Here is a 57,671-nt window from a genome sequence, read left to right as displayed (position 1 = left end):
TGATTTTCTTGCAAACTATATTAATTCTAAAAATTAATTAACCTAAATTGATATTTAAAAAGGCTGTTAAACCTTAGATTTAACAGCCTTTTTAATATGACAATGACATCAATTAAATTTAGATGCTATCTACAAAGTCTTTAAAAACTTTTTTATGTAGATCTAAATCTAGATCTGGCGATAAAGAAGCTCTTACAATATAATCCTTATCACCTTCTTTAGTCGTTCCTTGTGTTGATGTTGCAGGTATGGTCCAATAGCAACCTTTAAGCTGTCCATAACTCACGCAAAATTTACTCTCTTGAGGAATCTCAGTAATCATTAAATTAATAAGCTTAAGGTTTAACTCACGCTTATATCTCTCACGTTCTTCGTCATTATTCCCTTGAGTAGGAAGATCAAGTGAAAATACAGATGGAGTAAATCCTTGTTCTGCAAGTTCTTCAGATACAAAATTGATTTTTGCATTAGGCAAAGTTTCTTGGACAAATGTCACAAACTCACGAGTGTTTTTATAAGCATCTTTGATACGTTGATTCATTGATGGTAATTGTGCTGCAAGAATTTCGTATTGTAAAGCAGTAGCTTCATTATCGCACAATGTCAAGTGCAAATCTATCTTATCAATTAAAGCACTAGTCTTATTATTACCTACACAGTATCCCGCAGTACACTTTCCACCACTTGGAAATTTAGAACCGCTAGCATAAGAAATAGTTCTTACCGTAGATAACATCTTTCCATCACCTAAAAAGTGTACATTAGGACAAAAGGTTTGGTCTAATATAAATACTGGATCTATTGCTATAGTTCCATCAGGCGTTTTGCGTTCTTTACTTAAAGCTTCTTTTAAAGCCACTAGATCAGGAACCTCAACTCTTGGGTTTGTTGGTATTTCAGCAATAATATATGGGACAGCATCTTGAGCAGCGATTTGATTTAAAACAATATCGACACTTTGTACCATATCATTATCACCATCTACTGGTAAATCAACAACTTCTACATTATTTAAGCAAGCAGCAACACGTCTAGCTTGATCATTAGTTCCGCCATAACAATTAGGTGGTACGATAAATTTAATAGCTTTACCAGGATGGTTTACTTGTGCATCGTGTATAAGTCCCATCATTATAGCATACTGTATAGATAAACCACTAGATGCGACTAAAGGCGTTAACTCTGTGCCTGTAATTTCTTTGATAGAGTTGAGTACACTTGTTTTATCTGTACTTAAATTGTTTTTTTCTAAAACGATGGGCTTTTGGTCTACTAGAGATTTTAAGGCCACTAGTGAATTAGATGGCGTCATCGCAATAGTTTCTCTTCTACGCACATGCTGTATGTCAGAAATAAAGGTTTTGTCTAGAGAGCTATTAATGACTAGAATACTACCTAAATCACCATGTAAACTAATGGAGAAGTCAATATTTGAATTTAAATCTACTGTATTTATTTCATCGTGTTCAGCTATAAAAATCGTACTACCGTTAAATGATGCTACATCAGATGGAGCGTTTACCTTTTGCAATTGAAAATGATATCCATAAATCTCTTTTAAAAGTTCTGAATTTAAAATGTCAGGTAGCTCACCAGTGTAATTAATTTGGGTATCTCTATCTTCCAATAAATTTTTTCTCAACACAGCAAGAACAGGAATTGTCTTTGATGAAAAGCTAATAACATTTTCTGCATCTAGCCCATGTAGATGAGCAATTCCCCATTCTAACACACTAGACAGTGGATGACCTAACCTTATGTAGTCATAGGCTGTGGGCAATACAGCTAGAGCTCCAGTACTAGCATTATTTTTACTATAAAGAGTTTCTAACTGGTCTAGGAATTGAGTTTTTGCAAGCTTTTCATTATAAATATCCAGTCTATGTGTCGTAAGACCTAACCAATCTGCAGGATGATTTTTAATGATATCTTCTATATAATTGAGAACTTTATTGTCTTTCATAAGTATTAAAATAATGATACAAAAATATAGATTAATTAAGGGTCTAAGGAAGGTTTAACAAGATGTTTAATATCCTATGTTCTAGTCTTAAAAATTTATCTAAAATCTTGATGATTATTTATCATATCATTCACCTAACGAATTCAAAAACAATGCTAGAATTAGTCCTATAGTAGTGGCGATTCCAGTCCAATACTTATCTTTTTTAAATGATTTAGGAAACACTTCTAGGGCTAGTGATGCTACTACAGCGCCACCGGCAAAACTCTTGATGTAATTCAAGTATTCTTGCTTAACATCATATAGTAAAAAATGTCCCACTAATGCCGCCATAGCAAGTATTGCTGCTGTAGCTATCCATAATAAAAGCACTTTCTTTTTAGAATGGTTTTCAGCCATTTCCTTAGCGCCGCCAGCTGCTTCGGGTAAATTAGATAATAAAATTGAACCCGATAAAGCTGCTACAGATAATGGACCAGCACCTATTAAAGCAACACCTAATGCAAGATTCTCAGGGATACCATCTAAAGTGATTGCAGCTAGTAAACCACCACCACTGTTATTACCCCATTTTTTCTTAACTAGATAATCTAAGCCTGTAAAGGTGGTAGCTCCTATAAAAACAACCGCAAGAGTGATGTAAACTGAATTGTTTTCTAAAGCTGGATTAATAAGTTCTAGTAAGGCAGACACTAATAAAGCTCCGCCAGCAAGAGCTACTAGAAATCCTTCTGTTTTTTTAGATAGGCTACCATAAATACCCCATAATGCTCCAGCAATCAACGCCGCCGAAACCACAAATACCACAATACTAGTCGTCATATTTCATCTAATTTAGATTTTATGTGAGTTTGATTTATTCGCTTTCGCGAAAGCGAGTATCACATTTATTATCGACCATAAATACCTGAACTATAGATATGAAAACATATTGATGACTATAGAAACAAGTTTTATCTTTTAAAAATACTTAATTTAAAAAGCCCAAAGAAACATCTTGAGAGCCTTTGAGCTTTGAGGAAAGAAAATACTTTTATTTATACTAATTCTACTCTAAACCTGCATTAAACCAATAGTCGATACGTGTAGGCTCTTTTTGGGATGATGGTCTCTCACCACGATTACCTCTACCGCCACCAGATCCACCACGGCCACCGCCACGTTGATTACCTCCTCGCATGCTGACACCAGTATCTGATGGACTTTCACGATCTTTATTTTTTTCTGGCATGTTTGTAAAAATACCTATGGTAAGCTTTGATAAATCAAGTTTATCATCTTGAGTAATTCTATTCTTAGGGATTTTTATTGAATATTCAAGAGTATCTTGTTCTTCTCCGGTCATTTGATAGCCCAATGAGATGTCAAAAGCGTTTAAATCTTTATGGAATTCTTGTTGATCGCCATAGAAAGCATATTCTGCTTCACCTGGAATATTGGCAATGATTTCTTGATAATCGATAGATGGCGCCTCGTCAGTGTTAGTTTGCGGTCTAGAAGATCTATTAGGACGTTGTGGTGTGTTGTGGTATGGATACCTAACAAAAACGTTTCGCTCTTTATTACCAGTTTCATCAAAGTAAACGGTAAGTCCATGTCTAAGAATAGAGAGCGTGGTTTCTTTATGTGTAGTACTTATGTTTAAAAATATATAATTAGAATCCTGATCTATTGTATAATTGATATGATGATCTGTGATACGTGTAGCGTCTGTAGGTTCTTGTATCATTGCTAGCGCACTATTAGTGGTAAATGCCGCAATACATAACCATAAGAATCCTTTAAATCTCATAACTGTCCTTTTAAGTTGGCCATATGACTACTGGAACTTAAAAAAGTTTAAAGAATAAAAAAACCGCAAAGACTAATTAGTCATTATAGATGTCAAATGATACGGCTACAGATTGCATTAAATCTTCATTTTCAAAATCTTGATCAGACATTTTAGAAAGTCGTTCTAGATACTTGTCAAACTGTCCATTTTTAAAAATAGTAAGCATCTTGCCGCCATGGATACAACGAGCAGCATGCCAGATGTTGACAGGTACGGTTATCGTGTCTCCTTTCTCAAGTATAATAGTTTGATCATCAAAAATTAACTCGACCTCACCTTCTAAGATGTAAAAGACTTCTGTCATCAATTTATGATGATGTCTCGGTAAATAAAAACCAGGTTTTAAAGTATCCTCAACAATACATAATTCTCCATTAGTTTGATCTGAGGATAGTTTTACAAAGCAGTGATCTTGTGAGTAGTTATAATTTTGGCCTTCGCCGTTTCTTATGGTTTCTACCTTATTCATATCTTTAATTGATTTTAATTCCACCATTTCGCGCAAGCGTGTAAAGGATCTTATTGATACTATAAAGCCTAAGCAATTTCCTAAACCTTTAAAATAATTTTTTTCTTAAGGCGATTAACCCTAACACACATATGATAAATAGTCCCATAAGACTAGCACCCATGGCGACATCTCCATAGAGAAATTTGCCTATTGAGAATAAGAGACTATAGACACTGATGATTCCCATAAAAAAGCCTAATATTTTTATTGGAAAATTATGGAACTTTGATTCTTTACCAAAGATGACGTGATTAAAATGATCTAAAGTCTCTGCCTGTGTAGGTCTGGTAGCAAATGTGGCGATAAGCCATGCAGTGGTGGTTATTACAACATTAAAACAGATCTTTTCATATCCTGCCCAGTTTGCAAATAATTGAGTGTCTAAACGGCTGTCTGCAAAAAAGATCATGGCGATGATTAGCGAGCTAGCCATAGCCGTAATTTCACTCCATGGATTTATACGATGCCAGAACCATCTTAATATAAAGAGTAAACCAGATCCAGCACCTATTTGTATGACTAGATCAAAAGCATCTTTGGCCTGTTCTAAAACTAGGGATAGTAAACCAGCACAAGCCATCATAATAACGATAGAAACTCTACCAACTATAATTTTTTGTTTTTCGCTAGCGTCCTTTTTTACAAACCGCGCATAGAAATCGTTCACCACATAACTAGAACCCCAATTTAAATGAGTGGATATCGTACTCATAAAGGCTGCTATTAAACTAGTAATGACTAGACCTAATAATCCCGCTGGTAAAAAGGTGAGCATCGCTGGATAACTCAAGTCATCTTTTACAAACTTTGGATCTAGATTAGGAAATGCAGTTGCCAGTGATTCTAAATTAGGATATATAATAAGAGAAGCCAGCCCTATTATAATCCATGGCCATGGACGTAGTGCATAGTGTGCTAGATTGAAAAATAATACCGCCCATGTAGCATTTTTCTCATCCTTTGCAGCAAGCATGCGTTGTGCCACATATCCACCACCGCCAGGCTCTGCACCAGGATACCAGGTACTCCACCATTGAACTGCAAGAGGTATTAGAAAGATGCCCATCATCAACTCTGTATTAGAAAAGTCAGGCAATAGGTTGATCTTACTCGCGACATTAGGATGCGTGATGAGGTTTTGCATTCCATTGACCTCAGGTAAGTCTAGAATGTACATAGTAGCCCATATAGATCCTACCATGGCTATTATAAATTGAATAAAGTCTGTAATTAAAACACCTTTTAGTCCACCTAGTAAAGAATAAAGAACGGTAACTATGGATGCAATCCACAGTGTCTCACCAGCTGTAAAGTTAAACATAACATTACCTATTTTAATAGCTGCTAGGCAAACAGTAGCCATAATAATGATATTGAATATAACACCTAGATAGATCGCTCTAAAACCTCTTAAAAACGCAGCGCTTTTACCTTGATATCTTAATTCATAGAATTCTAAATCTGTAGTAACTCCACTACGTCGCCACAATCGAGCATAGAAAAAGACAGTTAGCATACCAGTAAGTAGAAAAGCCCACCATTCCCAATTTCCTGCAACACCAGTGTCTCGCACAATTCCTGCGACTAGATTAGGCGTGTCTGCCGCAAAAGTTGTTGCGACCATAGAAACTCCTAAAAGCCACCACGGCATATTGCGCCCTGATAAGTAAAATGAAGAAGCGTTCTTAGAACTTTTCTTTGAGACAGCAATTCCTACAAAAAGGGAGACCAAAAAGAACGATATGATGATTAGGAAGTCAATGAGTTCTAGTGCCATAGGTAAAAGTTATTAACGATAACGTTTGAATTATTAGAATTGGTTAAATATAGAATAAAACATGAGTTTCATTAAGGATTCTTTGCTAGATTAGCATGGATTATATGAAAAACGCAATGAATCAAACGATTAAGAAAATAGGTGTAATGACCTCTGGAGGCGATTCTCCAGGGATGAATGCTGCTTTAAGATCTGTAGTACGTACCTGTGCATTTCATGGTGTAGAGTGTTTAGGTATTTATCGTGGTTATCAAGGACTGATAGAAGGAGACTTTAAAGAAATGACGGCACGTAGTGTCAATAACATTATTAATAAAGGAGGAACTATACTTAAAAGCGCACGCTCACAAGAATTTCGCACGGTAGAAGGAAGGAAGAAAGCATATGAGCATGTAAAGGCATCAGGTATGGATGCTCTTGTAGTCATAGGTGGTGATGGTAGTTTTACCGGTGGAATGGTTTTTAATGAAGAATTTAATTTTCCTGTAATGGGAATACCAGGTACTATAGATAATGATATTTATGGGACCAGCTCAACGCTAGGTTTTGATACAGCATTAAATACAGTAGTAGAATGTATCGATAAAATTAGAGATACCGCTAGTTCACATAATAGACTATTCTTTGTAGAAGTTATGGGACGCGATGTAGGGCATATAGCTCTTAATGCTGGAGTAGGTGCTGGAGCAGAAGAAATCTTAATCCCTGAAGAAGATATGGGAAAAGATCGTCTGGTAGAGAGTTTAAAGCGTAGTCGTGAATCTGGTAAATCTTCTAGTATCGTTGTCGTAGCAGAAGGTGATAAAACCGGCGATAATGTATTTGAACTTAAAGATTATGTAGAGAAGAACATGCCAGAGTATGAGGTGCGTGTATCGGTGCTAGGTCACATGCAACGCGGTGGATCACCATCATGTTGGGATCGTGTTCTAGCGAGTCGCATGGGTGTTAAAGCTGTTGAAAGCCTTCTAGAAGGTAAGACTAATTATATGGTCGGTATCAATAATAATAAGATAGAGTTATGTCCATTGGATATGGCTGTTAAAGGAAAAACTGAAATTGACACAGAGCTTTTAAGAGTATCTGATATCATGACGGTTTAATAGAATTTTTTAAATACGCTTTCGCGAAAGCGTGCAAACAACAATTAACAAGAACTAACAATTAAATAATATGAGTAAAAAACTGAAATTAGCAATCAATGGATTTGGTCGCATAGGTCGTATCGTATTTAGAGCAACTCTAGAACGTGCCAACGTAGAAGTAGTAGCAATCAATGATTTAGTAGATGTGGAGCAATTAGCATATTTACTAGAATACGATTCTGTACATGGGCGTTATGGTGGATCTATTGAAATCAAAGATGGAAACTTAATCATCGATGGTGTACAGGTACGTGTCACTGCAGAGCGTGACCCAAAGAACTTAAAATGGGATGAAGTAGGAGTAGACGTTGTTGCAGACTGTACAGGGATTTTCACTGATTTAGATAGTGCTCAAGCACATATCGATGCAGGAGCAAAGAAAGTTGTAATATCTGCACCATCTAAAACAGCGCCTATGTTTGTTATGGGTGTGAACGACAATGAATTAACAGCAGATCATAAAATTGTATCTAACGCTTCATGTACTACAAACTGTCTAGCGCCTATGGCAAAGATTCTTGATGATAACTTTGGTATAGCAGAGGCTTTAATGACTACGGTACATGCTGCAACGGCAACACAAGCAACTGTGGATGGTCCTAGCAAGAAGAACTATCGTTTAGGTCGTAGTGCTATGAATAATATTATACCTGCAACTACTGGTGCTGCCGTAGCAGTAACTAAGGTAATTCCATCGTTAAAAGGTAAATTAACGGGTATGGCTTTCCGTGTGCCGACTGTTGATGTTTCTGTAGTGGATTTAACGGTTAAATTAAGTAAAGAGACTTCTCTAGAAGAAATTAACAAAGCGTTTAAAGATGCATCTACAGGAGCTATGGCTGGTGTAGTAGGATATACTGATGAAGCTGTTGTATCTCAGGATTTTGTAAGTGATGCTAGAACTAGTATCTATGATGCAGGTGCTGCTATTGAATTGAACTCCACGTTCTTTAAATTAGTAAGCTGGTATGATAACGAGTTTGGATATTCAAATAAGTTAGTTGACCTAGCAGAGAAAGTACACTCGCTATAATTTTAAAAAGGCTATTGATTCTACATCGATAGCCTTCTTTTTTCTATCCAGCTCAAGGATAGACTTTATTAAATAACTTTTTATGATTTTAATTACAGATAGTGGCTCTACTAAGTGCGACTGGATTGCACTTGATAATAATGGAGAGCAATTGTTTAAAGTAAAAACTGGTGGTATGAATCCTGCGATTCTTACTATCGAAGAATTACCATTGCGCATTCTAGAAAGTGAAGAATTAGTAGCTCACAAAGACCAAGTAGAGCAACTATTTTTCTATGGTGCTGGTTGTGGTACTGAAAAGCCTAGACTAGCTTTGGAAAATTTATTAAAAAACTATTTTTCAAACGCGCAGGTAACCGTTAAAGAAGACACAGCAGCAGCAGTATATGCCGCAGTAGGTGATGAGCCCGGTATCGTTTGTATACTAGGAACTGGCTCTAACTGTTGTTTCAGTGACGGCGATACTATTGAGCAACGTGTAGTTTCTCTAGGGTATACACTTATGGATGAAGCTAGTGGTAACTGGTATGGAAAAAATCTATTGAGAGATTATGGATTTAAAAATATGCCGTCGGATTTAATGAAGAAATTTGAAAAGGCTTATAATATGGATCCCGATTACTTAAAATTCCATCTCTATAAGCAACCTAATCCTAATGCTTTTCTTGCTCATCATGCAGAATTTATATTTCAAAACCTTGAGGAACGTTACATTAAAAAGTTGCTAAGAAAGGGATTGCGTAAATTTTCTCGCAATATGATTTTACAATTTAGAGAAGAAATAAAATCATACGAAGTACACTTTGTAGGTAGTATTGCTCACTTTGCCCAAGCTAGAATAAAGCAAGTCGCGGCAGAATTTGGCTATGAGGTTGGTAATATTGTTCGTAGACCGATAGAAGGTCTTGTCGATTACCATAGAAATAAATTGAAAGCCTAAATAAATTTGATGTAGTCTATTTGTAATTCAAACGGACCTTCTTTTTTATCTAATAATATTATTCCCAATCGCAAGACATCGTCTAGTTGCGATTGGGATATTTTTTTTCCAGTTTGTTGACCTACCTTATATTCTTTAAATTCAGTTAGAGGTAATTGAATGGTTACCCATTCATTATTATCACTAGAAAAATGATGTTTATAATTAGGATTCCACCAAGAGCGATATGCGTCTAATTGAAAATAAAAGGAGCGTCCAGTACTTTTAAACTTAATTTCAACTACTTTATAATCTTTAAGATTATAATTCCCGTAGGGACTGCGATAACTGGCAAATCCTCCATTATTTTTTAACGATGTGGTACCCGAGAATAAAACGTAATTATCATAGGAGACAGCAGTACTTTGTGATAAACCACCCATAACACCGTCGTTAACAATAACCCAATCCATAGTATTCCCATCTTTACCAAAATTGATAATATCTGAAGTATACATGCTGCTTATGGGAATTAATAATAAAATGAGAAGACGTATCATAAGAGATAAGTCGGTTGATGAGGTAAAGCTTTCTGATGATTAGAAATATTTAACTTATCGCGTTCTTCAATAGCTATTGCCTTTGTATAAATTGTTGAATTTCTTTTCCATCTGTAAAATAATAATGCACAACGGTATGGTTAAGGTCTTCTATTTGAAATAAGAACGTTAATTCTTTTATTTTTCTGAAATCTATATCATTAATCATCCATTGTGGATAGCCATTTATTTGTTGAGTTATCTTTTTATCACAAAGAATTTTTTTAGCCCTTTTGTATAGTGTCCAAGGATGATTAGGCGCTAGTTTAACTATTAATTTATGAATTTCAGGATAACGATGAATAATTTCTTCCCAGATAGGAAGAGAATTGATGTTAGACTGCTTATAGCGTTGATCAGAAACCAGATTTGAATCAGTAGGTGATAATTCCTCTAATTCATGCCATTGATTTTTTTTGAAATAGAAGTATTGCAGATTGGTATGATCTTTTTTTAAGCCATCTTCATGTTGAAATATTACAACCTTAAATTCATTTGAAGAAATAGTGCCTTGATAATGTAAAGGTTTATCTTTTTTATTGGTAGGCCATATGCTGCCCGCGGGCAATTGTGGTAATTTATCATTTTCTACGACTGATTGCTCAATTATCATAGCAGGTAATAAGATAGGTCTCAAAGCTTCGACTATTGTATTGATGGTCGTTTGAGATAGGTGTACCTCTGGATCGCGACTATCCATTAAGGATCCATAGTCACCTGATGGTGTTTCAAAAAGACGTTTTAAAAATTTAAACATAAACAACTAGTTTAGTGAACAACAATAATAAAAAAGCACCAGAATAGACTGGTGCTTTAAAGTTATGGTAATAAAAAGAATTGAACTATTCTGTAGCCTCTGAAGATTCATCATCTGTTGATGCTTCTTCCTCTGCTTTTTTCATCTGACGTTCTAGAATATTAAGTTGCTTTTGCTTCTCTTTTATTAAGTCTAATTCTTTATCTAAAGCCGCAGTGTTCTTTTTCAATTGTATTACAAAAGGGTTTTTATCATCCTTAGTATTGATAAACTGCATGTTGTTCTCTAGCTGCCTTTTTTCATCCTGAATCTCATCACGACGTTTTCTCAAGTAAAAACGTTCGTTAGTAAAATCACGAGCATCTCCAGATTCTAAACTAGAAAGTTTAGATTGATATTTAAGCATTTCTGCATCTACAGCGCTCATTCCAGCTGCTTTTAATTTAGCCTGTAATAGTTTGTCAAACTTATCTTGGATATGACGTTTTGAATAAGGAACGCGACCTATTGCTGCCCAATCTGCCATGTGTTTTTCAACATCAGCTTTCATAGCCTCTTGATCATCTTGTGGCAACATTTCTTTTAACGCATCATAGACTTTCATCTTTGCTTCAAAGTTTGCTGCTTCCTCAGCGTTTTCTTCTTTCTTTTGTGCATTTTTCTTATCAAAGAAGCCATTACAAGCTGTCTGGAAACGCTTCCATATTTTATCACTTACCTTTCTAGGTACATGACCAATCTCTTTCCATTCGCTCTGAATACGCTTCATCACAGGTAAAGAACCGTTAAAATCATCACCAGCCAGATGTTGCTCTGCAATCTCAATAAGTTTCATTTTCTTATCCAGATTATCTTGTTGATCTTTTTTAAGATCTTTATAGAACGCGTTTTTGGCATGGTTAAACTCACGTCCGACAACTCTGAACTGTTCCCACAAGTGGTTGTTTAAAGCCTTTGTAGCTGGTCCAGTTTGTGTAAATAATTCTTTAAGGGCATTAACTTCCTCTAGACGATCTTGCCATCCTTTATGATTCTTTGCTCCAGCCGCAGTTATCTTCTTGATTTCAGCGATTATATTTTGTTTAATCGTCTGGTTTTTCTCGGCTAGTTTATCACGTTCTTCATAATAAGCTTGTCTCTTATCATGTATCACTTTAGTAGCTGCGCTAAATTTATCCCAGATAGGATCTCTATGTTCTTTGGCAACTGGTCCAGCATCTTCTTTCCACATGCGATGTAACTCTTGTAATTCACGCAATGCTTTATGGATGTCTGGTTCATTACCCAGCTCTTCGGCACGAGTAATAATTTTATTATGAAAATCTAAATTGCGTTCAAAATCTTTATCACGTAATTCTTTACTAAGGTCTATATAGTCATAGAAGTTTTGAGTGTGCAGGCGGTAATCATTCCATACAATGTTATAAGCATCATGAGGTATTTTACCAGTGTCTTTCCACGCTTGCTGTAAAGCATTAAACTTTTTAAAAGTAGTCCCTATATTTTCTTCTTCATCAATTAAGTTCTTAATAGACTCAATGATGTTTTTTCTCTTTTCAAGATTGTCTTCTTGTTCCTTGCGCTGCTGGCGTTGAAACTCACCTCGTTGCTTGCGATATAAGCTATGTAAATCGTTAAATTCTTTACTTATAGGATTATTGTATTCAAACTCTGGTGCAGGTGCTTCTTCTGTAGCAGGATTTGCTTTTACGAATTCTTCACGAGCTTCTTTTTCAGCATCTTGATCTTTTGATTCAAAAGCTTTTTTAATATCGTCTACGTGAGTTTTAATCGTGTTGATAGGAAAGTCCTGTATCAATTGTCTTAGAGATGCTACTAGAGCTGGCATTTCTAATGTATTATAGTCTGTATCAGGTAAAGTTTGAGCATCTACATCTTCAGCATGATCATCACTTTCGTCATCATTATCACTCGTGCTTTCTTCTTCTTTTACAGCGGCAATAGGTGTTTCTGTAGTTTCTTCACTAGTTACAATCTCTTGAGGAGTAACTTTGGTTTCTTCTACAGCAGTTGAAGGTTCTGTATTCATGTCCTTTTCTGGCATGTCTTGTGTGTTCTGGTCAGTGTTATTCACGTTTTCTAAATTTCCGTCTACATCGTTGTGCAGGTTGTCATTCGTATCCATATAATAGATTTAAAGGAGTGCAAGATAAAGAGAATCACTAGATATGGCAATCATTCTACAGGATTAGTCATTCCACAATTCCCAAGACTTCTCTGCTTGGTGAACCAGCATCTGATAACCATTAGTTACTCGAGCACCTTTTACCTTTCCCATTTTCATGAACATAGTGTTACTAGGATTGTAGACGAGATCATATAAAATATGATTTTTGTTCAAATGGTCGTATGGTAAATTAGGCTTGTCTTCTACATCGGGAAATGTTCCAACAGGTGTAGAGTTTATAATTAGTGAGATAATTTTAAGAACATCGCCATCGATCTTTTCATAGGGAATACTATACTCACCTTGTGGATTGCGAGAGACAAATAAATGCGGAACTTTAAGAGCGTCTAATGTATAAGAAATCGCCTTTGATGCACCACCTGTGCCTAGGATCAAAGCATTTTGTGTAATAGGTAAAAACGGTTCTAGACTTTTTGCAAATCCATAGACATCAGTATTATGGCCTATCCATTTATTATCTTCTATTACAACGGTATTTACAGCGCCTATAGCTTGAGCTTCAGGTGTCAGTTGATCGCAGATTTTAAGCATCGATTCCTTGTATGGAATTGTGACATTAAGTCCACGTATAATCTCATTTTTACCGTTGGTGGTTTTAGTGATAGGGTTGTAGGTCACGCTTTCGCGAAAGCGTAATAAATCAGCCTCAGTTGCAATCTCAAAATTGCGGTATTCATGATCTTCTAATCCCAGTTTCTCAAATTTTTCTGTAAAATAAGCTTTTGAAAAACTGTAGTCCAATCTCTGGCCTATAAGGCCAAAAACGCTATGCGGGATTTGCTTGTTGTCCATATTTATCAATAAGATATACGATTAAGAAACCAGCAAATATAAGCCCTATTGCTAGCCATGTATGTAATGCTGTTAAGTCTGGCCAGTAACGACTGTAATTTTCTAGTATAGGATTCCCACTCGCGTCTGTCATATAATTTCCAGCGATGTCTGTGGTATAAATTTCTTTTTTCCATGGCCATACCACGCCTAAGGACCCTGTTATAAAACCAATAATCATCGCATTAGTCTCGTTGCGATAATGTTTAAAGGTCCAGCCTAATAGGTGTGATAAGCTAATAAGCCCTACAAAAGATCCTAATAGAAAAACGCCTAATATGGCTAGTAAATCCATGTGAATGGGATCATTCCACCACGAGAAATCCCATTGAACAACAGCGACCATGGTATCAAAGAAAGCATTTATACTATCTACTAATAGTAATACATAATTGCCTAACAGGATAAGTATAAAGCTGCCACTCAGACCTGGTAAGGTCATCCCTGAAATACTTACCATACCACAGAAAAAGACAAAGAATAAGTTAGTATTATCTGTTGCGGGATCTAGTAATGAGGTTCCAACACCTATGGCGGTACCTATGGCTAGAATCATAATATTCTTGCGTGTCCAGGCATCGTAACCTCTCGAAATGTAATATACAGAGCCTAAAATCATCCCGAAAAATGCAGACCAGACCAGTATGGGGTAATTCTTAATAAGTACATCAAATCCTTTACTTACGGTAAAGTAGCTGAGGACTTCTCCAAGAATGATTAAGGATAAAAAACGACCGTTAATATATTCATAGAACGTTTTAAACCTACCGTTAAATAATAGTTTAAGTGCCTTAAGGTTGAGTTTTTGAAAAGAATATATGAACTCTTCATAAAATCCAGCTACATATGCCACAACGCCACCGCTTACTCCAGGAACTTTATTTGCGGTTCCCATAGCAATACCTTTTAAAACTAAGTAGAATTTATCGCTGAAACTGCGGGTAGGTTGTCGCACTAGTCGGTTTTTTTATGAGCTACTTTTTCTAATATAAGTATAAGCAAAAATCCTATAACCATTAGTATCGCAGCATACAAAATAAGAGCGTCACCAGAAAAATTTTGTGGTAAAATACTTTTTTCTAGAAATGGAACTTCCTCGCCGTGTGAATTGATTCTAGTTTTCAGAATCATTTTCCATGGCCATAATTTATTGAGAGAACCTATCATAAATCCTGTAAGCAATGCCAGAGTTAAGTTTTTATGATTTTCAAATAGCCAGGTCAGCGCTCTAGAAAATAGTTTAATCCCTAAGATTGCGCCTATCGCTACCATTAATAAGTTAGTAAAGTAATCCCATGCAACACTCCAATTGCCGGCAAGTATTGCTTCTGTAAATCCTGTGATAGAACTTAAAACCGTTTCATAACTACCCAGTAGGAGTAGTAAAAAAGCACCGGAAACTCCTGGCAGAATCATAGCAATAATAGCGATAAAGCCAGAAAATAATAAATACCACCAGCTTTCTGGAGAGGCAACAGGCTCAGCAACGGTGATCCAGTAGGATAGGGCAGCACCTATTACCATTATGGTGATGGCTGTGACATTCCAATGAGTAATTTGTTTTGCTATATATAAAATACTAGCAAGTACTAATCCAAAGAAAAAGGACCAAACTAGAATAGGATGTGCTCCTAATAAATAAGTAATTAACTTAGATAAACTTAGAATACTGATTGCGATTCCAGTAATCAATGATAGTAAGAAACCTAGGTTATAATTTTTAAAAGTAGCAGCTATACCTATTTTAAAAAATGATTTTAAAACACCTATATCTAATCCATCAATAGTTTTTATGAGTTCTTCATAAATACCAGTGATAAAAGCGATAGTACCACCAGAAACACCTGGCACAACATCTGCTGCACCCATAAGGATTCCTTTAATTGCTGTAGCGATATATTTTTTCAAAGCTTGATTTTTTAATGGTATCAAAAAAAAGCCTCAAAGAGGCTTTTTAAAAATTATCTATGGATAGTCTGTGTTCTATCTGGACCTACACTTACCACTTTGATAGGAATTTCTAATTCTTTTTCAAGGAAGTCGATGTATTTATTTAATTCTGCAGGGAATTGAGAAGGATCAGTCATTTTTGTTAAATCCTCTTTCCAACAAGGAAATTCAGTATAGATAGGAGTTACATTTTCGGCCTCGATATTATATGGTAAATGATGGATGGTTTCACCTTTATATTCATAACCAGTACAAACCTGTAAACTATCAAATCCAGACAGTACATCGCCTTTCATCATCATTAATTGTGTAACGCCATTAATCTGACAAGTGTACTTAAGAGCAATAAGGTCCAGCCATCCACAACGACGTGGTCTACCTGTAACGGCACCAAATTCATGACCTACTTTAGCCATTTCGGCACCTACCTCATCAAACAACTCAGTAGGGAATGGTCCACTACCTACACGAGTAGTGTAAGCTTTAAAAATCCCATAAACTTCACCTATTTGGTTAGGTGCAACACCTAGTCCAGTACAGGCACCAGCAGCTGTGGTATTAGAAGAAGTTACAAATGGATATGTACCAAAGTCAATATCTAACAAAGAACCTTGAGCACCTTCTGCAAGTATTGTTTTTCCATTGCGTTGTGCGTTTTGGAAATATTCTTCTGAGTCGATGAATGTTAATTCTTTTAATCGCTCTACTGCTGTAAAGAATTCCTTCTCTAACTCGGCAAGGTCGTATTGAATTTGAACATCATGAAAACCTATTAATGCTTCATGCTTATTTGCTAGATTACGATACTTTTCCTTCCAGTTATCCTGTTCTAGATCACCTATACGCAAACCATTACGGCCTGTTTTATCCATATAAGTAGGTCCTATACCTTTAAGAGTCGAGCCTATTTTTGCTTTACCTTTAGATGTTTCAGATGCAGCATCTAGTAAACGATGTGTCGGTAAAATGATATGAGCTTTTCTTGAAATGATCAATTTACTCTTATAATCTATTTTAAATTGTTCTAGCCCATCTAGTTCTTGAACAAAAACTACCGGATCGATAACAACTCCATTACCTATAACATTGATAGCTTTGTCGTGAAAAATCCCAGAAGGAATCGTTCTTAAAACATGTTTAATACCATCAAATTCTAGAGTGTGTCCTGCGTTAGGTCCACCTTGAAATCTCGCGATGATATCATAGTCTGCAGTTAATACATCTACTATTTTTCCTTTTCCCTCATCGCCCCATTGAAGGCCGAGCAATAAATCTACTGCCATTAGTCTTGTTTTTCAGTTGTGTTTTTAAGGCCGTAAAAATATAAAGAATGATTGGTAATTGTAACATTAAAAATCTCTTCAATAGTCTTTTTTATTGACTCTATTCTCGGGTCACAAAATTCGATAACTTCACCGGTATCTGTAAGGATTACATGATCATGTTGTTTATCAAAAAATGACTTTTCATAATGTGATTGATTTTGACCAAATTGATGTCTTCTTACCAGACCGCTGGCTAATAATAATTCTATAGTATTATAAAGCGTGGCGCGACTTACACGATAGTTTTGATTCTTCATTTTTATGTATAATGACTCCACATCAAAATGGTCTTCACTAGCATAAATTTCATTCAAAATGGCATAACGTTCAGGTGTCTTGCGATGCTTATTATCGGTAAGAAATTGAGTGAATACATTCTTCACTATTTCCTGTTCGTTCTCTAGACTGTTAATAATTTTACTCATATTTTTTATACTCTCGTGACTTTATCAATCCCGTTAAGCTTATTTAAATTTTCCATTAATCTTATGAGCATATTTTTATGGGGAACCACAACAGTGATTTCTCCTTTAAAAATACCATCATTACTTGTAAAACTAATGTTTCTAATATTTACGTGCATGTTCTCAGAAATAACTCTGGTCACTTCTTGAACTAATCCCATGCGATCAATTCCTGTGAGTATTACGTCTGCACGATACTCTTGTTGACTAGAATCGATCCATTTTGCGCTCATAATACGATATGCAAATTTACTTTGCATACTAATAGCATTAGGACAATTATTTTTATGAACCTTAATTCCGTCTGTGACAGTTATGAATCCAAAGACAGAATCGCCTGGTAATGGATTACAACACTTTGAAAAAGAGTAATCTAGTTTTTGTTGATCTTTCCCAAAAACTAACTGGTCATAATTTTCTGTAACCTCTTCTTTATGAATATCAGGATTCTCCTTAGGCTTTCTTATTTTATTTTTGATAAAAGAATACAAGGCATTACTGCGACTGTTAGCATATTCTTTAATCATCTTATTATCTATGGTACCTAAACCTACACGATAAAATAAATCATGACTCGTTTTTAACTTAAAGAAGTTAACCATTTGATTAATAGACTTCTCGTCTAATGGAATCTTTAGTGATCGCAATTTTCTATTAAGAACTGCTTTACCTTCTAGAGCGATGTCTTTTTGATCATCCTTTAGAGCAGATTTAATTTTTTGCCTCGCTCGAGCAGTAGTGGCATAATCCAGCCAGTTTTTAGTCGGTTTTTGATTCTCTGATGTAATAATATCGACTTGATCACCACTATTTAATTCATGTGATAATGGTACTAATTTACCATTTACTCTCGCACCACGAGTTTTAAGTCCGACCTCTGTATGTATACTAAAAGCAAAATCTAATGGTGTAGCACCTTTAGGTAAAGATTTTAATTCACCCTTTGGAGTAAAAACAAAAATCTCTTTGCTATATAAATTAAGTTTAAATTCTTCTACAAAGTCAATCGCACTAGAATCTGCATTTTCTAGCGCGTCTTGCAATCTATTCAACCAGACATCTAGTCCATCTTCCTGATTACCTTGTTTATATTTATAATGCGCGGCATACCCTTTTTCGGCAATTTCGTGCATACGTTCACTACGTATTTGCACCTCAACCCAGCGTCCATCTGGTCCCATCACTGTAATGTGTAATGCTTCATAACCAGTAGACTTAGGACTACTGATCCAGTCTCGCAATCGCACAGGATTAGGCCTAAAATGATCTGTCACTATAGAATAAATCTTCCAGGCGAGAAACTTCTCATTTGCTCTATCGCTACGGAAAACAATACGCACAGCAAATTTATCATAGACTTCATCAAAAGATACGTTTTGCTTTAACATCTTGCGACGTATAGAGAAAACAGATTTAGGTCTACCTTTAATAGTGTATTCTAGTCCTTCCTTTTCTAAAGAGTCGTCTATAATAGCAGCAAAGTCTTCAATAAACTGATCTTGCTCTTCTTTTGATTCCTTTATAGATTTCTGTATGTCATTAAAAACATCAGGTTCTGTATATTTTAATCCTAGATCTTCTAGTTCTGTCTTAATATTATAAAGTCCTAATCTGTGAGCAATAGGAGCATAGATATACAAGGTTTCACTTGCAATTTTCACCTGTTTATAATCAGGCATACTGTCCATAGTTTGCATATTGTGCAAGCGGTCAGCTATTTTAATAATAATAACCCTAATGTCTTCATTAAGAGTTAGTAACATTTTACGGAAATTCTCTGCTTGTTGAGAGATGTCTGCATCTTTTTTAAGGTGTGCAATCTTTGTTAGGCCATCTACTATTTTTGCGATGGTAATACCGAATAGTCTTTCAATATCATCTAGCGTGTACTCTGTATCTTCCACCACATCGTGTAAAAGGGCAGCGGCTATTGCACTGGCGTCTAGACCTATTTGTTTTGCCACAATTTTTGCCACTGCAATAGGATGAAAAATATAAGCTTCTCCAGATTTGCGACGTTGTGGTGCATGCGCTTCAACAGCAATATCAAAAGCCTTTCTAATCAGCTTTTTATCTTCGTCTGTAAGCGTTTGGTAACTTATTTTAAGTAAGTCTTTATAGCCTTGCGCGATGCGTTTATTCTCTTCTAGAATTTCTAGTTCTGTCATATAGTAAAGTTACACTTCTCTTTTTAAAAGACAATGGTTTTAAGAGCAGATTGTTAGGTTTTTTGACGCTTTCGCGAAAGCGTAACCGAAATACTTTTCATTACTTTAAAAACATTAATTTTTCACACCTATCATTACCCCAAATCTTCCATCCATTTGCTCAATGCCGTTTGCAGGATCATAGATGCGAGAAACAAAGCCATCCAGATATAAGGCATTATTACAGCCATGCTGTAAGTAAAAAGTAGCTAAATCATAGAAGTTTATCTTTTCTCGAGAAATGACTAGCAATAAACGTCCATCTGGTAAAATGCCCACGGCATTGCGTATATGAACATTCTTAGAACCTTTATTAAAAGCGGGATGAATCATTCCATCTATAACTAGCATGGGACCAGATTGTGTCGCATTTTTAATATTACTCAAATCGGTAAGATCTTGTGTTGATGTCACCTTTGCTGTTCCGTCTTTAGTTAGGTAAAAAACGCCATTGGGCTGCAAGTAGAAATTACCATATCCAGTAGTTGTAGTATCTATTTGTTTATGAATAATTCCATTTTCTATATAAAGGCCTTGCGGTGAGTGGTCTTTAAGATACATCCCAGCATTCATGGCATAGATAAGGCTATCTCCATTCTGGTCGAGATGATTTTTAAGATTATTAAAGGTTTCAATCTTTTCCCCTTTATTATTTAACCAGTATAACTTTAGATTTTGTTTATTAAGGTCAATCACCTTGATATGAAAACGCTCATCTTCTATCGTTAAATCTTGAGCATTATGGCAAGAAGAGATGAAAAGTGTAGGTAATAATATGAAAAGGAAGTGTCTATAATTCATAGATGATAGATTTGAGTTTTAAAGGTATGAGATTGTAATAACAGATTTTTGAATTTGTTAATGTTTGTTAACGTTTTCATAGCATTTATGATAAGAACAGTAAGATGATATATTTTGTAGTCCTAAATTTTACTTTATCATAATCACATGAAAAAATCAGGCTTACTCATAGCAATGATGTTCCTTTTTGCGTTCTCTACATCTTGTAAGACAGCACAAAAGGCAGTTGCTGCAAAAACTGAATCAGAAAAAACCAGCAAGAAAAAACCAAAATTCAAATCCTACAGCAAGGTCATTACTACTGATGCGATAACCGATGATGGATTGTTTAAAACACATCAAGTAGACGACGATTTTTTCTATGAGATCCCTAACGACATGCTTGAAAAAGATATGTTATGGGTGACACGTATCGCGCAAATACCATCTAATCTAGGTGGTGGATATATGAATGCTGGTAGTAAAACAAATCAACAAGTAGTTGCATGGGAACGTTTTCAAAATAAGATCTTACTTAAGGTAAAGTCCTATAGTGAGGTAGCATTAGATTCTACAGCAGCGATAGGTAACTCTGTAAAGGTTAACAATTATGAGCCTATCATGTATGCGTTTGATATAGAAACTTTCAGTGCAGATTCTACTGCCACAGTTATCAATGTAACTAAATTTTTAAGTACTGATGTTCCCTCCATAAGTGGATTAAGTTCTCGATTAAGAAAGCAGTATAAGGTGAGAAGCTTAGATAAGAATCGCAGCTTTATCAATTCTGTAAAGTCATTTCCAGAGAATATAGAAGTAAAACAAGATTTTACTTTTACAGCGTCAGAGCCTCCATCTAACAGTTCTGTAGGTTCTATAAGTATGCAGGTAAATCAGTCGATGATTCTGTTACCAGAAGTCCCTATGCAACCTAGATTATTTGATCCTAGAGTAGGGTTTTTTACGGTAGATCAAATTGACTATTCTAGTAAAGCGTTAAAAGCAGATGAGAAAACCTATATACGTCGATGGAGATTAGAGCCTAAAGATCCAGAAGCTTATGCACGTGGAGAATTAGTAGAACCTATAAAGCCGATTATCTATTATCTAGATCCAGGTACACCAGAAAACTTAAAAGAATACATCAAACAAGGAATAGAGGACTGGCAAAAGCCTTTTGAAACCGCAGGATTTAAAAATGCGATTATCGCGAGAGATGCGCCTACACCAGAGGAAGATCCAGAGTTTAGCCCAGAAGATATTAGATACTCTGTAGTGAGATATGTAGCTAGTACAACACGTAATGCCGTAGGACCATCTGTAAGTGATCCACGTAGTGGAGAGATTATTGAAAGTGATATCATCTGGTATCACAATCACTTAAGATCTTATAGAAACAGATATCTATTAGAAACTGGAGCAGCTAATCCTAGCGCTCGTACTTTAGATACAGATACAGAAGAAATGGGTGAAATGATGCGCCAGGTAATCGCTCATGAAGTAGGACATGCATTAGGTTTTCCTCACAATATGGCTGCTAGTTATGCATATGATGTAGAGGATTATAGAAACGGTGCCTTTACTCAAGAAAACGGTATCGCGGCTAGTTTAATGGATTATGCTCGTTATAACTATATCGCACAACCTGGTGATGAGAATATCAGGTTTGTACGTCAGATGGGACCTTATGATCATTATGCAACTAATTGGGGTTATCGTGTGATTCCTGAAGCTGCATCTCCAGAAGATGAAGTGGCTACTTTAAATAGTTGGATCATGGAAAAAGCTGGTGATCCTACATATAAGTTTGGTCGTCAGAGCAGCCGTTTTGATCCACAATCTCAAACAGAAGCGATAGGTAACGATCCTATTAAAGCGAGTACTTATGGAATGAAAAACTTGAAATACGTAGCGCAAAATTTACCTTCATGGACGTCTAATCAAACAGATAATTATGACGATTTACAAGAATTGTATGGTGAGTTACTAGGCGTGTATTCTAGATATGCTGGTCATGTAGTGACTAATGTCGGTGGCGTTAATGAAGATCTTAAAAAACCATCACAGTCTGGAACTGTTTATAGTACGGTAGATAAAAAGACCCAAAAAGAATCGGTTCAATGGGTTATAGATAATGTCTTTGATACACCTAGCTGGCTAGTTGATAAAAATATCGTTCAAAATATAGCGCCTCAAGGTTACTTTGAAAGGTTAAGATCGATACAAGCTCGCCAATTAAATAGTTTATTGAGCTTTGATCGCATCGGTAGATTAATTAATTCTGAAACTGTAGATACTAATTATTACACGGCACTAGAAATGCTTCAAGATGTTAGAAAGGGAATCTTTTCAAAATCTACTACAGATATCTATAAGAGAAATCTACAAAGAGTTTATATCGATCGACTAGCTTACCTTATGACAGAAAACTCTACTCGTAGTTCTTATAATATCCCACAAAGTGATGTAAGAGCATTAGTAAGAGGTGAATTAAGCACCTTACAATCTACCCTAAGCAGTAAGAGAAATTCAGCATCTAATCAGGTCAATAAATACCATTATGAAGATTTGCTAGCTCGAGTTGATTTAATATTGAATCCTAGATAAAGTAAGTTGATTTCATATTTTAAAAAGCAGTCTGAGAAGGCTGCTTTTTTTGTTTCCGCTTTCGCGAAAGCGGAAACATTACAGATCTTGCGGTAGTTGCTTAGTATTTAAACGATGAAAAAGATATGCGGCTATTAATCCTACTAAAGCAAATATAGCAAGCATTAGAAACACCTTTTGAAAACCTAGCGCGCCAGGTGAATCGTCTAATAGTATTCCCATTGCCGGACCCATAAATATATCTGGCGTATAGCCTATTAATGATATAAGTCCTACCGCAGTACCGGTAACGGCCATAGGTATTTTTCCTTCTTGTATGGCAGAGAAGTACAGCGTTCTAAAAGCATATACTCCTGTAGCAACTGTTATTATTGTAAAACCAAAAAGAATCGTGGTATGAGCCTCTATAAAACCTAATGCAAATATTAACGCTCCTATGATGGTAATTGCAAAGCTGATGATCATCATTAATGAAGATCGAGTTTTGTCTGCCAGTAGTCCTATGATGATACCGATGATGATACGTATGCCCAGTAAATTACTACCTATAGCGGCAGCATCTGTTTCATTATATCCCATGACTTCATTAGCATATTGAGAATAAATATCTGTGATTTTATAACCAGTATAAGCACACAGTATAATAATCATCAATAACCAAACTGAAGGTAGTTGAAGTACTTTAAGATAATTGTTGAAGACCTGACGGGTAGATATTATTCTTGGACTACCAGTTTGCTGATTGGGATTATCTTTTAATACGATGATCAATAAAACTCCTATTAAAGTGATGATGATAGAACAAATAAGAACGACGTATCGATATGCTTCTTTACGTTCTAGTAAGCTAGAAACTTCGATCTCATTTACTAATAGTATTGAAAAAATAAGAATACCTAACCATCCAAAGGCAAACGAAACTAAACCACGACCACCATCCAGTAGTCCAAAGGCGATACCTTGTCGGTGTTGTCCACCCCAAACTCTGGTCGCTTTAATCATTGCTGCCCAGAAGAGGAAAATAGTCGTAAAACCCCAGTAACCATAAAGAATGCTTAGTCCTAAATATGACGGATATGTAGACATGTATATTCCACCTAACGCCGTTAGAAATAAAGAGAAAGCCATTAAGTAGCGTGGTTGAAATTTATCTGCCAAGCTACCGCCCAATAGGTATGAGATAAAAGCCACGATGCCATAAACTGAAAAACAAGCTCCTAATTCTAAATTGCTAAGTTCAAATAGGTCTAGTACCGTAGGTCTAAAGATGCGAGCTAGTACAAAGGGTAGAATAAAATTTGCTTCTCCAGCAAGAATGAGGAGAATGATATTGAATGATTTTTGTCTTTTACTTAAAATGCTATTACGATTTGAAGTAAATGTAATAAATAGATATCACAGAATATAGGCCATAAAAAAAGGCTGCCTATTAAAGCAGCCCTTTCATAAATTATGAAACGATTTAAATCGTGATAGACTTGTAAAAGGTCTTCCCAGCAGATTTCATTACAATGAAGTATTCACCTTTTTTATCAGAAGATAATTGGTAAATTCTATTCAACACCGCAGCGTCTGATATCTCATCTTCATGGATTAAACTGTCATTATAGTAAATCTGTACATCTAATACTTCATCGCTAGAAGCTAATTGTGATATTAGAATTTGATTGTTTTTTTGCATTGCAATAGGTTTATAGAACACATTCTCTGTTGAGAAAGTTACAATACCATTGTTAACATTAAATTGTTGACTTAATAGCTGACTGTCTTTATCTAGCTCAATTCTATAAGTTCCATTTTCTAGAGAGGTTAAATCAAACTGCTGTTTATAATTACCATTTAATTGTATCGTCTCGCTATAAAGAGTTGCCTCTGTCGCATCTTTAATAGTCAGTAAATGACCTTTCTTCACATTGTTAAACTGTACGGTAGTTACATTTGTTGCAGGTACAGTGTTTGTCAATTTCGTCGCATAGCTTGTTAACGTCGTTAACATAAGGGCTATAATTAATAAATTTTTCATTGTTTTCATCTTTTTATATTTTAATGATGATTTACATGACAAATTTAAAGTGCTATGCACGCTTAGAAAACAACAGATTTGACTATGTTGTATGCTATATTAACTCTTTAGACCAAACTATAACGTTTTCGTATTAAAATAACATATAATTAAGAAATTTAGCCCGACCTTTGTGATGTTAAATAGAAGTCATATGTTACTTAAAAAGCCCACTTTAAAGAAAGTTAATCCAGATTTTGGGAATTCTATTTTTGTTCAAAAAAGTACAACAGAACGTAGTGAACTAAAACCTTTCTGGCATTTTCATCCCGAGATTGAATTAGTATACGTTAATGAAGGTCAAGGAAAACGCCATATAGGAAACCACATGTCCTACTATAATGACAGTCAATTGTTATTGATAGGTTCTATGTTACCACATATAGGATATACAGACAGACCTAACCATGGATCTGAATTACTCGTGCAGTTCTTACCTAATTTTTTAGGGGACGGCTTTTTTAATGTTCCAGAGATGGAACCAATTAAACACCTATTTGAAAGAGCAAAGAACGGTTTGCTTTTTAAACAACAAACTCAAGAGCAGTTAGGAGATCAAATCCATAAGTTACACGAGTTGAAAGGATTTGCTAGAACATTATTATTGCTAGATATATTAAATGAACTGGCCATTACTGATGATTATGAAATCTTAAATGCAGAGAGTTTTACCTTTGAGACTGAATTGCAAGACAATTCTAAAACCGAAATCATTTATAAATACATCAATCAAAATTTTCAAAACCACATACCGTTAGAGGAAATTGCTAGTCAGGTAAGTATGACCGTGCCGGCTTTTTGTCGCTATTTTAAAAAGACATCTGGTAAAACGTTTACTAAAATTGTAAATGAGTATAGGGTAGTGCATGCTACAAAGCTATTGTCAGAAACACAACTAAGTATAACCGATATCTGTTTTGATTGTGGATTTAACAACTTCTCACACTTTAATAAAATATTTAAAGAGTTTACTGGTAAAAGCGCCAGTAAATATCGACAAGAGCTCAAGCAAATACTTCAATAGCATATGATATCGCTTTTAGTGATTCTATATTTAAATCATTTTAATTTTAACGATTAATAGGTTCAGTTGTTAATAGACCTATAATAGCTCGTTAATTTATCGCTCATATAGTGACTATTCTCATTTATTTAACGGGATAGCTTATCGTGCAGCTCTATATTTAAATAAAAAACAATGAGCGATAAAATCACAACCATAAACCCAGCAACCGGAAAAGATATCAAGTCATATGACTTAATGACTGAAGAGCAAACCTTGCAAGCTGTAGAGAATTGCCATAAAGCTTTTAAAAACTGGAAAGCGACGCCTATTGAAGAAAGAGGTAAGATTATAAAGAAAATAGGAGAGAAGCTTAAAGAGCATCAAGAAGAGTTTGCGCAATTGATGACAGAAGAAATGGGGAAACTCTTTAAACATGGTAAGCAAGAATTAGATCTGTGTGCCGGTATTTGTGAATATACTGCTGCAACTGGAGCAAAAGAATTGGCAAATGAAGAAAAGGAGCTGCAAAATGGCGGAAAAGGAATTGTCTCTTATGACCCAATAGGTGTTATTTATGGTATACAACCATGGAATTACCCAGCATATCAAGTGGTTCGATATTCGATTGTAAACCTGATGGCCGGTAATAGTATTTTATTAAAGCATGCTGGTAATGTAACGGGTAGTGCCTTAAAACTAAAAGAGATTTATGAAGAAGCTGGATTACCTAAAGATCTATTCACAGTATTGATTATCGATCATGATGTCAGTGAGAAAGTAATAGAGCACGATTTAGTACGTGGTGTCACTTTTACAGGTAGTTCAAGTGGTGGAAGCAAGATCGGTGAGCAAGCAGGTAAAAATATTAAAAAGACCGTATTAGAACTAGGTAGTAATGATGCTTATATCGTCCTTGAAGATGCAGATATTGAACTAGCTGTAAAAACTTGTACACGTGGTCGTATCTATAATAATGGTGAGACCTGTATCGCTGCAAAAAGATTTATAGTCGTAGATGCTGTTTATGAAGAATTCAAAAAAGGCTTTGTAGAGCGCATGAGTAATATCAAACATGGAGATCCTATGGATGAAAATTCACAATTAGGACCTATGGCTAGAAAAGACTTGAGAGAAAAAATCCATAATCAAGTACAAGAAAGTATAGAAAATGGTGCTGAGGTATTGTGCGGTGGAGAAATACCAGATGGTGATGGTTATTATTATCCATCTACCGTATTAGGCAATGTAACTCCAGGACAACCGGCTTATGATGACGAGCTATTTGGACCAGTTGCGTCTTTAATAAAAGCAAAGGATCAAGATGATGCCATGCGCATTGCAAATGACAGTCGTTTTGGACTCGGTGGCGGAATCTTCTCTAAAGATGAAGATAAAGCCGTTGAATTAGCACAAAATCATTTTGATACAGGAATGGTATTCATCAACTCCTTTGGACTAGCTCAAGTAGATATGCCATTTGGTGGAGTAAAAGATTCTGGTTTTGGTAGAGAACATGGCGGCTTTGGTATTAAAGAATTTGTAAACGTAAAAGGGATCAGTATTTTATAATATTGATATAACATCAGATATAGAAAAAACCACTGTGAGAGCAGTGGTTTTTTTGTTTTATTTATTTCGCTTTCGCGAAAGCGTAATCACAGTTACTTCATTGCAGTAACTTAGTAAAGTGCTAGTTTAACAACAATGCTGAGGTCTCAAAATTCACATAAAGAAAGACGAAGCAATCAACCTATCTATACCTTGAACCCAGAATGATAATGGTTGTTATTAAGGAAGATATAGCGTTGTTTTTAACTCATTTGTTTGCTATAGACCGTTTTCTTTTTTCCAATCGGTTTTTAAATACTTCAAAGCATCTTCCAAAGCTTTTCTTGATGATTTTGGGTTGTAACCTAATTCTTTTCTAGATTTACTAATATCATAATCTTGATTTAAACCATAAAACATATCTAAATAATGTCTCTGTAATAAAGGTTCTTTACCTGAAAGTTTACTGCTAAATTCCATTAAACCAGCAACAGAGTACAATAAACATTTTGGCACTTTTTTAGGCATTTTTAATTTTAATTCAGGATATAATTCCGATGCTATTTTCACTGTTTCTTGTAACGTAGTGTGTTGTTCGTTTGATAAGATATAGCGTTCTCTATTTCTACCTTTTTGCATAGCACTATATAGACCAGAAGCTACATCTTTTACATCTACCCAATTTAAAGTTACATTGGTGTCTACAGGTATTTCTCCATTTAAAACTTGCAATACCAAATTATTAGAATAACTTAATTTATATGCTTTATCACCAATCATAGCAGAAGGTAACACAAGAACAGTTCTAATATCATATTCTTCACCCAATTCTAATGCTAGCTTATCTGAATCATTTTTAGAGTTATAATACCAGTTTCTTCGGTCTTTATTATAACCATTATCAACATTTGCGGGCAATTTTGTAAAATCCAAGCTAGCTACTGAACTTACATAAACAATGTTTTTAACACCACATTCTTTTGCCATATCAAACACGTTTTGTGTTCCTTGCATGTTGTTGTCATAAATTTCCTCTTTTGGGTTTTTAGCCCACATACTGAAGTTTGCGGCAACTGCATATAAGTTGGTAACTCCTTGAAATGCTTTTTTAAGTGATGTCCTATCCATAAGATCTGCCTGTACCACTTCACAGTCTAAACCTTTAAAAGGGTCAGTGTTATTGATGTTTCTTACAGTAGTTCTTACTTTTTGGTTGTTGGAAAGTAAAAGTCTAATTAGGTTGTTTCCTAAATGTCCATTACCACCAGTTACTAATGAAATTTCTTCGCTCATAATCTTAAATTTTGTTTGAGCAAATTTCAATACCTCTTATCAGATTAAAAATAACATTTGTTAGAAAGTGATTTGTTTTCTGATCCGACTTAAAGATTGTGGTTCCATTCCTAGAAAAGAAGCGATATTATCAATAGATACATTCAAAGCTAATTTTGGATACTGATTTACAAATTTTAGATAACGTTCTTTACCAGTTAAGGTTTGAAAATCTTTAACACGTTCTAATTTGCAACTTAAATGTTCGTTGGTTACTTCTTTGACAAAGATTGCCCAAAAATTTGTTTCCTTTTGTAAAATGTCGAAATCAAGCTTCGATATTTTTATAACTCTGGACTCTGTGATTGTTTCATAATAATCTAATGATGGTGTTTCTGTCATAAAACTATCTAAGGATGTAAAAAAATCTTGTTCTGTTACAAGATGCTGCACAACAATTTTTCCTTCAATGTTTTGAAACCCTTTTACAATTCCGGTGTCTAAGAAATAAATATATCGTTCCACTTTTCCTGCTTCTAAAAGATTAGTTTGAGCAGGTATTTCTTCTGAAACAAAATATTTTTTGATTAGATCAATATCTTTTTGAGTTAAAAGAACTCTCGATTGTATGTAATTAATTAGATTTTCCATTTTGTTTTGTAATGGTATTTAACGACAATAGCACAAAGTGAGTGAGACGTTTTAACCGGTGCATGTAGACCCTTTAGGTAGTTCTTTTAAGAAGTAAAGTTACAGAAATTACCATACATATAAGTAGCGCTATAATTTCAAATTTATCGATACTAGAAAATTAAAAAAAGCTCTAGGATCAATGAATCGATTCTATGAGCCCTAGGATATGAGTGTATAAAATTAAAGAAGAGGTTGCTAATTTCTTTGTTGCTAGTAGATTTTATATATCGTATTTTAAAAATTCACCATTTTCATCAAAGAGAAAATTTCGTTTTCCTTCTTCTAATTCCTGTAGGATTTGCTCTCTATTTTCTACATCACCTATCATTGGTTCAACATAATATTTTAAAAATTGACCTGGTGATACGAAACGCTCTTCTTTATCTAATAAATAAAGTGTTTCTGGAACGGTAGATTTTATGTGGTATTCACCAAAATAATTAATAAAAGAACGATAGATAGGTCTTTCTTTTAAACTCAAATTGATAAAGTTTAAATGAGCAACTATTTCTCTTAATTGAAATGTGGATAGTGGTCCACTAATTTTTTTTATCTGCTCCTTAAATATTGTATAACCTGCACAAGAGTCATTTAATACTGAAACAATAGCGAATTCACCCAGTTGTAACATTATTGCTTTTCCTGCCTGATTATCTATAAAGTCAAAACCACCAAATCTATTAATTGGCATAGCTTGTAAAATAAATATTGTTCCATAAACAGTGCTATCTATTTTGGCTTTGGTGTAGTGGCTTCTCGCTATGCAATGGATATGGTGAATATCCTCCCAATAATAATCATCTGATAAAAATCCAGAATCGATTCTTGTATCTCGTTCTGTTAGTAATGTTTTGTCTTTTAAATGGGTTTTGAGAAATATTAGACTCAACCATCTAAATAAGAAATGAACGGTTTTTGGGTTATTTTTAATTTCTTCTACAATTTCGGAATATGATTTACCTAACAGTTCGCTAATTGGCTCTTCATAAGTTTTACCTAATTCAGTGTTACATTCTTTGCAACAAGGAACTTTATATTGACTATACTTGAATTTAGTGCCATTTGGTAGGGTTACATATTCATTATGAAGGTTGTATTTTCTTAAAATCCAATCTGGAATAATATGTTCATCATTAAATTCTTTAGAATCTGATTTTGCTCCACAAATGAAGCAACAGTCTCCATTAGCTATGTCATCTAAAAAATGCTGAAGTCCGAAGAAAACTATTTCTCCTTTTCCGTTGATTACTGTTCTACTTATGTTGGATTCTTTTTCCAAATTACTGACCACTAGTTTTATCAACCCAAATATACTCTTTATCTAAAAAAATAAACGGATAAGCCCTTACTTAAAAGCGACTTATCCGTTTCTCAAAAAGCTTAAAATATTACTTTTTACCCAACCACACACGAGCATTTACAAATGCTTCTAGCCATGGTGTTACTTCGTCATTCTTGCGGTCAGTAGGGTAGTGTGCCCAGTTCCATGAGAATGTAGATCGTTCTAGGTGTGGCATCATCACTAGGTGACGTCCATCTTCACTGTTCAACATCGCAGCGTTATAGTCAGATCCATTAGGATTTGCTGGATAACCTTCATAAGCATAGGTTGCAGGGATTTGGTAATCGCTGCGGTCTTTAGGTAAATGGAATTTTCCTTCTCCGTGTGCCGCCCATATTCCTAGTTTGCTACCTTCTAGAGATTGTAACATAATAGAATTGTTTTTGGCAATTTCTACACTGGTGAAATTACATTCAAACTTACCACTAGCGTTGTGCAACATCTTAGGCTTTTCGTCATGATCTGGATTGATTAATCCTAGCTCTACAAAGAGTTGGCAACCGTTACAAACACCTATACTCATGGTGTCTGGTCTTGCAAAGAAGTTCTTTAAAGCTGTGTTCGCTTTCTCATTGTATAAGAAGGCACCAGCCCAACCTTTGGCACTTCCCAATACATCACTGTTGGAGAATCCACCTACTGCGGCTATGAATTGTACATCTTCTAGTGTCTCACGTCCAGCAATTAAGTCGGTCATGTGGACATCGATAACTTCAAATCCTGCGAGGTACATGGCGCGTGCCATTTCTCTTTCAGAATTACTTCCTTTTTCACGTATTACCGCTGCTTTGATGCGTTTTTGCGGCAATTCAGGCAGTTTTCCTGTAAAGTGCGCTGGAAAGTTTAATTCTAGTGGTTGCTCTACATAGTTCACCGCACGCTCATCGGCCATGCCGTTAAACGATTGTTGTTGATCTAGTAGTCGTGAGGTTTCATACCACACATCACGCATATCATCTACATCAATGATATGATCGTTAATGTCTAGTACAGCCTCATCAATCGCGTGACCTATTTTATAGAAAGGTACTTCGGCTTTTAACAGCTCGCTTTCCACACTTTCATCGGTTACTTGTAATACGATTCCAGCATTTTCTGCAAAAAGGACTTTTACCATATCATGGCCTACACCGCTCAGGTCTAGATCCATTCCTACACCTAATGATGGGAAACACATCTCTAGTAATGTGGTGATCAATCCACCACTAGCAACATCGTGTCCTGCGAGCACTTTGCCTTGTTTTATTAAATTTTGTATTGCGGTAAACGCTTTCGCGAAAGCGTCACTATTCACAATCGTCGGGCATTCATCACCTATCGTGTTGCGCGTTTGTGCAAAACTAGATCCACCTAATTTGTGGTCATCGCCACTCATGTTGATGTAGTAAATAGGTGCGTTTTCATCACGTTGTAGTACAGGCTCAACGACTTTAGAAATATCATCACAAGACCCAACGGTACTGATGATCACCGTTCCTGGAGCAAGCACATCCATATCTGGATATTTTTGCTTCATAGAAAGACTGTCCTTACCAGTAGGAATGTTGATTCCTAATTCAATGGCAAAATCACTAACGGCTTTTACAGCACTGTATAAACGGGCATCTTCACCAGGATTGTTACATGGCCACATCCAGTTAGCACTTAGACTCACGCCTTTTAGACCTTTTTCTAATGGCGCAAATACCAGATTAGTAAGCGACTCTGCAATGGCATTGCGAGAACCAGCAGCTGGATCGATTAATGCGGCAACTGGTGCGTGACCTATCGTGGTCGCCACTCCATTTTTACCATTATAATCCATCGCCATAACACCGACGTTATTTAGTGGTAATTGTAGTTCACCACAAGTTTGTTGTTTGGCCACACGACCAGTCACACAGCGATCTACTTTATTAGTCAACCAGTCTTTACAGGCAACCGCTTCTAGTTGTAATACCTGGTAGAGGTAAAGGTTAAAATCTTTACCATCATAAGTTACTGGTGCATAGGTACGTTTGATGGTTTTATCATCCATAATGGTTTTAGGACTAGACCCGAACATGTCTTCTAGTGCCAGATCCATAGGACTGCGACCATCTTTTTCACTAAAGGTGAATTTATTATCTCCTGTAACTTTACCTACTTTATATAATGGTGCACGTTCACGAGCAGCAATTTCTTCTAACACAGGTGTGTCTTTTGTATCCATCACTAATCCCATACGTTCTTGAGACTCGTTACCGATCAACTCTTTGCGAGATAGTGTAGGATCACCTACCGGTAAGGCATCTACATCGATGACACCACCAGTTTCTTCTACCAGTTCTGACAGACAGTTTAAGTGTCCACCAGCACCATGATCGTGAATAGACTTTATAGGATTGTTATCACTTTCTACCAGTCCACGTATCGCGTTTGCAGCACGTTTTTGCATTTCTGGATTAGAGCGTTGTACAGCGTTTAATTCTAGACCCGAATCTAGTGCGCCAGTGTCTGCACTACTTACGGCAGCACCACCCATTCCTATTCTATAATTATCTCCACCCATAACGATGATGTCATCGCCTGCGTCTGGAGTTTTCTTTAAGGCTTGTTCTTTCTTTCCATAACCTATACCACCAGCTTGCATGATGACTTTATCAAAACCTAAGTTTTGATCACCTTCTTGATGTTCAAATGTCAATACAGAACCTGTGATTAACGGTTGGCCAAATTTGTTACCAAAATCACTCGCACCATTAGATGCTTTGATTAAGATATCCATAGGTGTTTGATATAACCACTTGCGTGCTTCAAAATTGTTTTCCCATGGTCGTTCTTCATTTAATCTCGAGTAACTGGTCATATAAACCGCTGTTCCTGCAAGTGGTAAAGAACCTTGTCCACCAGCAAGACGATCACGTATTTCTCCACCAGAACCGGTTGCAGCACCATTGAAAGGCTCTACAGTAGTAGGGAAGTTGTGTGTTTCTGCTTTTAATGATATTACCGAATCAAAAAGACTGGTCTGATATACGTCTGGTTTATTGGCTGTTTTAGGAGCAAATTGTTCAGCTTGTGGACCTTCTACAAAGGCTACGTTATCAGAGTAAGCACTCACGATACCATTAGGCCAGCGCTTAGATGTTTCTTTAATCAATTTGAATAGGGAAGTAGGCATCTCTTCACCATCGATAATAAAAGTACCGTTGAAGATTTTATGACGACAGTGCTCACTATTTACTTGAGAGAAACCGAAAACCTCACTGTCTGTAAGCTTACGATCTAGTTTTTCAGAAAGCTGGATCAGGTAATCGATCTCATCATCGCTTAGCGACAATCCTTCTTGCATGTTATAAGCAGCGATATCATCTATCTCTAAAACACCATCTGCAGTTACATTAATATCAAATTGTGACTGGTTAAGACCGTCAAATTTTTGCAATAACATTTTATCATACGGTGAGCTTTCCTCACAAGTATGGAATTGTTCTATTCTTAGAATTCCTTTAATTTCCATGTTTTGGGTGATTTCTACAGCATTTGTAGACCATGGAGTAATGGTTGTTGCACGTGGTCCCGTAAAGAATCCCGATAAAGCATCGGCTTCTAGTTTTGGAGCATCGGCAAAAAGCCATTGTAATTTTTGATCATCTTCTGCAGAGATCGGTGCTTGGGTTTGTACTGCGTAAACTGACTTGGACGGATTTCCGTAAAAATGAATCATTATGAGCGCTTTTATGGGCTATTGCAAAGATACTTTTTTAGGACTTTATTTTTAGGGTTTCCGCATTCGCGAAAGCGTAATTATTAACGACTTGTTTACAATACAGTAATCTGTTTTATTTAAATATCTTTGACCGCTATGAGGCTACTGAAACTGTACAATGTTTTCTGTTTATTATTAACCATTTCCCTATTAACCAGTTGTGGTTATAGCACTACAGAAGATGATAAATATCCCGATATGGCTGAATTTCCTGAAGTTGACGGAACAGGAATTGAACTAGAGAAATATCACATTAATTTTGAAGAAGTATATGTCATAGGTGATGATCTATTGGGAATTTCATTTAAAGAAAAAGAGATTTATGCAGTACGAATGGACCAGTCATTTGACAAACTGGATTCTGTAAAAATCAGCGAGTATTACTACGTATCACCAGACGGATTTGTTTATTTTAAAAAAGAAGATGATAGAATTGCTAAAGTGCACTATCTAGAAAAAAGGTTTCAAGATTTAGATGTTCATCCTTTTTTTAAAGAAAGATTTTATGAGTCAAAGCTTGCAGAACTAGCACCGCAATATGATTTTGAAGTGATGGAAAGAGCTACTGAAAAAGGTAAAGATTCTGTTAGAGAAATCGCTGCCCAGCACCATTATGACCAGATTAAAAATCGAGTAATTCCTGATATAACAAGCTATCACACATTGGATAATGATGCTTACTTAAGTAACGGCTATGTAAAACTAGGTGGCTTAATTATTCAAACGCAGGATGGTGATTTTTATATTCCTAAAGATATCAAAGCGCATCGATGGCATGATGAATTTAAATCAAGAATAGACTGGTTTAGATTGCTTGAAGATATTGATCAATTACCAGCAGTTGAAAAGTTCAGTACTTCTAACCACACATCTGTAGATTATTTAACGCTGTTTGATCAAGCGGTTATAGAAAATAGAGGCTCCGGTAATCACTATGTTTTTGGTTTTTATCCGGTAACCTATGATTATTATACTCTTGAATTCAACGGCAAAACGGCAAAGTTTAAATCCTATGATAGTGTGATGAGCGCATTTCAAAGTCCAGATGGTCGCACGGTGATTATATATGATAAACAAAAAGGCTGGTATCGTGTGAGACCATTGTAATATCCATGGCAATTTAAGGCGTGTACCACGATCAGTTTATCCATAAAAAAAGAGCTTCAATCTAATTGAAGCTCTTTTTTATGAGGTATGTGAATTGCAATTACCTTACGATAACTTTAAAGGTTTTGCTTTGTCCTTGAGACATTACGTTCACAAAATAGATACCTGTATGATTGATAATTAAACCATCATTATTTGAGTAGTTGCTTTTAATTCTTCTTCCTGAAACGTCATAAACGGTTACATCTTCTATCAACTCATCATTATTAAAACGAAAGACACCATTGGATGGATTAGGATATATAGTTAAGTTGATGAATGCATTATCCTCTAAACTAGCAGTACTTCCATAGGTGTGAGTACCTAAATCGCTAGAAGTATCTTGTGTGAAAACATCCCATTCGCCTACTTTATCAAATACGGTATTAGGACCAGTCACACTAGCTTTGCGCACTAGAGTTTGGTCTTTTTCAGAGTCGGCGCTGCTATTAGGATCTCCAACTACATCTAGTAATACTCCAGCTCTAAACAATCCTACGGCATCGTTACCATTAAAGTTCATAGGAGCGCTACTAACAGCTTCATCAGATTGAGCTATAATGTTAGAATCACTAGCTTGGCTATTTGTTACAACATAAACATCTTGATCAGCCAGTGTGCCCATTAATGCTCTAGGACTAGCCCAGCTACCACTACCATTAGTGCTTATTTGCAAGGTGTAATTAGATAAATCTACAGACGCACCTGTAAAGTTTGCGATTTCAATAGCTTTATTGTTACCACTACCTTCTATATATTCTGATATGAACAAGTCACCAGCAACACCAGAACCACCATTAGGGTAGGTCACGATGGTAAAATCATCTGGTAGATTATCACCGTCAGAATCGTTATTCGTAAAGTTGTTAGGATCATCACTTGCTACATTCAAAGTACCGTTAGTTCCGGTGGCGTTATAATCTGCTGCGAGTAATAATTGGTTGGTGATGCAACCACAACTATTGGTAGCATCTGCAGCGGTTAGTACGTAGGTAAATGTACCAAATGGATTACTTAAGGACTGTCCAGCAGCAAGACTAGCCACTTGATTACCAGGATTAAATATTCCTAGTGGCGACGTAGCTCTTAAATTATAAAGTGTTGTTGTACCAATGTTTGCGATATCATAAGTATATTGAATTTCATCACCAGCATCAACAATAGTATTTCCATTGATGTCCACATAAGTACCCGATAGAGTAGGGAATAAAGTTCCGCTACCAGAACCACCAGTTCCACTCCATATCATTGCTACATATTGTGGATTATCTATATAAGGATTTCTATTACCTTGAAAATTATAAATCTCATTATTACGTTCCACCTCACGTGGACTAACAGGATCTTGTGCATGCCAGATCAACATTTGATCGATAAACCATTGTTCGTACCAGCGATTTTGTGACCCATCACGTGGATCATAGTTTGAGGCATTAGGATTATCCCATGAGGAATCATTGTAGCTATCTTCATAACGAGTGGCAAAGTATAACATCATACGAGCCACATCGCCTTTAAACTCATCAATAGGTTCAAAAACTCGATCGGTATAACCTGGTGATATGGAATTTCCCCATTTACTACCGTTAGCATAAGTAGTTTGAGCTGTTCCTACTTCTCCAAAAGGGTAATTAGCACGTCCATTATTTACAAACCCGTCTGTAGGAATCACATGGTGCGCATCATGACGTGGAGTAGGATTTGCAGAGCTATTAAAAAATCCTTGCGGAAAAATATGTTCTCTGTTATAACATAATCCTTCTTGTGTAATACTAACACCGCTACAGTCCTGTGTCAATCCAAAGTTATAAGAGTCTGCACCTGCAGGATTTTCAGAATAAATATCTAGAATGGTATTGGTTTGCGTTCCGTTATCATAGTAATCGTCATTATCTGATGTTGCATATAAAGTATATAGTGCATCATAACTTTGAGGATTATGGCCTGCAGTGATAATATTTTTTAATTCTGTCTTAAGCGGATAACCGGTTAACCCATTTGCAGTGTTATAATAGCCAGTAGGAATCTGTCCTAAAGCCGTAAAGCTTATAAATAGGATAAAGAAAACAAGGTTTTTCATATAATAGGGATTATAGTAGCGTCGTGACGATACTTTATAATTGTCGTAATTATTATTTTTTCTTCATCAATGCCATGTAGAAACCGTCAAAGCCATCTCTATGAGCTAGTAATGATTGCTCTTCTACTAATTCAAACGTTGCACCAGCTTCAGATTTTAAAAATTCTTGAACTTGATTTTCATTTTCTGATGCAAGAATAGAACAAGTGGCATATACCATCATACCATCTGGCTTAACCACTGTACTGTATCGTTGTAAGATGTCTTGTTGTGTTGCTCTTATCTCATCTATAAACTCAGGTTGTAATTTCCATTTTGCATCTGGATTACGACGTAAAACACCGAGACCACTACATGGTGCGTCGATAAGTAAACGATCCATTTTACCGGCTAGTTTCTTAATGACTTTAGTAGAATCTATCAGACGAGTTTCTATATTATGTGCACCTGCACGACGTGCGCGACGCTTCAGCTCGTTTAATTTGCTTTTGTAAATATCTGTCGCAATGATCTGGCCTTTATTTTCCATTAATGCTGCGAGATGCAATGCTTTCCCACCAGCACCAGCACAGGCATCCATGACGCGCATTCCAGGTTCTACTTGTAAAAATGGGGCGATAGTTTGTGATCCAGCATCTTGCACTTCAAAAAGTCCATCTTTAAAAGCCTGCGTCATAAAAACGTTTGCTCTTTCCTTAAGGATTAACGCTTCTGGAAAGCGCTCTTGCTGACTTACAGCAATTTCTTCTGACTGAAGTTTTTCTTTAAGCTCTTCTGGCGTTGTCCTTAAGCTATTAGCTCTTAAGACCACATCTGCCTGTTTATTTAATGCACTAGCTTCTTTTTCCCAGATACCACCCAATTCTTTAAGGGCTAGCTCATCCATCCAGTCTGGTAAAGACTCTCTGAAAACACGATTTTTACTTAACTCATCAAATCGACCTTTAATACGTCGTTCAGGAGTATTGTAATATTCTTCCCATGCAGGCACAGCATGACCTTTAAGAACAATCCATACGGCAGTCATGCGCCATAGGTCGACAGGTTTAAAAGGTTCGTGTACATTGGCAATCTCTGCATACAACCTTTTATATCTTACGATATCATAGGTGGTTTCTGCAATAAAACCTCTGTCACGAGAACCCCAACGGGTATCACGTTTTAATATTTTTTGAATCGCTTGATCTGCATATTTACCATCGTTAAAAATGTTATGCAATGCGTCTACGGTAGCCTGAACTAAATTATGATGAAATCTCATTTTGCAAAAATACGTTTATTGCTGCTCATCTTTAAAAAATGAGAGCTCCTTTTTTAGTAGATGAAGCTGTTTTGGGATACGCTTTCGCGAAAGCGTGTAATTAAATCGTCAAATCTTTAAAAAGGTCATTATTTTTGTAACATGAAAAAAATAATTTATATCCTTGCTGCTATAGCGGTGTTATCGTGTAAAGAGTCTGAAAATAAGGCTCTTGAAAAAGAGGTGGTTCAAGTTGTAGCTCAAGATGCTACTATTGAGATCACACCAATATTAACTGATTCTATAAGTGTTAGAGCGCTAGATTATGGTAATGGAAATTACTGGTATGCAGGTAGTAAAGGTAGTTATGGTAGTATCGATGTGACTACTGGATCACCTACACGTGGGCTTATTAAACTTAATGAAGATGAGGATGTTGAGTTTAGATCTATAGCGACTACTTCTAATTACACTTATATTTTAACGGCTGGTAATCCTGCGCTTATTTATAAAATAGCGCACAAGGATGGCGCTGTAGAACATGTTTATACAGAAGTAGAAGAACGTGTCTTTTATGATTCTATGAAATTTTGGAACGATGACGAAGGAATTGCAATGGGTGATCCCATGGGTGGATGTTTCTCTATTATCAAAACTTATGATGGTGGTAAAACATGGGGAAAACTTCAATGTACAGAATTACCAGATTTTGTTCCAGGTGAGGCGGCGTTTGCGGCGAGTAATTCCAATATTAAGATCTTAGGTGATCAGGTGTGGTTAGTGACCGGTGGTGCGATGGCACGCGTTATTTATAGCGATAATAGAGGTTCTAATTGGCAAATTTTTAATACTCCTATTATTGCTGGCGGAGAAATGACTGGAATTTATGCTGTAGATTTTTATGATAAGGATCTAGGTGTTATCATAGGTGGCGATTGGAATAAGAAAGAAGATAATAAGTATAACAAAGCAATAACTCGCAATGGCGGTAAATCATGGAATCTCCTTTCTAATGATGCAGGACCAGGATATTGCAGTGATATCATCTTTATTCCAGATACCAATGGCCAGGAATTACTTGCAGTAGGTTCTCCAGGGATATGGTGGAGTGGTAACCAAGGTAAGGATTGGAAACAATTATCTGATAAAGGATTTTATACGGTTAAAATGATAGATTCGATGAACGGCTATCTTGCAGGTAATAATCGTATCTCAAGTTTTAAAATCGATAGAAAGTAAGGATGAAAGTCGTTAATCTATGTTAAAGTGCAGAGTGTTAATCGATGAAATGCATTTTTGTTATTTTAATAAAACACTGTGAGCCAGCGAACTAGCTTTTCATCGATATTTTTATCGTTAAAAAACATGGTTTAAATACAGAATACTTAAACACAGCTGTATATTTGACACGGTTTAAGTAAATAAGCAAAGTCTTTGAAATACAAACGTTGTTTATTAAAATAAAGCGGTGGAGATCGCTTAGAAAGAGAGGAGGAGTCCTCTCTTTTTTTTTGCTCTAAATTCTAGGATGGGTTCTTTCCCAGTTTCTTGCGACCTGAGATTCGTTTTTTAAGTATTTGATATATTGTGCTACGATAATAGCAGAGATTTTTTTAGGATCGAATAAATTACGTTCATTGAAGTAAGTCTGTAATCTAGATCCATCAATGATTCCCCAATTGGTTCTGATCCATATACCTAATCCGCCTGTGTCAGAATTATACTTATCAGGTTGATTTTCTAGAGATACAAGAATTTTGCGTTCTTTTTCAGGCATGATTTTATCTAATTGAAGAAAAGATTCTTCTAGAGATCTAGGAATGAAAAAGCCGTTGATAGTGTCTAATCGTTCTCTTCTTATTCTTTCTTGTTTTAAAGCTTTATCATAAGCTATCTTTTCATCTCGAGCAACATTATCGTTAGGATTGCGATAACTCATTGCATAATAGCTGAAGTACTGCTTAGGTAATACATTATCAATAGTGGCTGGATCAAAATTGATGTCATCTATGTATTTTACAAGATCTTCCTTATTAAATTTTGCGTCTATATTCAAAGAGGTAAGTTCCAAAAAGCCAAAACGAGTCATGTACCCAGACATGGAAATGTTATAGAGTTGAAACTCTTTTGCCGCGTTTTTATCATTTTTAGAAACAGACTTTAAATTGTATCTTTTTTCTAAAAGGCGATTTAATGTTTCACCAGATTTTTTTTCAGTGAATTGATCGATGGTCATTCTTGTTTTAGGCACATTAAGAATGACTGTTTTTGGACTAGGAAAGTCTTTAATAAACGGATAGAGTTTCTCAAAGTCTACATTTTTTTCTAACACTAAATCGTCAGTATGAAAAACACTTATTTTCTTCTGGCCACTAACGGTATATATGATGTTGTCTTTTATCACCAGCATTTTGTTATGTAACCATTCTTCATCTTCATCCATACTACGCAAGACTTTTTTATAGTCTGCTTTACCATAATCGCTTCGCTTGTAATCGATAACTGCATCATAATTATTATACAATACCGTACAATCATTTTCTTTGCTGCTACATGCTGCATATTGCTCCGTGGTAAAACTACCGAAGAGTAAACCTTCTTTATAAACTACCACATTGTCAAATTCTTTCTCGGGTCTATATTTTTTGTTGTGGTAATAGACAACAATTTTCCCATCATTAGACAGCACGATACGTGTACTGTTGTCTAATAACATGTCAAAAGATCTCGGTATTTGATACATCAATTGATCACCATCATACACATAGGAAACACCATCTATATTTCCAGGTGTATTATCAAATGCAATAGATTTTATTTTATAAGAACCGTTTTCAGAAAAGGTCTCAGATACTGGTATGCTATTGAGTCCGTCTTGCGCGGTAGCTATTGATGTCCCTAACAACAACAGCATAAGTACGATGTACTTATAATTAAATGCTCTTTTCATGTTCACAAAGTAAGCATAAAACTACTTTGATGTCAATATTTTATAGGGTCAAAACTTTGAAGTGAGTGTTTTATAAGATTAAAAACCCATTTGCTTTAAGTTCTTCCATAGGTTCTGAAAACCAAAACGTTTCAAATTGTTCCCATTGAGACTCATAACTATTCTTCATACTACCATAAGTCGTTATTGTACTGGCTTCTGGTGTAGACTTCTCTAATTGCTCTATCAACCAATCAGCTTTAGATTCTTCTAGCTCAATTTCAAACCAATCAGTTGCTTGGTGAAATTGAAGTTTTAAAGAGCTGATTTCTTTACCCTTTTTATGAATTGTAGAAGTAGCAACAAGTGGAGCATTACCCAGCCATACCATTTTATGATTAGATTTAGGAGCTTTATAGGTCTCTTGATTTAGGCAGTCCTCTATATAATGAGGATCAATTTGACTTTGAGGAGCTTTAAAGTCAAACCAGTCTTGTAAATCAAGCTCAAAACCTATTCCGTGCATATAATTGAATAAAGATTTCTTCAATCCATAACTAAACTGCTCGTGATCTACTCCAGTAGGATCATCAAACTGTACATCATTATTAGCAAATGATATAGGATTGAGCTGCGGAGTAATACCAAATTCCTCAGGATTCAGACCTACAGGACTATGTGCTGTAAGCGCAAATTGATGCCAGAATCCACTTTGTATTATTCCTAATTCAAATAGTTGTCGCACCATTTCCAGACTGTCCACGGTTTCTTGAACCGTTTGAGTAGGATAACCGTACATTAAGTAAGCGTGTACCATGATACCAGACTCGGTTAAGTTTCTGGTGACTTGGGCTACTTGAGCAACGGTAACTCCTTTATCAATTAATTTCAGTAAACGATCTGATGCTACTTCTAGTCCACCAGAAACGGCTATACATCCACTCGCTTTTAGTAAGTGACATAAATCTTGAGTAAAGTTCTTTTCAAACCTGATATTGGTCCACCACGTGACAGATAGTTTTCTTTTTAAAATCTCTAGTGCTACAGCGCGCATTAATGCTGGTGGCGCTGCCTCATCTACAAAGTGAAAACCACTTTCTCCAGTTTGAGCAATCAACTGCTCCATGCGATCTACTAAGACTCCAGCAGCAACTGGTTCATAGAGTTTGATATAATCTAGTGAGACATCACAAAAAGTACATTTTCCCCAATAGCAGCCATGAGCCATAGTCAGTTTATTCCAGCGTCCATCGCTCCATAAACTGTGCATAGGATTTGCAATTTCTATGACAGATATATACTCATCCAGTAGTAAATCACTATAATCTGGTGTGCCAACTTGACTTTGTTTGTAATCGCTAGCCGTGCTGTTGTTTTTATAAACCACCTCATTGTTTTCTAAAATAAAGGTGCGTTTAAAAACGCGTTGTTTTTCACAATTTAAAACATCGTTTACTATTAATTCTAATGGCAATTCTCCATCATCGAGTGCGATGTAATCTATGAAATCAAACACGCGCACATCAGTAACAGAGCGCAATTCGGTATTAGCAAATCCACCGCCAAAAGCAATTTTAATCTTCGGATAATGCTTCTTGATAAACTGACCACATCTCAGAGAACTATATAAATTTCCAGGAAATGGTACGGATAAACAAACCAGTTTTGGTTGTACTTCTTGAATTCTTTTTTCTAGAATATCTATAGTGATTTGATCAATAGGAGTAAGGTCGCTCTCGAGATGTTCATAGATCTCGTCAAAGCTATTGGCACTCATTCCTAAACGTTCTGCATAGCGGCTGAAACCAAAATTTTCATCCACACATTCTTTGATGAAATCTGATAGGTCTTCTAAATATAAAGTAGCGAGATGCTTGGCTTTATCTTGCATTCCCATATTCCCAAAAGCCCATTCCATATCATCCAGTTGTTCAAATCGAGATGCTCTAGGTAAGTAATTATCGGTACAAATTTGTCTTGCAAGCGTTTCATTATGACCTTGTAAAAAGGAAATTATAGGTTCCAGTACTTGTAAATACTGATCTTGTAAGGCATAAATACGTTGACTATTTGAAGATATAATACGTTCATTATCAAATGCTTTTTCAAACATAGATTCCATACCATCTTTTGAAAATAAAGCAAGAATTACCTCTATACCTAAATCCATTTGGAATGCACTGACATCTTTGGTATTCAAGAAACCTTTGATATAAGCCGTCGCTGGATACGGTGTATTCAATTGGGTAAACGGTGGTGTGATAAGCAGTAGATCTCTTTGTTCCATAAAGCAGGTTACAAAAGTAGGTTTTTAGGATTTTGCTTTCGCGAAAGCGTGAAACAAACTATCTATTTACCGTTTTTAAATTATCATTCACAGCCTGATTATAAGCTCTAGGATTATTAGCTTTTTTAATCGCCTTAAAAGCTTTTTGCGGATTAGGAAATGTCTGCGACCAGTATTCCCAGAATCCTTGCATTTTCATTTTTATAGGTGTAGGACCTTGTAGAAAAGCATCATACTCCTGATAAATGGTATCGTGAAATTCACGGAAGATTTCCCAGCGATTCTCTGGATAAACCTCTGTGTCTGCTTTAATCATACTGGGTAAAAAAGGATCTGCTATGAGACCGCGACCGAGCATCCAGTGGTCAATGGTAGGGAATTGTTCCTGCATTTTTCTAAAACCGGCAACCGTAGTGATGTCCCCATTATAATAAAGCTTGGTTTTAGAAGTATCCAGACAACGCTGGAAAGATTCTAAATCTACACCACCTTTATATAATTGCTTACCTATGCGCGCATGAATGGCTATACTTTTAATAGGATATTTTTCTAGTATAGGGAATGTATCAAGTATCTCTGTAGGTTCTAGATAGCCCATTCTCATTTTCATAGAAACAATCACATCAGTCTCGGCATGCACTCGATCTAGTATTTTATCAATTTTAGATGGTTCACAAATCAAACCACTTCCCATACCTTTTTTAGTCACCATAGGATAAGGGCAACCTAGATTCCAGTTGAGTTCTTTGTAACCTAATGACCTGATGTACTTCACAGCGGTAATAAACTCGTCGGCACTATTAGTCATGACTTGCGGTATCAAATCTGGAACATGGTTGTTCTCTAATTGTAGATCACGCTGGTATTTGCTGCTTATCTCGGGCTTATTATTAAACCTAATGTATGGTGCATAAAAGGTATCGATACCACCAAAATATTTATGAACCGCATTCCTGAAACGGAATTCTGTAAAGCCTTGCAGTGGCGATGAGAGTAGGGTGAAAGACATGAGGTAATTTGATAGTCAAATTTAGTATACTTAAAAGACTTCATGCTATGAATTTTTCAATCATTTTAGATTATAGAAAGTTTATTGATTTTGATTTCATTTTCATTTTTTGCTTGATCAAAAAACGAAACAAAAAAATCAAGGCTTAAGAACCTAAAACTAAAAATTTTGTTAGCTGCGGCGCAAAAAGAAGGTTAGTCGATATCAACTACCATAGCGTTGAAAAATAGATTTATCTCATTACGTTTCATTTCATTTCAAACGATTTTTGCTGAACCCTACGCTTCACTTCATTTTTCACGTATTATGTTCTTAGGCCGTTAAGAACAATCTGATTAATTAAAAAGGAGCTGGTGCTTTAAAAGAAACCGCTTTATGCGTTATAGGATGAATGAATTTAATAAACTCGGCATGTAAATGTAATCGATTCGTTGCCGTTCCATAAAGATCATCGCCCACAATAGGTGCATTTAATCCACTAGCATGTGCCGCGTGAACTCTCAATTGGTGCGTGCGACCAGTAATCGGGTAGAAGTGAACCAGTGTTTCTTTTTCTCTACGTTCTAACACTTGATATTTAGTACGAGCAGATTTACCGTATTCATAACATACCAGTTGAGTAGGTCTGTTATCTAGATCTACGCGCAATGGTAATTCAATCATTCCTTCGTTATTCTCTAAAACTCCACTGAGTAATGCGACATATCTTTTTGAAATCGTACGATTGATAAACTGTTCTTGAATAAAATGATAGTATTCTAGATTCTTAGTAGCTACTAAAATTCCAGATGTAGACATATCTAATCTATGAACTAGAATCGGTCCAGTCGCATCTGGATATAACTCCTTAAGCCTACTATAAACACTGTCTTTTATGGTTTTCCCAGGAACTGATAAAAACTCTTCTGGCTTGTTCACAATGATGATGGCCTCATCTTCATAGATCACTTCCATCGTTTTATTTAATCCTGGATTGATCAGTAGTGGATTGTCCTCTACATCTAGTCCTTGCAACATGTGTCCTAAAATGGGTTCACATTTACTGCGGCAGGCAGGATAAAATTGTTTGTGCTTTCTGATTTGCGATTTAGACGATTTTCCCCACCAGAATTCGGCTAGAGCAATGGGTTTTAATGTTTTTGTAAAAGCGTATTGCAATAACTTAGGAGCAGCACAATCACCAGTAGAAGCAGGTGGAGCACCTAGATTTAACTCATTAAAAATCTCTAAAACATTTTTGCGCTCTCCATTTGCATTTAGAAGGTCATATTGTTTAAAAATCCAATCTTGTAAATCTAGGGATTGTTGCCTGCGTTGCGTGGTGAGCGCTTCCATTTGCGATTGATATTGATCAACGATAACTTGAAATGGTTGCTGTTTTTCTAATAAATAGATCTCGTATTCACGATAGAGAAACTTCTGATTGAGATGTTGCTGGTGTTGTAAAGCTTTAAGCTGTTTAAGTTCTTGCTCGTTTAGAGTTTTAGAACTTTGTCTAAGTTGTGCTTTAAGTTCTCGAGATTGCAGCTTATGTTTTTTGCGTTGTGTTTCCAGTAAAATTAATGCCTCTTCTTTGAGTTTTTGAAGATGATTTAAGGCGGTAATGTATTCTGGAGTTTGCTCTAGAATGGAAACCTGATGGCTTAGTTTTGTAAATTCTTTAAACTGTCCATCACAATAACTTTTATCAAAATCCTCAACATAAGCAGCTGGTACAAAGGGATCAATATCCATGGTTCCATCGATCTGACCACTAAAAGCAGATAGGTATCCTAGTTCTCCTTTCTCGTTTTGTACCACTAGCACACCAAACATTTTTCCTGCGGCTTCTCCAGCACCTGTTTTCTCATTCCAAAAGTTATGCTGCCAGTTTTGCGGTTGTTCTAAATATTCTTGCAATTCTCGGGTTGCTATTAAGGACAATTCATGTGGATCATAGAAAATCGGAAACGTAAACTTCTCCGGAATAGAAATTCCAGAAATGTCTGTTTTAAAAGGAGTAAAGCAATTTTCTAATGAAGGCATTAAAGCTAGTTATTATTTAAAAACCTCACAGGTTTTCAATACCAGTGAGGTTATATGTTTATGATCAAGTATTAGTGTCTAAAAATTTTACAAACTCTGCATGCCTACTAGCCCGTTATATAAGCCTTTCATTTCAATCAACTCGGCATGTGTTCCTTGCTCTGCAATTTCTCCTTTATTCATAACTACAATGTTGTCAGCATTTTGAATGGTAGACAGTCTGTGCGCAATCACAATAGAGGTTCTGTTTTTCATTACTTTTTCAAGAGCATCTTGCACCAAACGTTCACTTTCTGTATCCAGTGCGCTTGTCGCTTCATCAAGTACTAGGATAGGAGCGTTTTTAAGCACTGCTCTAGCGATTGAAAGTCTTTGCTTTTGTCCACCACTTAGTTTTCCACCACTATCGCCTATGTTAGTATGGATCCCATCAGGAAGGTCTTTTACAAATTCCCAAGCGTTTGCAATTTTAAGAGCGTTAATGATTTCTTCATCACTAGCGTTTTTATTGGCTAGAGCAACATTAACAGCAATCGTATCATTGAATAAGATAGAATCTTGTGTTACCAGTGCCATTTGATTGCGTAAGCTTTTAAGACTTAAATCTTTTATATCGTGACCATCCATAGAAATGGTACCGTCTTGCACGTCATAGAATCGAGTAAGTAGATTTGCGATAGTACTTTTACCAGAACCACTTTGACCTACTAAGGCAACACTCTTTCCTTTGGGTATATGAAGAGAGAAGTTCTTTAATACGTTTTCATCTTCATAAGCAAAGGTGACATTATTGATGTCAATGCCTTGCTTAAAACGATCAATAGTTATTGGGTTAGTTGGGTCAACGATGGTGTTTTCAGTATGTAAAATTTGAAGAACACGTTCTGCTGCAGCGTTACCTTTTTTCACACCATAACTAGCTTTAGAAAGTGCTTTTGCTGGTGTAAGAATGGCATATGCTAATCCCATAAAAGTAATAAAGGTAGATCCAGCGATAGTGCCATCTACTAAAACCATGCGTCCACCAAACCATAATAAAACACCTATGACGGCAATTCCTAAAACTTCACTTACTGGGCTGGCAAAACTTTTACGTTTATCAAGACTGTTGGTAAACCTACGGAATCTGCTTGTGGTTTTCTCAAAGCTATCTTGCATGCGTTCTTCTGCATTAAAACCTTTAATGACTTTAAGTCCACCTAGAGTTTCTTCTAGTTGAGAAAGAACAGCACCTTGTTCCTTTTGTACACGTTCTGATTTACTTTTTAATCGTTTACCTATAAGCGATATGATATAACCACTAATGGGAATAAACACTAATACAAATAAAGTCAGTTTAACGCTAAACATCAACATAGCGGCAAGTGCAAAAATAATATTGAGCGGTTCTTTAACGATTAACTCCAGTATGGATAGAAAACTACTTTGAATCTCAATCACATCTGTGGTGGCGCGAGAAATCACATCACCTTTACGTTTTTCAGAAAAATAAGAAACAGGAAGATTTACTATTTTCTTATATAAATCATCACGTAAATCCTTCATAATTCCAGTCCTGAAAAAAGTCAAGAAATACATTCCTAAATAACCAAACACATTCTTTAAAAAGAACAAACTGATTACTAAGACAATCATTAAGATTAACGCTTGTTCTTGATCATTTTTTGCAACTTCAGATACGTAGTAATTGACATAGCCTTCTACAAACTCCTTTGTTTTTGTAAAATCAGTCCAGACAGGTTTGTTATAAACTTCTTCAGTTTCTTGAAATAGGACCTGTAATACAGGCATTAGGGAAACAAATGATAACGTACTAAAAAATGCAAAGAGTACATTACTTATGATATTGAGTACCGCCCATTTTTTATAAGGCTTAGCATACCCAAGAATCTCTTTGAAATAATTCATTAATTAAATATCAAAATCGGCTAGAATGCCGTTAATTTTTTTGTTAAGTTGTTCTTGCACTGCAGGATAATTAGCAACATCATCTAGCGGTGCTTTCACACTGATATAGAACTTAATTTTAGGTTCAGTTCCACTAGGTCTCGCTGCAATCTTTGAGCCATCTGCTAGATAAAAGATTAAAACGTTAGATTTAGGAACTTCTAGTGTTTCTGTTTTATTTAAATCCTTGTTTATTCTAGTACTCGCAGCATAGTCTTCTACTATAATGACATCTTGTCCTGCAATTTGTTTTGGTGTGTTTTCTCGCAGGTCGATCATCATTTGTTTGATTTCTTGAGCACCCGAGATTCCTTTTTTAACTAGAGACACAAGTCTTTCTTGATAACAGCCGTGTTTTACGTAAAGTTTTAATAGTTCTTGATAGGTTGTGGATGAGTTCGCTTTCGCGTAAGCGTACATCTCACAAGCTAACAATGCCGCAGTCACAGCATCTTTATCACGTACAAAGTCACCAACCATGTAGCCAAAACTTTCTTCACCACCACCGATAAAGTCTTGGTGTGGATGGTCTTTAATCATCTTTGCGATCCACTTAAATCCGGTCAATCCTTCTTTGCATTCCACCTGATAAGCCATCGCTAGATCATGCATCATAGGTGTTGATACTATGGTAGAGCCTATGAATGGTTGCGTCGCGTTTTTTAAATCTGATTGTTGTAAAAGAAAGTCTGTCATGGCGATCATGGTTTGATTACCATTAAGCAAGACCATTTTACCATCATTATCTCGTACAGCAACACCTAGGCGATCGCTGTCTGGATCTGTTCCTATGACAATGTCTGCATGGATTTTATCAGCCAGTTCTACAGCCATTTTAAGAGCTTCTGGTTCTTCTGGATTAGGAGAAACTACCGTTGGGAAATTACCGTCTGGAATCGCTTGTTCTTTAACGACGTGCAAGTCTGTAAAACCAGCTCTTTTTAGCGTCTCTGGAATTAATGTAATACTCGTACCGTGTAAACTCGTAAAAACTATTTTTAATCGAGAGCGATCTACATCGCCAGCAATTTTACCAGCCTTAATACTGTCCACGATGAATGCATTATCATCCTCAGGCGTTAATAATTCAATGAGATCTGGATTACCATTAAAATTAATATCTTCAAAATGAAGAGAAGCGATAAGGTCTAGTATAGCTTTATCTTGTGGTGGCACTAACTGTCCGCCATCTTGCCAATATACTTTATAACCATTATACTCTGGCGGATTATGACTGGCAGTAAGCACAATACCAGCATGGCAATCTTTGGCTTTTACGGTATAGGATAGTAATGGAGTAGGGCGCAGGTCTTCAAAGAGGTAAACATGTATACCATTTGCGCTAAAAACGTCTGCCACTACTTGTGCTAGTTCTTTAGAATTATGACGACAATCAAAGGCGATAGCTACTTTAATTTGTTCATCTTTAAAGGTGTCTTTTAAATATTGAGAAAGACCTTGTGTGTTTTTACCTAAAGTATATTTATTGATACGATTAGTCCCAACACCCATAATACCACGCATACCACCAGTTCCAAATTCTAAATCTTTATAGAAAGATTCTTGAAAATCTGCGTTATTTGCGCTTATTAAAGCAAGGGTTTTTGTAATTGTATCGGTATCAAATGGCGCTTGTGTCCATGATTGAGCATTTTTAAGAATAGCTTCTTTATCCATTTTTATGACGTATGAATGAAGTACAAAGATAACAGAAAATAGTAGGTTGTAGGCAGGTCGGATTTGTGTGTACCGCAATACCGTGCAGTCCAATTTATCTGTTCTTGAAAAGTGTAGGTAACTTAATGGGGTTACTTCCTAAATTTTAAACTTCTTTTTCAATGCGGTAACGGTTCACTTGGTTCCCATTTCTAAGAATTAATTCTCCTAGAAAACCAGCAATAAAGAATAAAACGCCCAATAGCATAGTGGTAAGTGCAATAAAGAACCACGGATTATCGGTTACTAATCCATAAGGAATATCATTGGCCATTTTATAAAGTTTTGAAAACCCTACATAACCAGCGGTTATAAAACCTAGCATAAACATAATAACACCTAGTGCGCCAAAAAGGTGCATAGGTCGTTTACCGTATTTTGATATAAAAGCAATGGTAATCAAATCCAAAAACCCATTAATGAAACGTTCATAACCAAATTTAGTCGTTCCATATTTTCTAGCTTGATGGATCACTTCTTTTTGAGCGATGTCGCTAAAACCAGCATTTTTGGCCAGCACAGGTATATAGCGATGCATCTCGCCATGAACATCTATATTTTTAATAACAGTTGCTTTATATGCTTTTAAACCACAGTTAAAATCATTTAATTGTACGCCGCTGGTTTTACGTGCTGCCCAGTTGAATAGTTTACTAGGTAAATTTTTTGCAATAACGCTATCATACCTTTTTTTCTTCCAGCCGCTTACTAGGTCATGATGTTGATCAGCAATCATGTGGTATAATTCCGGAATCTCATCTGGACTGTCTTGCAAGTCTGCATCCATAGTAATTACGACTTCGCCTTGTGCTTTATGAAAACCGGCATGCAAGGCTTGTGATTTCCCATAATTACTTAAAAACTTTATGGTATGTGTGGTTTCATGCTTACGCGAAAGCGTATCCAAAACATCCCAACTGCCATCTGTACTACCATCATCTATAAAAATGATCTCATAGCTGATGTCCATGGTCTCCATAACGCGTAGGATCCAAGCGTGTAATTCTGGAAGAGATTCTTCCTCATTTAACAGCGGTATGACAATGGATAAATTCATGCAAGAGATTCTATATAAATATGACAACTAAGCCTGTTGTGGCGCTTCTTTTCTGAAAATTAAAGCTGATAAGATTCCAAAAATAGTGTAAAACAATAGTTTAGAAATAAAGCCAGTAAAGTAGCTGCCTAGACTATAAACAGGTTTTTTAAAAACATCTTGATTTGCGAGAGCATTTTCATTTTTCTGAGCAAACTCCTCCGTAGCTTTTTCGGCTATGGCTTGTGCACCTGGATCTATTTGTACATAAATAAGGTAGTTTGCGATAAAATCTACCAGAAAAATAACAAGCATACACAAGAAAAAAGCGAGGACACCTTGCTTTAAGGATAGATAACTGTTGAGGCTGGACTTGCTCCACCATTGTGCGGCAATTCCAAAGGGAATAGGTAATATCATCATGGCAATACCTAAGCCTACACTGCTAAATGCTTGAATTTGCCATATGTAAATGACTAAAGCTAGATTTGCCACCGCACCGATAAGGCCTACTATGAAAGCGTTTTTCTTTACTATTTGATCCAAAATGTTCTTTTTTTTAAGAAATACAAATATAATGGTTTGCATTACGCCCGAAAGCTATAAATTGCACAGATATATTTAAGCAATCTATTTGTAGATTTAATTATAATGATTAAATTTGCAGCCGCAAAAGAATAAGATTAAGATCATGCAAAAAGGAATTCACCCAGAAGATTATAGACTAGTAGCTTTTAAAGACATGTCTAACGAACAAATATTTTTAACTAAATCGACAGCTCCTACTAAGGAAACGATTGAGTTTGAAGGTAACGAGTATCCACTTATTAAATTGGAAATCTCTCGTACTTCTCATCCTTTTTATACTGGTGAGACTAAACTTTTAGATACGGCTGGTCGTATTGACAAGTTCAAAACTAAATATGCAAAATTCAAGAAGTAATCTTCTTAGAATTTTAACGATATTAAAAAGCTTCGCCTTGTGCGAGGCTTTTTTTGTTTTTTAAAAAGTACCTTTACTTTATAATTATTTATTCATTAATACAATCCTATTGTAGTGCCACATACGGTCACGATAGTCTAATGAACTCTAGCAAACACTTAATGCCTGATTGCTGGTAAGTAACTATACTTACAGTGTTATATAATCACGCGCTTTGCTCTTCTCATTAATTTGCAACTCGTTCTTCACAACGCAAATTGATGAATACAGAAATCAATGCCCATAAGCCTGCACCATTTGTAACAGGTAAACGATTAGAGGTTTTTAATCTTTCTACAGAAATTAAGAAAACCATTCAAGCGCTAGAAGCTGGTAAACCAGTTCTTATTGCAGATTATTATAGCAATGGAGTTCTACTACTTAAAGAACTACAGCAGTATCTTAAAAGTAAGATGCCCCATAAAACATTTCAAGAACAACGTGAGTATCGTGCTGCTTATCACAAGCTGTCTAACCTCATACTTCTAGAAATCATCAATTATAAAATCGATGTAAAAAAAGCACCTGCTATAGGCTGGCTTGAAAAACTGTATACCGGTAACACTAATTTTTTACTCACGTTTCCACAAGTTCAAGGATTAAATAGTTCCTGGCAGTGGTATCAAAATGGAATATCGGTACCTACCTTAAGAAATAAGATACATCCTTATTATGGTGTTTATTTCCCTACTAGATTTGACCATTTATCCGTTTTTGATAACTGGTTAAAGCGATATGAAGGTCCTAAGAAATCAGCTATAGACATAGGTGTAGGTAGTGGTGCGCTTTCATTTCAATTAGTAGGTCATGGTTTTCAGAAAGTATATGGGACAGATATCAATCCTAATGCTATTATAGGTCTTACAGAATTTATGGGCGATACAAAGCTTTCTAGAAAGATAGAGCTGGATCATGCACCATTATTTGGTAAATGGGATAAACAGACAGAATTAATAGTATTTAATCCACCGTGGTTACCCATTTCTTCAGAAAACGATAGGACCGATAAGGCGATGTATTACCCAGAAGAGTTATTCTCAGAATTTTTTGCTGCTGCAAAAGAACGACTGGCTGTAGAAGGAAAACTACTAATCTTATTTTCTAACCTTGCACAAATAACTGATGTCACTAATGATCATCCTATTGAAAGCGAGATCGCACATCACGACAGGTTTCAATTAGAACGATGTTATAAAAAAAGGGTTAAAGCTGCTTCAGATAAAACTACTAGAGAACAAAACTGGCGTGCTAGTGAAGAAGTAGAACTATGGGTTTTGGTTCATAAAAACAGTGATTAATACATCTGTATCCACTTATAGCGGTAACAGTAATTTCTGATTTTGATCTCTATGATATCATTTAGTTATCATGGATTTTTTAATCACGCTTTCGCGAAAGCGTGATATTTATCATCTTATAGAACGCAAAACACTATTTTGATGACCAACCAAAGGCCTCATTTATCTCGTTGTAGACCACTTTACCAGATATGATATTAAGTCCTTTTTCTAGGCTTGGATTCTGGCTGCAAGCTTTTTCCCAACCATGACGAGCTAGTTGAAGCGCATAAGGTAAGGTCACATTAGTAAGTGCCACGGTAGAAGTATAAGGTACTGCACCAGGCATATTTGCAACGGTATAATGTACGACGTCATCGATGATGTAAATAGGATCTTCATGTGTGGTAGGTCTAGTAGTTTCAACACAACCACCTTGATCAACAGCGACATCTACAATCACAGTACCTGGACGCATTTCTTTAAGCATATCGCGTGTGATAAGGTTAGGAGCTTTGGCACCTTTTAAAAGTACACCACCTATAATTAGGTCGTGCGTCTTGATATGTTTCCTGATGTTGAATTCATTAGAGAATTCTGTCACGACGTGCGGTGGCATTACATCATTTACATAGCGCAATCGTTTCATATTAATATCCATGATGGTGACGTGTGCGCCAAGACCTGCGGCCATTTTTGCGGCCTGAATTCCTACCACGCCAGCTCCTAGAACTAAAACCTTACCAGGAGCAACACCTGGAACACCACCTAATAGAACGCCTCTTCCTTTTACGGGCTTTTCTAAATATTTTGCGCCTTGCTGTATGGCGAGTCTACCAGCTACCTCAGACATAGGTGTTAGTAGTGGTAAGGTGCCTTCTTGATCTTCTACGGTTTCATAAGCGATGCAAATGGCTTTGGCTTTTATCATAGCGGCCGTAAGAGGCTCGCTAGAAGCAAAGTGAAAATAGGTAAACAGCACTTGTCCTTCTCTCACTAGATCATATTCTAGCTCGATAGGTTCTTTTACTTTTACGATTAATTCTGCTATGGTATATACTTCTTCAATGGTGTTAACTATGATCGCACCGGCTTTTTTATAGTCGTTGTCAAAAAAGCCGCTTCCTTCACCAGCGGTGGATTGCACATAAACGGTGTGGTTGTTTTTTACCATTTCATAAACTCCGGCAGGTGTCATACTTACTCTACTTTCGTTATTTTTAATCTCTTTTGGGATTCCAACAATCATTTTTAAGCCATTTATATTAAAAAACCGAAGTTGTGACTTTTTATTGACTTATAAAAGTATAAATCATTAATTATATAGGGTATACTGATTTAAAAGTGTGTTTTTAAATATTTGATCCCTATTTTTTATGGGGTATATTGATTTTAATTAAGATTAAGTCTATAGTGAATTATTCGTTTTTAGTTAGTTTTTCTAAACGAATTAGACAATTCATTGAGTGAAGTTTATCCTAATTATATGAAATCAAAAATTCAAATATATTTTGATAGAATTGGTCAGTTTCTGAAATCATGTATTGCTATAGCTAAATCGGGCAGGCGATATAATGAAACACAGATTTTCATCTGGCCTCGATAAATCAAGAAAAAGAACTTAAAAAAAGGCTAATAAAAATCAATTGATTGATTTTTATTAGCCTTAAACAATAATGTCTTAAATTATTGAAGAAAAGAGGTGTTTGTTACCTCAGTTCTTTGTTGTGCAACGTATTTACTCGCGTATCATTACATCAATTGGTATTTTATATTTTCCGATACGTTTTTCGTTATTTTCCCACCGCAGGTTGACTTCAAAATCTATATCGGCTATTATTCTTTCAGCTTCTTTTTTTAAGATTTTAGTATCACATTCTATCGTCATTATCGGTTTGCCATTTAGTTTATAAAAATCAAAAAGAAACCATATTCTATATTTACCTATTTTCAATTGCTCATTAATTTCAGTATCAAATTTTTGCGCAATATCTCTTCGGATTTCTTCTTTAGCACATTCTTTTTTTTCGAACCAGCTATTTAATTCATTACATTTCTTAGTGATTATAGCGTACTCCAGAAAGATTAATTCGCCTTCGACATCCGTAGTTTCATTTTGGGAAAAAACAGATATCGCACTTAAAAGGAATATTGATAGCAGAATATTTTTCATATGTTGTACAACGTGTTTGTGTATGATTTCGTTGCGTGTTACAGCAACTAATTTATCAAATAAATTACAGATAGAATATTCCGAAGGAGTGTTCGTAAGTCGGCAGTGAACCAAGCAATTAATTATACACGGTGTTGTACAACGTTTTTTATGCTGAAATTCCTAAATCAATAGGAATCCAATTTTCAATCGTAATTTCATAATTCGTAAATCCTCTTTTCTCAACTAAATTCAATTCCCAAGTATTCAATTCTGTTGGGTTTTCAGGAATATTTATAAAGTGAACATCTAAATCTTTATTGATAGAAATGTTTAAATGGTTTGAGTCAATTTTACGAATTTTAGTGTTTAAATATTTTTCCAAGTTGTCAATTAATTCAGGATATTTTTTTTGAATTTCTAAAATCAGTTTTTTTTGACTTTCATTAATTCCATCTTCATTATTGTAGATGTAAAACTCCACTAACTCATTTACAGAATTTACTTTTCGGTCAACGTTCCAATAAGATTCGTCAAGTCTATTCGACTTTCTGAATGTCAAAATTCCAAGAATATTATCTGTTATTTTCTTTCTTTTTTTCTTGAAAATATTCAACATATTTGGTTTTTCTCAAATGTTGTATAACGGTAAGTGTATGCGTAGTGGCGGATTTCGGAGCTCCTCGCTATCAAACCGAGATGGTGTTGATGCGAGCCACAAACCTTGATATTTATTACTTTTCCCGCCATTACGTATGACACATTGTTAGCGCATCGTGCATTTTTAGATTCATTTTTCTAATCCAAGTATACTAGAAATTTCTCGATAAATAAACTCAGAACAGGCATCTATCGATGTATCAAATTCTTGTTTAAAAGTTGTTTGATGTTTCTCATTTATAAATCCTACAGCATTATTATCCTCATACGAAAGATAGTATCCTGTTGTCCTCTTATCCCACGACCATATTTGCCATTGATTTAAAAGGGGTTTGTTTTCGATTAAATATCGTCGAATTTCAGATACTGATATCGAATCCTGATAAATCTCAAACTTACTCTCCTTTGCCAAATCATAAGGTGATTTATTTTTATCCTTAAAATCAATCGGCAGGTTACATATTTTAACAATACAATCTTGTATCATAGAGTGAAATTATCTTAATTGGATTTGTATCTTTTTACTCCGAGTATCGATATAATACCAGTCATGCTCATTCTCTGAAAGGATACAGTCTTTCATATCAGTCCCTTTTGCGTATCTAAGGAGCGAATATTTAC

General features: G+C 35.7%; 47 protein-coding genes (2 of these 47 cut by a window edge). 11 read left to right on the top strand and 36 right to left on the bottom strand.

Features of this window, described 5'->3' with window-relative positions; all coding sequences use genetic code 11:
• Nucleotides 1–37 carry the 3' end of a flavin-containing monooxygenase gene (locus ACJJVI_RS12490; protein ID WP_405352219.1) on the top strand. It extends 1,007 nt beyond the left edge of the window, so 37 of the gene's 1,044 nt are visible here — the last part of the coding sequence; its start codon lies beyond the left edge, outside the window; the stop codon is at nt 35–37.
• Between the two features lie 81 nt (nt 38–118).
• On the opposite strand, the gene ACJJVI_RS12485 is transcribed toward ACJJVI_RS12490, so the two are convergent.
• The 5 genes from ACJJVI_RS12485 to ACJJVI_RS12465 form a co-directional block, all read right to left on the bottom strand.
• Nucleotides 119–1,963, bottom strand: coding sequence for a cystathionine beta-synthase (locus ACJJVI_RS12485; RefSeq protein ID WP_405352218.1), 1,845 nt, complete (start codon nt 1,961–1,963; stop codon nt 119–121).
• Between the two features lie 126 nt (nt 1,964–2,089).
• Nucleotides 2,090–2,785, bottom strand: coding sequence for a ZIP family metal transporter (locus tag ACJJVI_RS12480; RefSeq protein ID WP_405352217.1), 696 nt, complete (start codon nt 2,783–2,785; stop codon nt 2,090–2,092).
• Nucleotides 2,786–3,011: 226 nt separating this feature from the next.
• Nucleotides 3,012–3,755 (bottom strand): hypothetical protein, encoded by a 744-nt coding sequence (locus ACJJVI_RS12475; protein ID WP_348021034.1) that lies wholly within the window; start codon nt 3,753–3,755, stop codon nt 3,012–3,014.
• A gap of 76 nt (nt 3,756–3,831) precedes the next feature.
• Nucleotides 3,832–4,266, bottom strand: coding sequence for a cupin domain-containing protein (locus ACJJVI_RS12470; RefSeq protein WP_405352216.1), 435 nt, complete (start codon nt 4,264–4,266; stop codon nt 3,832–3,834).
• An 88-nt stretch (nt 4,267–4,354) separates the two neighbouring features.
• Nucleotides 4,355–6,085 (bottom strand): sodium:solute symporter family protein, encoded by a 1,731-nt coding sequence (locus tag ACJJVI_RS12465; RefSeq protein WP_348021032.1) that lies wholly within the window; start codon nt 6,083–6,085, stop codon nt 4,355–4,357.
• 116 nt (nt 6,086–6,201) lie between these two features.
• Between ACJJVI_RS12465 and pfkA the strand changes: the two genes are divergently transcribed.
• The 3 genes from pfkA (at nt 6,202) to ACJJVI_RS12450 (ending at nt 9,203) form a co-directional block, all read left to right on the top strand.
• Nucleotides 6,202–7,188, top strand: coding sequence for a 6-phosphofructokinase (gene pfkA, locus ACJJVI_RS12460; protein ID WP_036581996.1), 987 nt, complete (start codon nt 6,202–6,204; stop codon nt 7,186–7,188).
• Nucleotides 7,189–7,258: 70 nt separating this feature from the next.
• Nucleotides 7,259–8,263 (top strand): type I glyceraldehyde-3-phosphate dehydrogenase, encoded by a 1,005-nt coding sequence (gene gap / locus ACJJVI_RS12455; RefSeq protein ID WP_036580647.1) that lies wholly within the window; start codon nt 7,259–7,261, stop codon nt 8,261–8,263.
• Between the two features lie 82 nt (nt 8,264–8,345).
• Nucleotides 8,346–9,203, top strand: coding sequence for a BadF/BadG/BcrA/BcrD ATPase family protein (locus ACJJVI_RS12450; protein ID WP_036580644.1), 858 nt, complete (start codon nt 8,346–8,348; stop codon nt 9,201–9,203).
• Here ACJJVI_RS12450 and ACJJVI_RS12445 read toward each other — a convergent pair.
• From ACJJVI_RS12445 to ACJJVI_RS12400, 10 genes are all read right to left on the bottom strand, one after another.
• On the bottom strand, nt 9,200–9,742 hold the full coding sequence (locus ACJJVI_RS12445) for a CIA30 family protein (RefSeq protein WP_405352215.1): 543 nt from the start codon (nt 9,740–9,742) through the stop codon (nt 9,200–9,202). The genes ACJJVI_RS12450 and ACJJVI_RS12445 overlap by 4 nt on opposite strands.
• A 73-nt stretch (nt 9,743–9,815) precedes the next feature.
• Nucleotides 9,816–10,538, bottom strand: a complete 723-nt coding sequence (locus ACJJVI_RS12440; protein ID WP_042248664.1) for a hypothetical protein — start codon at nt 10,536–10,538, stop codon at nt 9,816–9,818.
• A gap of 85 nt (nt 10,539–10,623) precedes the next feature.
• Nucleotides 10,624–12,684, bottom strand: a complete 2,061-nt coding sequence (locus ACJJVI_RS12435; protein WP_405352214.1) for a DUF349 domain-containing protein — start codon at nt 12,682–12,684, stop codon at nt 10,624–10,626.
• A gap of 63 nt (nt 12,685–12,747) precedes the next feature.
• Nucleotides 12,748–13,539, bottom strand: a complete 792-nt coding sequence (locus tag ACJJVI_RS12430; protein ID WP_036580636.1) for a shikimate dehydrogenase — start codon at nt 13,537–13,539, stop codon at nt 12,748–12,750.
• Nucleotides 13,514–14,533 carry a DUF368 domain-containing protein gene (locus tag ACJJVI_RS12425; RefSeq protein ID WP_036580634.1) on the bottom strand — a complete coding sequence of 340 codons (1,020 nt, stop codon included), beginning with the start codon at nt 14,531–14,533 and terminating at the stop codon, nt 13,514–13,516. The genes ACJJVI_RS12430 and ACJJVI_RS12425 overlap by 26 nt, the downstream gene beginning before the upstream one ends.
• Nucleotides 14,533–15,486 (bottom strand): DUF368 domain-containing protein, encoded by a 954-nt coding sequence (locus tag ACJJVI_RS12420; RefSeq protein ID WP_036581992.1) that lies wholly within the window; start codon nt 15,484–15,486, stop codon nt 14,533–14,535. Before ACJJVI_RS12420 ends, ACJJVI_RS12425 begins: the two co-directional genes overlap by 1 nt.
• Before the next feature lie 53 nt (nt 15,487–15,539).
• Entirely contained in the window at nt 15,540–16,811 is a 1,272-nt protein-coding gene (locus ACJJVI_RS12415) for an adenylosuccinate synthase (RefSeq protein ID WP_317291270.1), read from the bottom strand.
• Nucleotides 16,811–17,278 (bottom strand): Fur family transcriptional regulator, encoded by a 468-nt coding sequence (locus ACJJVI_RS12410; RefSeq protein ID WP_036580631.1) that lies wholly within the window; start codon nt 17,276–17,278, stop codon nt 16,811–16,813. Before ACJJVI_RS12410 ends, ACJJVI_RS12415 begins: the two co-directional genes overlap by 1 nt.
• A gap of 5 nt (nt 17,279–17,283) precedes the next feature.
• Nucleotides 17,284–19,485 (bottom strand): bifunctional (p)ppGpp synthetase/guanosine-3',5'-bis(diphosphate) 3'-pyrophosphohydrolase, encoded by a 2,202-nt coding sequence (locus tag ACJJVI_RS12405; protein WP_036580629.1) that lies wholly within the window; start codon nt 19,483–19,485, stop codon nt 17,284–17,286.
• Nucleotides 19,486–19,599: 114 nt separating this feature from the next.
• Nucleotides 19,600–20,325 (bottom strand): phosphodiester glycosidase family protein, encoded by a 726-nt coding sequence (locus tag ACJJVI_RS12400; RefSeq protein WP_405352213.1) that lies wholly within the window; start codon nt 20,323–20,325, stop codon nt 19,600–19,602.
• A 147-nt stretch (nt 20,326–20,472) separates the two neighbouring features.
• On the opposite strand from ACJJVI_RS12400, the gene ACJJVI_RS12395 reads away from it, so the two are divergent.
• Nucleotides 20,473–22,911, top strand: coding sequence for a zinc-dependent metalloprotease (locus ACJJVI_RS12395; protein ID WP_405352212.1), 2,439 nt, complete (start codon nt 20,473–20,475; stop codon nt 22,909–22,911).
• A 78-nt stretch (nt 22,912–22,989) separates the two neighbouring features.
• On the opposite strand, the gene ACJJVI_RS12390 is transcribed toward ACJJVI_RS12395, so the two are convergent.
• Together ACJJVI_RS12390 and ACJJVI_RS12385 are read right to left on the bottom strand one after the other, a co-directional pair.
• Entirely contained in the window at nt 22,990–24,180 is a 1,191-nt protein-coding gene (locus tag ACJJVI_RS12390) for a nitrate/nitrite transporter (RefSeq protein ID WP_405352621.1), read from the bottom strand.
• A 193-nt stretch (nt 24,181–24,373) separates the two neighbouring features.
• Nucleotides 24,374–24,934, bottom strand: a complete 561-nt coding sequence (locus ACJJVI_RS12385) for a DUF3244 domain-containing protein (RefSeq protein ID WP_405352211.1) — start codon at nt 24,932–24,934, stop codon at nt 24,374–24,376.
• A gap of 193 nt (nt 24,935–25,127) precedes the next feature.
• Here ACJJVI_RS12385 and ACJJVI_RS12380 point away from each other — a divergent pair, with 193 nt between their 5' ends.
• Together ACJJVI_RS12380 and ACJJVI_RS12375 are read left to right on the top strand one after the other, a co-directional pair.
• Entirely contained in the window at nt 25,128–25,997 is an 870-nt protein-coding gene (locus ACJJVI_RS12380) for a helix-turn-helix domain-containing protein (protein WP_405352210.1), read from the top strand.
• 174 nt (nt 25,998–26,171) lie between these two features.
• Complete coding sequence (locus ACJJVI_RS12375; RefSeq protein ID WP_405352209.1) at nt 26,172–27,548, top strand: NAD-dependent succinate-semialdehyde dehydrogenase; 1,377 nt, start codon at nt 26,172–26,174, stop codon at nt 27,546–27,548.
• A 258-nt stretch (nt 27,549–27,806) separates the two neighbouring features.
• Here the strand turns inward: ACJJVI_RS12375 and ACJJVI_RS12370 are convergent, their stop codons facing one another.
• The 4 genes from ACJJVI_RS12370 to purL all read right to left on the bottom strand — a co-directional run bounded on the left by ACJJVI_RS12370 (nt 27,807) and on the right by purL (nt 34,522).
• The gene (locus ACJJVI_RS12370; RefSeq protein WP_405352208.1) at nt 27,807–28,820 is read right to left on the bottom strand and encodes an NAD-dependent epimerase/dehydratase family protein; all 1,014 of its coding nucleotides are present in this window, start codon (nt 28,818–28,820) and stop codon (nt 27,807–27,809) included.
• A 60-nt stretch (nt 28,821–28,880) separates the two neighbouring features.
• Nucleotides 28,881–29,450 (bottom strand): Crp/Fnr family transcriptional regulator, encoded by a 570-nt coding sequence (locus tag ACJJVI_RS12365; protein WP_405352207.1) that lies wholly within the window; start codon nt 29,448–29,450, stop codon nt 28,881–28,883.
• Nucleotides 29,451–29,712: 262 nt separating this feature from the next.
• Nucleotides 29,713–30,771: a hypothetical protein gene (locus ACJJVI_RS12360; protein WP_405352206.1), complete on the bottom strand. Its 1,059-nt coding sequence runs from the start codon at nt 30,769–30,771 to the stop codon at nt 29,713–29,715.
• 109 nt (nt 30,772–30,880) lie between these two features.
• The gene (purL, locus tag ACJJVI_RS12355) at nt 30,881–34,522 is read right to left on the bottom strand and encodes a phosphoribosylformylglycinamidine synthase (RefSeq protein WP_405352204.1); all 3,642 of its coding nucleotides are present in this window, start codon (nt 34,520–34,522) and stop codon (nt 30,881–30,883) included.
• Nucleotides 34,523–34,660: 138 nt separating this feature from the next.
• Here purL and ACJJVI_RS12350 point away from each other — a divergent pair, with 138 nt between their 5' ends.
• A complete protein-coding gene (locus ACJJVI_RS12350; protein ID WP_405352202.1) occupies nt 34,661–35,671 on the top strand; it encodes a hypothetical protein in 1,011 nt (336 codons plus the stop codon).
• Nucleotides 35,672–35,771: 100 nt separating this feature from the next.
• Here ACJJVI_RS12350 and ACJJVI_RS12345 read toward each other — a convergent pair whose 3' ends face one another.
• Nucleotides 35,772–37,790, bottom strand: coding sequence for an endonuclease (locus tag ACJJVI_RS12345; RefSeq protein WP_405352200.1), 2,019 nt, complete (start codon nt 37,788–37,790; stop codon nt 35,772–35,774).
• Between the two features lie 52 nt (nt 37,791–37,842).
• Nucleotides 37,843–39,051, bottom strand: coding sequence for an RsmB/NOP family class I SAM-dependent RNA methyltransferase (locus tag ACJJVI_RS12340; protein ID WP_405352199.1), 1,209 nt, complete (start codon nt 39,049–39,051; stop codon nt 37,843–37,845).
• A 141-nt stretch (nt 39,052–39,192) separates the two neighbouring features.
• Between ACJJVI_RS12340 and ACJJVI_RS12335 the strand changes: the two genes are divergently transcribed.
• Complete coding sequence (locus ACJJVI_RS12335) at nt 39,193–40,269, top strand: exo-alpha-sialidase (protein WP_348021018.1); 1,077 nt, start codon at nt 39,193–39,195, stop codon at nt 40,267–40,269.
• 277 nt (nt 40,270–40,546) lie between these two features.
• Here ACJJVI_RS12335 and ACJJVI_RS12330 read toward each other — a convergent pair whose 3' ends face one another.
• The 8 genes from ACJJVI_RS12330 to ACJJVI_RS12295 form a co-directional block, all read right to left on the bottom strand.
• Nucleotides 40,547–41,980, bottom strand: coding sequence for a DUF6794 domain-containing protein (locus tag ACJJVI_RS12330; protein WP_405352197.1), 1,434 nt, complete (start codon nt 41,978–41,980; stop codon nt 40,547–40,549).
• A 70-nt stretch (nt 41,981–42,050) separates the two neighbouring features.
• On the bottom strand, nt 42,051–44,246 hold the full coding sequence (locus ACJJVI_RS12325; protein WP_405352195.1) for a B12-binding domain-containing radical SAM protein: 2,196 nt from the start codon (nt 44,244–44,246) through the stop codon (nt 42,051–42,053).
• Nucleotides 44,247–44,304: 58 nt separating this feature from the next.
• Entirely contained in the window at nt 44,305–45,255 is a 951-nt protein-coding gene (locus ACJJVI_RS12320; protein WP_405352193.1) for a tRNA dihydrouridine synthase, read from the bottom strand.
• A 339-nt stretch (nt 45,256–45,594) separates the two neighbouring features.
• Nucleotides 45,595–47,280 carry a pseudouridine synthase gene (locus ACJJVI_RS12315; protein WP_405352192.1) on the bottom strand — a complete coding sequence of 562 codons (1,686 nt, stop codon included), beginning with the start codon at nt 47,278–47,280 and terminating at the stop codon, nt 45,595–45,597.
• Between the two features lie 87 nt (nt 47,281–47,367).
• Entirely contained in the window at nt 47,368–49,188 is a 1,821-nt protein-coding gene (locus tag ACJJVI_RS12310; RefSeq protein ID WP_405352190.1) for an ABC transporter ATP-binding protein, read from the bottom strand.
• 3 nt (nt 49,189–49,191) lie between these two features.
• The gene (locus tag ACJJVI_RS12305; protein ID WP_405352188.1) at nt 49,192–50,904 is read right to left on the bottom strand and encodes a phospho-sugar mutase; all 1,713 of its coding nucleotides are present in this window, start codon (nt 50,902–50,904) and stop codon (nt 49,192–49,194) included.
• A gap of 145 nt (nt 50,905–51,049) precedes the next feature.
• Entirely contained in the window at nt 51,050–52,000 is a 951-nt protein-coding gene (locus ACJJVI_RS12300) for a glycosyltransferase family 2 protein (RefSeq protein ID WP_036580582.1), read from the bottom strand.
• 27 nt (nt 52,001–52,027) lie between these two features.
• On the bottom strand, nt 52,028–52,525 hold the full coding sequence (locus tag ACJJVI_RS12295) for a DUF4199 domain-containing protein (RefSeq protein ID WP_160165383.1): 498 nt from the start codon (nt 52,523–52,525) through the stop codon (nt 52,028–52,030).
• Between the two features lie 145 nt (nt 52,526–52,670).
• Here ACJJVI_RS12295 and ACJJVI_RS12290 point away from each other — a divergent pair, with 145 nt between their 5' ends.
• Nucleotides 52,671–52,922 carry a type B 50S ribosomal protein L31 gene (locus tag ACJJVI_RS12290; protein WP_036580578.1) on the top strand — a complete coding sequence of 84 codons (252 nt, stop codon included), beginning with the start codon at nt 52,671–52,673 and terminating at the stop codon, nt 52,920–52,922.
• A 260-nt stretch (nt 52,923–53,182) separates the two neighbouring features.
• Nucleotides 53,183–54,259 carry a methyltransferase gene (locus ACJJVI_RS12285; RefSeq protein ID WP_405352185.1) on the top strand — a complete coding sequence of 359 codons (1,077 nt, stop codon included), beginning with the start codon at nt 53,183–53,185 and terminating at the stop codon, nt 54,257–54,259.
• Between the two features lie 133 nt (nt 54,260–54,392).
• On the opposite strand, the gene ald is transcribed toward ACJJVI_RS12285, so the two are convergent.
• The 5 genes from ald to ACJJVI_RS12260 form a co-directional block, all read right to left on the bottom strand.
• A complete protein-coding gene (gene ald, locus ACJJVI_RS12280) occupies nt 54,393–55,487 on the bottom strand; it encodes an alanine dehydrogenase (protein WP_036580572.1) in 1,095 nt (364 codons plus the stop codon).
• A gap of 489 nt (nt 55,488–55,976) precedes the next feature.
• On the bottom strand, nt 55,977–56,411 hold the full coding sequence (locus ACJJVI_RS12275; RefSeq protein WP_405352183.1) for a hypothetical protein: 435 nt from the start codon (nt 56,409–56,411) through the stop codon (nt 55,977–55,979).
• A gap of 148 nt (nt 56,412–56,559) precedes the next feature.
• Nucleotides 56,560–57,006 (bottom strand): hypothetical protein, encoded by a 447-nt coding sequence (locus tag ACJJVI_RS12270; RefSeq protein ID WP_405352181.1) that lies wholly within the window; start codon nt 57,004–57,006, stop codon nt 56,560–56,562.
• A 174-nt stretch (nt 57,007–57,180) separates the two neighbouring features.
• Nucleotides 57,181–57,537, bottom strand: coding sequence for a hypothetical protein (locus tag ACJJVI_RS12265; RefSeq protein WP_397298979.1), 357 nt, complete (start codon nt 57,535–57,537; stop codon nt 57,181–57,183).
• 9 nt (nt 57,538–57,546) lie between these two features.
• Nucleotides 57,547–57,671, bottom strand: partial view of a hypothetical protein gene (locus tag ACJJVI_RS12260; protein WP_405352179.1) — the 3' portion only. The gene runs 262 nt beyond the window's last position; 125 of the gene's 387 nt are visible here — the last part of the coding sequence; its start codon lies beyond the right edge, outside the window — the gene reads right to left on this strand; it ends in the stop codon at nt 57,547–57,549.

This window comes from Nonlabens sp. Asnod3-H03, from assembly GCF_045063665.1.
Taxonomy (GTDB): domain Bacteria; phylum Bacteroidota; class Bacteroidia; order Flavobacteriales; family Flavobacteriaceae; genus Nonlabens; species Nonlabens ulvanivorans.
Note: the sequence above shows the minus strand (reverse complement) of the source record. Positions and strands in the feature narration are given on the sequence as shown.

Bases quoted from the DNA above. Each gene is read 5' to 3' on its own strand.
- ACJJVI_RS12485 (WP_405352218.1), bottom strand. From the start codon at position 1,963: ATGAAAGACAATAAAGTTCTCAATTATATAGAAGATATCATTAAAAAT.
- ACJJVI_RS12480 (WP_405352217.1), bottom strand. From the start codon at position 2,785: ATGACGACTAGTATTGTGGTATTTGTGGTTTCGGCGGCGTTGATTGCT.
- ACJJVI_RS12475 (WP_348021034.1), bottom strand. From the start codon at position 3,755: ATGAGATTTAAAGGATTCTTATGGTTATGTATTGCGGCATTTACCACT.
- ACJJVI_RS12470 (WP_405352216.1), bottom strand. From the start codon at position 4,266: ATGAATAAGGTAGAAACCATAAGAAACGGCGAAGGCCAAAATTATAAC.
- ACJJVI_RS12465 (WP_348021032.1), bottom strand. From the start codon at position 6,085: ATGGCACTAGAACTCATTGACTTCCTAATCATCATATCGTTCTTTTTG.
- pfkA (WP_036581996.1), top strand. From the start codon at position 6,202: ATGAATCAAACGATTAAGAAAATAGGTGTAATGACCTCTGGAGGCGAT.
- gap (WP_036580647.1), top strand. From the start codon at position 7,259: ATGAGTAAAAAACTGAAATTAGCAATCAATGGATTTGGTCGCATAGGT.
- ACJJVI_RS12450 (WP_036580644.1), top strand. From the start codon at position 8,346: ATGATTTTAATTACAGATAGTGGCTCTACTAAGTGCGACTGGATTGCA.
- ACJJVI_RS12445 (WP_405352215.1), bottom strand. From the start codon at position 9,742: ATGATACGTCTTCTCATTTTATTATTAATTCCCATAAGCAGCATGTAT.
- ACJJVI_RS12440 (WP_042248664.1), bottom strand. From the start codon at position 10,538: ATGTTTAAATTTTTAAAACGTCTTTTTGAAACACCATCAGGTGACTAT.
- ACJJVI_RS12435 (WP_405352214.1), bottom strand. From the start codon at position 12,684: ATGGATACGAATGACAACCTGCACAACGATGTAGACGGAAATTTAGAA.
- ACJJVI_RS12430 (WP_036580636.1), bottom strand. From the start codon at position 13,539: ATGGACAACAAGCAAATCCCGCATAGCGTTTTTGGCCTTATAGGCCAG.
- ACJJVI_RS12415 (WP_317291270.1), bottom strand. From the start codon at position 16,811: ATGGCAGTAGATTTATTGCTCGGCCTTCAATGGGGCGATGAGGGAAAA.
- ACJJVI_RS12410 (WP_036580631.1), bottom strand. From the start codon at position 17,278: ATGAGTAAAATTATTAACAGTCTAGAGAACGAACAGGAAATAGTGAAG.
- ACJJVI_RS12405 (WP_036580629.1), bottom strand. From the start codon at position 19,485: ATGACAGAACTAGAAATTCTAGAAGAGAATAAACGCATCGCGCAAGGC.
- ACJJVI_RS12400 (WP_405352213.1), bottom strand. From the start codon at position 20,325: ATGAATTATAGACACTTCCTTTTCATATTATTACCTACACTTTTCATC.
- ACJJVI_RS12395 (WP_405352212.1), top strand. From the start codon at position 20,473: ATGAAAAAATCAGGCTTACTCATAGCAATGATGTTCCTTTTTGCGTTC.
- ACJJVI_RS12385 (WP_405352211.1), bottom strand. From the start codon at position 24,934: ATGAAAAATTTATTAATTATAGCCCTTATGTTAACGACGTTAACAAGC.
- ACJJVI_RS12380 (WP_405352210.1), top strand. From the start codon at position 25,128: ATGTTACTTAAAAAGCCCACTTTAAAGAAAGTTAATCCAGATTTTGGG.
- ACJJVI_RS12375 (WP_405352209.1), top strand. From the start codon at position 26,172: ATGAGCGATAAAATCACAACCATAAACCCAGCAACCGGAAAAGATATC.
- ACJJVI_RS12370 (WP_405352208.1), bottom strand. From the start codon at position 28,820: ATGAGCGAAGAAATTTCATTAGTAACTGGTGGTAATGGACATTTAGGA.
- ACJJVI_RS12365 (WP_405352207.1), bottom strand. From the start codon at position 29,450: ATGGAAAATCTAATTAATTACATACAATCGAGAGTTCTTTTAACTCAA.
- purL (WP_405352204.1), bottom strand. From the start codon at position 34,522: ATGATTCATTTTTACGGAAATCCGTCCAAGTCAGTTTACGCAGTACAA.
- ACJJVI_RS12350 (WP_405352202.1), top strand. From the start codon at position 34,661: ATGAGGCTACTGAAACTGTACAATGTTTTCTGTTTATTATTAACCATT.
- ACJJVI_RS12345 (WP_405352200.1), bottom strand. From the start codon at position 37,790: ATGAAAAACCTTGTTTTCTTTATCCTATTTATAAGCTTTACGGCTTTA.
- ACJJVI_RS12340 (WP_405352199.1), bottom strand. From the start codon at position 39,051: ATGAGATTTCATCATAATTTAGTTCAGGCTACCGTAGACGCATTGCAT.
- ACJJVI_RS12335 (WP_348021018.1), top strand. From the start codon at position 39,193: ATGAAAAAAATAATTTATATCCTTGCTGCTATAGCGGTGTTATCGTGT.
- ACJJVI_RS12330 (WP_405352197.1), bottom strand. From the start codon at position 41,980: ATGAAAAGAGCATTTAATTATAAGTACATCGTACTTATGCTGTTGTTG.
- ACJJVI_RS12325 (WP_405352195.1), bottom strand. From the start codon at position 44,246: ATGGAACAAAGAGATCTACTGCTTATCACACCACCGTTTACCCAATTG.
- ACJJVI_RS12320 (WP_405352193.1), bottom strand. From the start codon at position 45,255: ATGTCTTTCACCCTACTCTCATCGCCACTGCAAGGCTTTACAGAATTC.
- ACJJVI_RS12315 (WP_405352192.1), bottom strand. From the start codon at position 47,280: ATGCCTTCATTAGAAAATTGCTTTACTCCTTTTAAAACAGACATTTCT.
- ACJJVI_RS12310 (WP_405352190.1), bottom strand. From the start codon at position 49,188: ATGAATTATTTCAAAGAGATTCTTGGGTATGCTAAGCCTTATAAAAAA.
- ACJJVI_RS12305 (WP_405352188.1), bottom strand. From the start codon at position 50,904: ATGGATAAAGAAGCTATTCTTAAAAATGCTCAATCATGGACACAAGCG.
- ACJJVI_RS12300 (WP_036580582.1), bottom strand. From the start codon at position 52,000: ATGAATTTATCCATTGTCATACCGCTGTTAAATGAGGAAGAATCTCTT.
- ACJJVI_RS12290 (WP_036580578.1), top strand. From the start codon at position 52,671: ATGCAAAAAGGAATTCACCCAGAAGATTATAGACTAGTAGCTTTTAAA.
- ACJJVI_RS12285 (WP_405352185.1), top strand. From the start codon at position 53,183: ATGAATACAGAAATCAATGCCCATAAGCCTGCACCATTTGTAACAGGT.
- ald (WP_036580572.1), bottom strand. From the start codon at position 55,487: ATGATTGTTGGAATCCCAAAAGAGATTAAAAATAACGAAAGTAGAGTA.
- ACJJVI_RS12275 (WP_405352183.1), bottom strand. From the start codon at position 56,411: ATGAAAAATATTCTGCTATCAATATTCCTTTTAAGTGCGATATCTGTT.
- ACJJVI_RS12265 (WP_397298979.1), bottom strand. From the start codon at position 57,537: ATGATACAAGATTGTATTGTTAAAATATGTAACCTGCCGATTGATTTT.